The 55,785-nt window shown below is 62.4% G+C and carries 55 protein-coding genes (1 of these 55 only partly in view); 21 read left to right on the forward strand and 34 right to left on the reverse strand.

All coding sequences use genetic code 11. The features are described 5' to 3' along the window. Positions 1–250 precede the first annotated feature (250 nt). Positions 251–2,140 (forward strand): esterase EstP, encoded by a 1,890-nt coding sequence (gene estP, locus AC3WLP_RS18940; RefSeq protein ID WP_088513515.1) that lies wholly within the window; start codon positions 251–253, stop codon positions 2,138–2,140. 246 nt (positions 2,141–2,386) lie between these two features. Here estP and trpE read toward each other — a convergent pair whose 3' ends face one another. From trpE to AC3WLP_RS18985, 9 genes are all read right to left on the reverse strand, one after another. Continuing rightward, on the reverse strand, positions 2,387–3,868 hold the full coding sequence (gene trpE / locus AC3WLP_RS18945; RefSeq protein ID WP_088513516.1) for an anthranilate synthase component I: 1,482 nt from the start codon (positions 3,866–3,868) through the stop codon (positions 2,387–2,389). A gap of 69 nt (positions 3,869–3,937) precedes the next feature. Continuing rightward, the gene (locus AC3WLP_RS18950; protein ID WP_014755134.1) at positions 3,938–4,756 is read right to left on the reverse strand and encodes a phosphoglycolate phosphatase; all 819 of its coding nucleotides are present in this window, start codon (positions 4,754–4,756) and stop codon (positions 3,938–3,940) included. Next, on the reverse strand, positions 4,753–5,427 hold the full coding sequence (rpe, locus tag AC3WLP_RS18955) for a ribulose-phosphate 3-epimerase (protein WP_003255539.1): 675 nt from the start codon (positions 5,425–5,427) through the stop codon (positions 4,753–4,755). The genes AC3WLP_RS18950 and rpe overlap by 4 nt, the downstream gene beginning before the upstream one ends. Positions 5,428–5,576: 149 nt before the next feature. Continuing rightward, positions 5,577–6,404, reverse strand: a complete 828-nt coding sequence (locus AC3WLP_RS18960; protein WP_003255542.1) for an ABC transporter permease — start codon at positions 6,402–6,404, stop codon at positions 5,577–5,579. Positions 6,405–6,414: 10 nt separating this feature from the next. Next, entirely contained in the window at positions 6,415–7,662 is a 1,248-nt protein-coding gene (locus AC3WLP_RS18965; RefSeq protein ID WP_011953311.1) for an ABC transporter permease, read from the reverse strand. A 60-nt stretch (positions 7,663–7,722) separates the two neighbouring features. Further along, positions 7,723–8,757 carry an ABC transporter substrate-binding protein gene (locus tag AC3WLP_RS18970; protein ID WP_010951750.1) on the reverse strand — a complete coding sequence of 345 codons (1,035 nt, stop codon included), beginning with the start codon at positions 8,755–8,757 and terminating at the stop codon, positions 7,723–7,725. A 40-nt stretch (positions 8,758–8,797) separates the two neighbouring features. Continuing rightward, complete coding sequence (locus tag AC3WLP_RS18975; protein WP_003255547.1) at positions 8,798–9,922, reverse strand: ABC transporter ATP-binding protein; 1,125 nt, start codon at positions 9,920–9,922, stop codon at positions 8,798–8,800. Between the two features lie 295 nt (positions 9,923–10,217). Further along, positions 10,218–10,850, reverse strand: a complete 633-nt coding sequence (locus AC3WLP_RS18980) for a response regulator (RefSeq protein WP_173401663.1) — start codon at positions 10,848–10,850, stop codon at positions 10,218–10,220. A gap of 7 nt (positions 10,851–10,857) precedes the next feature. Then, complete coding sequence (locus AC3WLP_RS18985; RefSeq protein WP_004576194.1) at positions 10,858–13,245, reverse strand: PAS domain-containing sensor histidine kinase; 2,388 nt, start codon at positions 13,243–13,245, stop codon at positions 10,858–10,860. Between the two features lie 95 nt (positions 13,246–13,340). On the opposite strand from AC3WLP_RS18985, the gene AC3WLP_RS18990 reads away from it, so the two are divergent. After that, on the forward strand, positions 13,341–14,339 hold the full coding sequence (locus AC3WLP_RS18990; RefSeq protein ID WP_088513517.1) for an alpha/beta hydrolase family protein: 999 nt from the start codon (positions 13,341–13,343) through the stop codon (positions 14,337–14,339). Positions 14,340–14,366: 27 nt separating this feature from the next. On the opposite strand, the gene AC3WLP_RS18995 is transcribed toward AC3WLP_RS18990, so the two are convergent. Genes AC3WLP_RS18995 through AC3WLP_RS19005 form a run of 3 tightly spaced genes read right to left on the reverse strand, consistent with a single transcriptional unit; the run spans position 14,367 to position 16,823 of the window. Then, positions 14,367–15,134 (reverse strand): TerB family tellurite resistance protein, encoded by a 768-nt coding sequence (locus AC3WLP_RS18995; RefSeq protein ID WP_003255552.1) that lies wholly within the window; start codon positions 15,132–15,134, stop codon positions 14,367–14,369. A 1-nt stretch (position 15,135) separates the two neighbouring features. Further along, positions 15,136–15,807, reverse strand: a complete 672-nt coding sequence (murU, locus tag AC3WLP_RS19000) for an N-acetylmuramate alpha-1-phosphate uridylyltransferase MurU (RefSeq protein WP_088513518.1) — start codon at positions 15,805–15,807, stop codon at positions 15,136–15,138. After that, positions 15,804–16,823, reverse strand: coding sequence for an aminoglycoside phosphotransferase family protein (locus tag AC3WLP_RS19005; RefSeq protein WP_014755129.1), 1,020 nt, complete (start codon positions 16,821–16,823; stop codon positions 15,804–15,806). The genes murU and AC3WLP_RS19005 overlap by 4 nt, the downstream gene beginning before the upstream one ends. Positions 16,824–16,953: 130 nt before the next feature. Here AC3WLP_RS19005 and AC3WLP_RS19010 point away from each other — a divergent pair, with 130 nt between their 5' ends. From AC3WLP_RS19010 to rsmA, 4 genes are read left to right on the forward strand one after another with little or no spacing between them, the layout of a single operon-like run. Beyond that, on the forward strand, positions 16,954–19,761 hold the full coding sequence (locus AC3WLP_RS19010; RefSeq protein ID WP_088513519.1) for an LPS-assembly protein LptD: 2,808 nt from the start codon (positions 16,954–16,956) through the stop codon (positions 19,759–19,761). Further along, complete coding sequence (gene surA, locus AC3WLP_RS19015; RefSeq protein ID WP_011953306.1) at positions 19,742–21,061, forward strand: peptidylprolyl isomerase SurA; 1,320 nt, start codon at positions 19,742–19,744, stop codon at positions 21,059–21,061. Before AC3WLP_RS19010 ends, surA begins: the two co-directional genes overlap by 20 nt. Then, positions 21,058–22,047, forward strand: a complete 990-nt coding sequence (gene pdxA / locus AC3WLP_RS19020; protein WP_088513520.1) for a 4-hydroxythreonine-4-phosphate dehydrogenase PdxA — start codon at positions 21,058–21,060, stop codon at positions 22,045–22,047. The genes surA and pdxA overlap by 4 nt, the downstream gene beginning before the upstream one ends. Further along, positions 22,044–22,847 carry a 16S rRNA (adenine(1518)-N(6)/adenine(1519)-N(6))-dimethyltransferase RsmA gene (gene rsmA, locus AC3WLP_RS19025; protein WP_003255558.1) on the forward strand — a complete coding sequence of 268 codons (804 nt, stop codon included), beginning with the start codon at positions 22,044–22,046 and terminating at the stop codon, positions 22,845–22,847. Before pdxA ends, rsmA begins: the two co-directional genes overlap by 4 nt. A 1-nt stretch (position 22,848) precedes the next feature. Here the strand turns inward: rsmA and AC3WLP_RS19030 are convergent, their stop codons facing one another. Together AC3WLP_RS19030 and AC3WLP_RS19035 are read right to left on the reverse strand one after the other, a co-directional pair. Then, a complete protein-coding gene (locus AC3WLP_RS19030; RefSeq protein ID WP_103340224.1) occupies positions 22,849–24,288 on the reverse strand; it encodes a sensor histidine kinase in 1,440 nt (479 codons plus the stop codon). Between the two features lie 3 nt (positions 24,289–24,291). Next, positions 24,292–25,011, reverse strand: a complete 720-nt coding sequence (locus AC3WLP_RS19035; protein ID WP_004575336.1) for a response regulator transcription factor — start codon at positions 25,009–25,011, stop codon at positions 24,292–24,294. A gap of 193 nt (positions 25,012–25,204) precedes the next feature. On the opposite strand from AC3WLP_RS19035, the gene AC3WLP_RS19040 reads away from it, so the two are divergent. The 4 genes from AC3WLP_RS19040 to AC3WLP_RS19055 all read left to right on the forward strand — a co-directional run bounded on the left by AC3WLP_RS19040 (position 25,205) and on the right by AC3WLP_RS19055 (position 29,894). Next, positions 25,205–27,958: a response regulator gene (locus AC3WLP_RS19040; RefSeq protein WP_088513570.1), complete on the forward strand. Its 2,754-nt coding sequence runs from the start codon at positions 25,205–25,207 to the stop codon at positions 27,956–27,958. 76 nt (positions 27,959–28,034) lie between these two features. Then, the gene (locus AC3WLP_RS19045) at positions 28,035–29,024 is read left to right on the forward strand and encodes a 2-hydroxyacid dehydrogenase (RefSeq protein WP_004575338.1); all 990 of its coding nucleotides are present in this window, start codon (positions 28,035–28,037) and stop codon (positions 29,022–29,024) included. Between the two features lie 31 nt (positions 29,025–29,055). Continuing rightward, complete coding sequence (locus tag AC3WLP_RS19050; RefSeq protein ID WP_004575339.1) at positions 29,056–29,493, forward strand: hypothetical protein; 438 nt, start codon at positions 29,056–29,058, stop codon at positions 29,491–29,493. Beyond that, positions 29,490–29,894 (forward strand): META domain-containing protein, encoded by a 405-nt coding sequence (locus AC3WLP_RS19055; RefSeq protein ID WP_047603354.1) that lies wholly within the window; start codon positions 29,490–29,492, stop codon positions 29,892–29,894. Before AC3WLP_RS19050 ends, AC3WLP_RS19055 begins: the two co-directional genes overlap by 4 nt. Before the next feature lie 117 nt (positions 29,895–30,011). Here AC3WLP_RS19055 and AC3WLP_RS19060 read toward each other — a convergent pair whose 3' ends face one another. Then, complete coding sequence (locus AC3WLP_RS19060) at positions 30,012–30,476, reverse strand: peroxiredoxin family protein (protein ID WP_012053466.1); 465 nt, start codon at positions 30,474–30,476, stop codon at positions 30,012–30,014. An 85-nt stretch (positions 30,477–30,561) separates the two neighbouring features. Here AC3WLP_RS19060 and arsC point away from each other — a divergent pair, with 85 nt between their 5' ends. Genes arsC through AC3WLP_RS19075 form a run of 3 tightly spaced genes read left to right on the forward strand, consistent with a single transcriptional unit; the run spans position 30,562 to position 31,923 of the window. Continuing rightward, complete coding sequence (gene arsC / locus AC3WLP_RS19065; RefSeq protein WP_004575340.1) at positions 30,562–30,915, forward strand: arsenate reductase (glutaredoxin); 354 nt, start codon at positions 30,562–30,564, stop codon at positions 30,913–30,915. Then, on the forward strand, positions 30,912–31,517 hold the full coding sequence (gene wrbA / locus AC3WLP_RS19070) for an NAD(P)H:quinone oxidoreductase (RefSeq protein ID WP_014592118.1): 606 nt from the start codon (positions 30,912–30,914) through the stop codon (positions 31,515–31,517). Before arsC ends, wrbA begins: the two co-directional genes overlap by 4 nt. After that, a complete protein-coding gene (locus AC3WLP_RS19075) occupies positions 31,510–31,923 on the forward strand; it encodes a DUF2069 domain-containing protein (RefSeq protein WP_010952704.1) in 414 nt (137 codons plus the stop codon). The genes wrbA and AC3WLP_RS19075 overlap by 8 nt, the downstream gene beginning before the upstream one ends. Before the next feature lie 102 nt (positions 31,924–32,025). Here the strand turns inward: AC3WLP_RS19075 and AC3WLP_RS19080 are convergent, their stop codons facing one another. Beyond that, entirely contained in the window at positions 32,026–32,697 is a 672-nt protein-coding gene (locus AC3WLP_RS19080; protein WP_012053467.1) for a DNA-3-methyladenine glycosylase I, read from the reverse strand. A gap of 4 nt (positions 32,698–32,701) precedes the next feature. Next, positions 32,702–33,526 carry a tRNA 2-thiocytidine(32) synthetase TtcA gene (gene ttcA / locus AC3WLP_RS19085; protein WP_012053468.1) on the reverse strand — a complete coding sequence of 275 codons (825 nt, stop codon included), beginning with the start codon at positions 33,524–33,526 and terminating at the stop codon, positions 32,702–32,704. 263 nt (positions 33,527–33,789) lie between these two features. Here ttcA and AC3WLP_RS19090 point away from each other — a divergent pair, with 263 nt between their 5' ends. After that, positions 33,790–34,389 carry a Yip1 family protein gene (locus AC3WLP_RS19090; RefSeq protein ID WP_003252385.1) on the forward strand — a complete coding sequence of 200 codons (600 nt, stop codon included), beginning with the start codon at positions 33,790–33,792 and terminating at the stop codon, positions 34,387–34,389. Positions 34,390–34,520: 131 nt separating this feature from the next. Beyond that, positions 34,521–35,015 carry a SprT family zinc-dependent metalloprotease gene (locus AC3WLP_RS19095; RefSeq protein ID WP_088513569.1) on the forward strand — a complete coding sequence of 165 codons (495 nt, stop codon included), beginning with the start codon at positions 34,521–34,523 and terminating at the stop codon, positions 35,013–35,015. A gap of 186 nt (positions 35,016–35,201) precedes the next feature. Here the strand turns inward: AC3WLP_RS19095 and fpr are convergent, their stop codons facing one another. After that, on the reverse strand, positions 35,202–35,981 hold the full coding sequence (fpr, locus tag AC3WLP_RS19100; protein ID WP_003252381.1) for a ferredoxin-NADP reductase: 780 nt from the start codon (positions 35,979–35,981) through the stop codon (positions 35,202–35,204). A 117-nt stretch (positions 35,982–36,098) separates the two neighbouring features. On the opposite strand from fpr, the gene finR reads away from it, so the two are divergent. Next, positions 36,099–37,025, forward strand: a complete 927-nt coding sequence (gene finR, locus AC3WLP_RS19105) for a LysR family transcriptional regulator FinR (protein ID WP_004574844.1) — start codon at positions 36,099–36,101, stop codon at positions 37,023–37,025. On the opposite strand, the gene AC3WLP_RS19110 is transcribed toward finR, so the two are convergent. The 3 genes from AC3WLP_RS19110 to AC3WLP_RS19120 form a co-directional block, all read right to left on the reverse strand. Continuing rightward, on the reverse strand, positions 37,022–37,387 hold the full coding sequence (locus AC3WLP_RS19110) for a diacylglycerol kinase (RefSeq protein ID WP_003252377.1): 366 nt from the start codon (positions 37,385–37,387) through the stop codon (positions 37,022–37,024). The two genes, finR and AC3WLP_RS19110, sit on opposite strands and share 4 nt — an antisense overlap. A gap of 73 nt (positions 37,388–37,460) precedes the next feature. Next, positions 37,461–38,111 (reverse strand): response regulator transcription factor ErdR, encoded by a 651-nt coding sequence (gene erdR / locus AC3WLP_RS19115; RefSeq protein WP_010952699.1) that lies wholly within the window; start codon positions 38,109–38,111, stop codon positions 37,461–37,463. A gap of 178 nt (positions 38,112–38,289) precedes the next feature. After that, positions 38,290–39,000 carry a tRNA-uridine aminocarboxypropyltransferase gene (locus AC3WLP_RS19120; protein ID WP_004574842.1) on the reverse strand — a complete coding sequence of 237 codons (711 nt, stop codon included), beginning with the start codon at positions 38,998–39,000 and terminating at the stop codon, positions 38,290–38,292. 216 nt (positions 39,001–39,216) lie between these two features. Here AC3WLP_RS19120 and AC3WLP_RS19125 point away from each other — a divergent pair, with 216 nt between their 5' ends. After that, entirely contained in the window at positions 39,217–39,636 is a 420-nt protein-coding gene (locus tag AC3WLP_RS19125) for a quorum-sensing-regulated virulence factor family protein (protein WP_012053469.1), read from the forward strand. A gap of 14 nt (positions 39,637–39,650) precedes the next feature. On the opposite strand, the gene AC3WLP_RS19130 is transcribed toward AC3WLP_RS19125, so the two are convergent. Further along, positions 39,651–39,860 (reverse strand): hypothetical protein, encoded by a 210-nt coding sequence (locus tag AC3WLP_RS19130; RefSeq protein ID WP_012053470.1) that lies wholly within the window; start codon positions 39,858–39,860, stop codon positions 39,651–39,653. A 160-nt stretch (positions 39,861–40,020) separates the two neighbouring features. On the opposite strand from AC3WLP_RS19130, the gene AC3WLP_RS19135 reads away from it, so the two are divergent. Then, positions 40,021–41,139: an LOG family protein gene (locus AC3WLP_RS19135; RefSeq protein ID WP_003252368.1), complete on the forward strand. Its 1,119-nt coding sequence runs from the start codon at positions 40,021–40,023 to the stop codon at positions 41,137–41,139. Between the two features lie 266 nt (positions 41,140–41,405). On the opposite strand, the gene recX is transcribed toward AC3WLP_RS19135, so the two are convergent. The 4 genes from recX to AC3WLP_RS19155 form a co-directional block, all read right to left on the reverse strand. Further along, on the reverse strand, positions 41,406–41,876 hold the full coding sequence (recX, locus tag AC3WLP_RS19140) for a recombination regulator RecX (RefSeq protein WP_003252366.1): 471 nt from the start codon (positions 41,874–41,876) through the stop codon (positions 41,406–41,408). A 21-nt stretch (positions 41,877–41,897) separates the two neighbouring features. After that, on the reverse strand, positions 41,898–42,965 hold the full coding sequence (gene recA / locus AC3WLP_RS19145; protein ID WP_003252365.1) for a recombinase RecA: 1,068 nt from the start codon (positions 42,963–42,965) through the stop codon (positions 41,898–41,900). 103 nt (positions 42,966–43,068) lie between these two features. Further along, entirely contained in the window at positions 43,069–43,551 is a 483-nt protein-coding gene (locus AC3WLP_RS19150; protein ID WP_010952695.1) for a CinA family protein, read from the reverse strand. A 56-nt stretch (positions 43,552–43,607) separates the two neighbouring features. Next, a complete protein-coding gene (locus AC3WLP_RS19155; RefSeq protein ID WP_014754267.1) occupies positions 43,608–44,675 on the reverse strand; it encodes a hypothetical protein in 1,068 nt (355 codons plus the stop codon). Positions 44,676–44,861: 186 nt separating this feature from the next. Here AC3WLP_RS19155 and mutS point away from each other — a divergent pair, with 186 nt between their 5' ends. Next, positions 44,862–47,435 carry a DNA mismatch repair protein MutS gene (gene mutS, locus AC3WLP_RS19160; RefSeq protein ID WP_003252357.1) on the forward strand — a complete coding sequence of 858 codons (2,574 nt, stop codon included), beginning with the start codon at positions 44,862–44,864 and terminating at the stop codon, positions 47,433–47,435. Positions 47,436–47,575: 140 nt separating this feature from the next. Next, positions 47,576–47,899, forward strand: coding sequence for a ferredoxin FdxA (gene fdxA, locus AC3WLP_RS19165; protein WP_003252355.1), 324 nt, complete (start codon positions 47,576–47,578; stop codon positions 47,897–47,899). A 535-nt stretch (positions 47,900–48,434) separates the two neighbouring features. Here fdxA and rpoS read toward each other — a convergent pair. The 8 genes from rpoS to AC3WLP_RS19205 form a co-directional block, all read right to left on the reverse strand. After that, positions 48,435–49,442 carry an RNA polymerase sigma factor RpoS gene (gene rpoS / locus AC3WLP_RS19170; RefSeq protein WP_003252351.1) on the reverse strand — a complete coding sequence of 336 codons (1,008 nt, stop codon included), beginning with the start codon at positions 49,440–49,442 and terminating at the stop codon, positions 48,435–48,437. Between the two features lie 108 nt (positions 49,443–49,550). Continuing rightward, positions 49,551–50,408, reverse strand: coding sequence for a peptidoglycan DD-metalloendopeptidase family protein (locus AC3WLP_RS19175; RefSeq protein ID WP_004574839.1), 858 nt, complete (start codon positions 50,406–50,408; stop codon positions 49,551–49,553). Positions 50,409–50,645: 237 nt separating this feature from the next. Next, complete coding sequence (locus tag AC3WLP_RS19180; RefSeq protein ID WP_003252348.1) at positions 50,646–51,284, reverse strand: protein-L-isoaspartate(D-aspartate) O-methyltransferase; 639 nt, start codon at positions 51,282–51,284, stop codon at positions 50,646–50,648. Between the two features lie 35 nt (positions 51,285–51,319). Continuing rightward, entirely contained in the window at positions 51,320–52,069 is a 750-nt protein-coding gene (surE, locus tag AC3WLP_RS19185) for a 5'/3'-nucleotidase SurE (RefSeq protein ID WP_003252346.1), read from the reverse strand. Then, positions 52,057–53,115 (reverse strand): tRNA pseudouridine(13) synthase TruD, encoded by a 1,059-nt coding sequence (gene truD / locus AC3WLP_RS19190; protein ID WP_003252344.1) that lies wholly within the window; start codon positions 53,113–53,115, stop codon positions 52,057–52,059. The genes surE and truD overlap by 13 nt, the downstream gene beginning before the upstream one ends. Further along, positions 53,112–53,585: a 2-C-methyl-D-erythritol 2,4-cyclodiphosphate synthase gene (gene ispF, locus AC3WLP_RS19195; RefSeq protein WP_003252342.1), complete on the reverse strand. Its 474-nt coding sequence runs from the start codon at positions 53,583–53,585 to the stop codon at positions 53,112–53,114. Before ispF ends, truD begins: the two co-directional genes overlap by 4 nt. Before the next feature lie 112 nt (positions 53,586–53,697). After that, complete coding sequence (gene fghA, locus AC3WLP_RS19200) at positions 53,698–54,552, reverse strand: S-formylglutathione hydrolase (protein WP_003252340.1); 855 nt, start codon at positions 54,550–54,552, stop codon at positions 53,698–53,700. An 8-nt stretch (positions 54,553–54,560) separates the two neighbouring features. Further along, a complete protein-coding gene (locus AC3WLP_RS19205; RefSeq protein ID WP_088513567.1) occupies positions 54,561–55,673 on the reverse strand; it encodes an S-(hydroxymethyl)glutathione dehydrogenase/class III alcohol dehydrogenase in 1,113 nt (370 codons plus the stop codon). Positions 55,674–55,780: 107 nt separating this feature from the next. Between AC3WLP_RS19205 and AC3WLP_RS19210 the strand changes: the two genes are divergently transcribed. Next, positions 55,781–55,785, forward strand: partial view of a LysR substrate-binding domain-containing protein gene (locus AC3WLP_RS19210; RefSeq protein WP_003252336.1) — the 5' portion only. The gene runs 892 nt beyond the window's last position; only the first 5 of its 897 coding nucleotides appear in the window; the start codon lies at positions 55,781–55,783; its stop codon lies off the right edge, out of view.

A 55,785-nucleotide genomic window follows, 5' to 3' on the forward strand; every position in this document is an offset into this window, starting at 1 on the left:
GGCCGGCAGGGGATAAAGTCAGGCGCGCCAACGCCAACGGGCGTGGGCCTTGATTACGCGCATCAAGAGTTTGCTGACGATCAACACAGGATAGGTCTCGCTCATACGTCCCGGCACAGTAGCCTACCGGGGCGACGGGCGCAATATGCCTGTAAACACGGAGAAACGAATGGACTTGGGAGCGAAGCACTACGATTTGCTAAGGTCGATGGGGTTGTCCTGATAAAAACAAAGAAAAGGATGTTCCCTGATGCGAAAAGCCCCGTTATTGCGCTTTACCCTCGCTTCACTGGCCTTGGCCTGTAGCCAGGCGTTGGCCGGCCCTTCGCCCTATTCAACCCTCATCGTGTTTGGCGACAGCCTCGCCGATGCAGGGCAGTTTCCCGACCTGGACGGCGGTACCCCAGGCGCGCGCTTCACCAACCGCGATGCCGACGGCAACTTCGCTCCGGTGTCACCGATGATCCTCGGTGGCCGCCTGGGCGTCGCGCCAGGCGACCTTAACCCGTCGACATCCATAGGCATCCAGCCCGATGGTAATAACTGGGCAGTTGGCGGGTACACCACCCAACAGATCCTGGACTCGATCACGACAACGTCCGAGACCGTCATCCCGCCAGGAAACCCCAATGCCGGGTTGGTGCTGCGCGAGCGCCCCGGCTACCTGGCCAACGGCCTGCGCGCCGACCCAAATGCCTTGTATTACCTGACAGGTGGCGGTAACGACTTCCTGCAGGGCCTGGTGAATAGCCCGGCCGACGCCGTAGCCGCCGGCGCCCGCCTGGCTGCCAGTGCCCAAGCCCTTCAGCAAGGAGGCGCGCGCTACATCATGGTCTGGCTGCTACCTGACCTCGGCCAAACGCCCAATTTCAGCGGCACGCCACAGCAAAACCCACTGTCACTGCTCTCCGCTGCGTTCAACCAGTCACTGATCAGCCAGCTAGGGCAGATCGATGCCCAGATCATCCCACTGAACATCCCTGTGCTGTTGAGCGAGGCGCTGTCCAGCCCCAGTCAGTTCGGCCTGGCCAGCGACCAGAACCTGGTCGGCACCTGCTACAGCGGCGATAGCTGCGTGGAAAACCCGGTGTACGGGATCAACGGCACAACGCCAAACCCGACCAAACTGCTGTTCAACGACTCGGTCCACCCGACTATCGCGGGTCAGCAGCTGATTGCCGATTACGCCTACTCGATCCTCGCAGCCCCCTGGGAACTGACTCTGCTACCGGAAATGGCCCACGCCAGCCTGCGGGCTCATCAGGATGAGTTGCGCAATCAGTGGCAGACGCCTTGGCAAGCCGTTGGCCAATGGCAAGCCTTTGTCGCCAGTGGCGCTCAGGACCTGGACTTCGACGGCCAGCGCAGCGCGGCCAGCGGTGACGGCCGCGGCTACAACCTGACCGTGGGCGGCAGCTATCGCCTGAACGACGCATGGCGCCTGGGCCTGGCCGGCGGTGCGTACCGCCAGAAGCTGGAAGCCGGCGAACAGGATTCGAACTACAAGCTGAACAGCTATATGGCCAGCGCCTTTGCCCAATACCGTCAGGACCGCTGGTGGGCCGACGCGGCGCTGACCGCCGGGCACCTGGACTATAGCGACCTCAAGCGTACCTTCGCCCTGGGCGTGAATGACCGCAGTGAAAAAGGCGACACCGACGGCGAGGCCTGGGCAATGTCCGGGCGGCTGGGCTACAACCTGGCGGCCGACACCAGCAACTGGCAGTTGGCACCTTTCATCAGTGCCGACTATGCGCGGGTGAAGGTGGATGGCTACGAAGAGAAGAGCGGGCGCTCGACGGCGCTTGGCTTCGATGACCAGGAGCGCACGTCACGTCGCCTGGGCGTGGGGCTGTTGGGCAGTGTGCAGGTACAGCCAAATACCCGGCTTTTTGCCGAAGTGGCGCAGGAGCATGAGTTCGAGGACGACCAGCAGGATGTGACAATGCACCTGACCAGCTTGCCAGCGAATGATTTCACCCTGACCGGGTATACGCCGCACAGCGACCTGACCCGGGCGAGCCTGGGTGTGAGCCATGAACTGGTGGCAGGGGTGCATTTGCGCGGGAACTACAATTGGCGCAAGAGTGATGAGTTGACGCAGCAGGGCGTTAGCGTGGGGGTTAGCGTGGACTTTTGAATTGCTGGGGGCCGCTTTGCGGCCCATTCGCGGGTGAACCCGCTCCTACGACGGCCTAGTATGCCTTAGGCTTGCGCAACACTTGTAGGAACGGGTTTACCCGCGAATACGGTGGCGGCGGCAACGGTGAACGGCAGGTAGAAATTGGCCAGCAGGCCCGGCCCTTTCGCGGGTGAACCCGCTCCTACACAACCTTGTAGGAGCGTGGTTTACCCGCGAATGGGCTGCGCAGCAGCCCCAATCAATTTATCTGGCGGAAGTCTGCTCGGCCAACGCCACCGCACGGAACATCGCCCGGCGCTTGTTGATGGTTTCTTCCCATTCCAGCGCAGGCACCGAGTCGGCAACGATGCCGCCACCGGCCTGCACATGCAGCTCGCCATCCTTGATCACCGCAGTACGAATGGCAATTGCGGTATCCATGTTGCCGTTCCAGGCAAAATAGCCGACAGCACCGCCGTAAACCCCACGCTTGACCGGTTCCAGCTCGTCGATGATCTCCATCGCGCGGATCTTGGGCGCACCCGACAAGGTGCCAGCCGGAAGAATCGCCCGCAGTGCATCCATCGCCGTCAGGCCTTCACGCAGCTGGCCGGTAACGTTGGAAACAATGTGCATCACGTTGGAGTAACGCTCGATCACCATCTTCTCGGTCAGGCGCACACTGCCGGTCGAAGACACACGGCCGACATCGTTGCGGCCCAGATCGATCAGCATCAGGTGCTCGGCAATTTCCTTGTCGTCCGACAGCAGGTCGTCTTCCAGCGCACGATCGGCCTCTTCGGTCACACCACGCGGACGAGTACCGGCAATCGGGCGCACGGTGACCAGGTTGTCCTCGACACGTACCAGCACTTCGGGCGAGCTGCCGACCACATGGAAGTCACCGAAGTTGAAGAAGTACATATATGGCGTCGGGTTGAAGCAGCGTAGCGCGCGATACAGGTCGATAGGCGCAGCCTTGAAGTCGATCGACATGCGCTGCGACGGCACCACCTGCATACAGTCCCCGGCCAGGATGTATTCCTTGATACGACCGACGGCGTTTTCGTAATCCTCGCGGGTGTAGCTGGAGCGGAACGCCGGCTCGGCCGCCGGCGGGCCGCTCAGGTCCAGGCCGCGGCGTGGGGTGATTGGCTGGCGCAAGGTTTCCAGCAAACCTTGCAGACGTGCCTGGCCCTGTTCGAAGGCCTGATCTTCAGCGGGGTCGACCAACACGATGGCGTGCATCTTGCCCGCCAGGTTGTCGAACACCACCACCGCGTCGGACACCATCAGCAGGATATCCGGTACGCCCAGCGGGTCCGGGTTGGGGCTGGCGCCCAGACGCTTTTCTACATAACGCACGCAGTCGTAGCCAAAGTAGCCAACCAGGCCGCCATTGAAACGCGGCAGGCCGGGGATATCGGCAACTTTGTAGCGGTCCTTGAAGGTTTCAACGAATGTCAGCGGGTCTTCGACCTCGCAGCTTTCCACCTCGACGCCATCGTGCAGGATGCTGACATGGTAGCCATGCACACGCATCACGGTGCGCGATGGCAAGCCGATCATCGAGTAACGGCCCCACTTCTCGCCGCCCTGCACCGATTCGAGCAGGTACGAGTTGGGCTGGTCAGCCAGTTTCAGGTAGATCGACAGCGGCGTGTCGAAGTCGGCCAAGGTTTCACAGGCCAAGGGAATACGGTTGTAGCCGGCAGCAGCCAGGCGCAGGAATTCTTCGCGGTTCATGAGTGGTCTCGTGGCAAGCAGCAATAGGTCAGGCAAACGGACGGGCCGGCACACGCCGGCAGGCTGAAGTCAGGCGCGCCAACGCCAACGGGCCAAGGCCTTGATGACTTTCATCCAGAATTTGCCAGTAACCGCCACGGTGGACTCTCTGTCTTGTGAGGCTTGAAGGTCCGCCAACGTTATCCCAGTGGCCGGGTCTGCGCAACCGGGCAGCAATGCGCGCAGGTCGTCGATTACCAGGCTGGGGGATTCGGCGTCGATCGGCCGGCCATGGTTATAGCCGTAGGTCAGGCCCACGCATTGCACGCCAGCCGCCTTGGCCGCCTGCACGTCACTGCGCGAATCACCGACAAACAGGGACTGCTGCGGGGTGACACCGGCCATCTGCATGACGAACAGCAACGCAGCCGGGTCGGGCTTTTTCTGCGGCAAGGTGTCGCCACCAATGATCCAGCGGAAGAAATTACCGATCTTCATCTGGTCCAGCAGCGGGCCAACAAAGCGCTCAGGCTTGTTGGTGATCAGCGCCATCTCCACGCCCTGCTTGCGCAGCCAGCGCAGGGTGTCGCGCACGCCGGGGTAGACCACGGTAAGTTCGTGGCTTTCGGCATAAGCGTCCATGAACAGCGCCAGCGCCTGTTCTGCCAGCGCATCGTCCACGTCGGCATGCTCGATGCCGCCCGCCAACGCGCGGCGCACCAGCACCTGGGCGCCATTGCCAACCCAGTGGCGCACTGCCTCAAGGCCAGCAGGCGGGCGCCCCAGTTCGAGCAGCATGCGGTCCACGGCGGCGGCCAGGTCAGGCACAGAATCGATCAGGGTACCGTCCAGATCGAACATTACCAGCCTTGGCAGCGTCCCCGGGAACAGCTGCTCGAAGCCACTCATGGGCGGGCCAGGGCCAGTTCGGCGCGCATCTTGGCGATCACTTCCTGGTAGTCCGGGGCGTTGAAGATCGCCGAGCCGGCCACGAAGGTGTCGGCGCCAGCGGCAGCGATCTCGCGGATGTTGTTGACGTTCACGCCACCATCGATCTCCAGACGGATATCACGGCCACTGGCGTCGATCAGCGCACGCGCTTCGCGCAGCTTGTCGAGGGTGCCGGGGATGAACTTCTGCCCGCCGAAGCCTGGGTTGACGCTCATCAGCAGCACCATGTCGATCTTGTCCATCACATACTTCAGGGCGTCCAGGCTGGTGGCCGGGTTGAACACCAGGCCGGCCTTGCAACCACCATCCTTGATCAGCTGAAGCGAACGGTCGATGTGCTGCGTGGCTTCAGGGTGGAAGGTGATGTAGGTGGCACCCGCTTCGATAAAGTCGCCAATGATGCGGTCAACCGGGCTGACCATCAGGTGCACGTCGATCGGCGCAGTAACGCCGTACTTGCGCAGAGCGGTGCAAACCATCGGACCGATGGTCAGGTTGGGGACATAGTGATTGTCCATGACATCGAAGTGGACGATGTCTGCACCCGCAGCCAATACCTTGTCGACGTCCTCACCCAGGCGGGCAAAATCGGCAGAGAGAATGGAGGGGGCAATAGCGTAGGGCTGCATGGCGCACCTGTTGGCAGAGTCACGGTGGCGCGCATTGTAACTCAGGGAAAGCGATGAAGGCTGATTGGTATCAATTGGTGTCGACCAGCGCAACTTGTGCCGGCCTCCGCGACTTTAGCCGCGAAGAGGCCGGTACAGGCAACCCATCATCAAGCCGGCTGTTGAGTCCTCAGCTTCTCACTACGCCCACGCAACCATTCCAGGGTCAGCAGCAACAACACCGAGAACGCAATCAGCAAGGTCGCCGCCGCGGCAATGGTCGGGCTCAGGTTCTCGCGAATACCACTGAACATCTGCCGCGGCAGAGTTGCCTGTTCCGGTCCGGCGAGGAACAGCGTCACCACCACCTCGTCAAACGAGGTGGCAAAGGCAAACAGGGCGCCAGAGATGACACCGGGCGCGATCAGCGGCAGGGTCACCCGGCGGAAAGCCAGCAGAGGCGAGGCTCCCAGGCTGGCCGCCGCACGCACCAGATTGTAGTTGAACCCCTGTAGCGTCGCCGACACGGTAATGATGACGAACGGCACACCCAGTACCGCATGCACCAGAATCAGCGAGGTGAAACTGTTGCCCATGCCCAGAGGGGCGAAGAACAGGTAACTGGCCACCCCGATGATCACTACCGGCACCACCATGGGCGAGATCACCAGCGCCATCACCAGCGACTTGCCGGGGAAATCGCCACGGGTCAGGCCGATGGCCGCCAACGTGCCGAACACCATGGCCAGCACCGTGGCCGCTGGGGCAACGATGATGCTGTTTTTCAACGCCCGCATCCATTCGGCCGAGCCGAAGAAGTCCTGATACCACTGCAGCGAGAAGCCCTGCAGCGGGTACACCAGGAAGCTGCCACTGTTGAACGACAGCGGCACGATCACCAGCACTGGCAAGATCAGAAACAGCAGGATCAAGCCGCAGAGAATACGCAGGCTGTAGAACCAGACCCGCTCCACGGGCGACATGTATGGGCTCAGCATGATAGGCTCCTCAGCTCAGGCGCAGACGGCTGGCGCCGACCAGCCAGCTATAGATCAGGTACAACAGCACGGTCGCCAGCAGCAACAGCCCGCCCAGTGCGGTGGCCATGCCCCAGTTGATGCTGGTGTTGGTGTAGAAGGCGACGAAGTAGCTGACCATCTGGTCGTTCGGACTACCCAGCAGCGCCGGGGTGATGTAGTAACCGATGGCAAGGATGAACACCAGCAGGCAACCGGCGCCAACACCGGCGTAAGTCTGCGGGAAGTACACCCGCCAGAAACTGGCGAACGGGTGGCAGCCCAGCGAGATCGCCGCACGCATGTAGCTCGGGGAAATACCCTTCATCACGCTGTACAGCGGCAGGATCATGAACGGCAGCAGGATGTGCACCATCGAGATGTAGACACCTGTGCGGTTGAACACCAGCTCCAGCGGCTGGTCGATGATGCCCATGGCCATCAGCGCGCTGTTGATCAGCCCGCCCGACTGCAGCAGCACGATCCAGGCCGCCACCCGCACCAGGATCGATGTCCAGAAAGGCAACAGCACCAGAATCATCAGCAGGTTGCTCTGCCGGGTCGGCAGGTTGGCCAACAAGTAGGCCAGTGGGTAGGCCAGTACCAGGCAGATAGTGGTAATCACCACCCCCATCCACAGGGTACGGACAAAAATGTCCAGGTAAATGGCCTGGTCCGGGGTGGCCTTGGCCAGCTCACCAAGGTCATCGATGCGATGGTCCACCGAGGCCAACAGGTAGAAAGAAGTCACCGAACTGGTATTGCGGCGGATCGCCTGCCAATAAGCCGGGTCACCCCAACGCTCGTCGACAGCCTGCAACGCATCCTTATAAGAGGCAGGCTCAGCCTTGAAGGGCAGTGCACGGGCAGTCTTGGTCAACAAGCTGCGGTAACCGGCCAGCTCCATGTTCAAGCGTTTGGAAAGGTCACCAAGGGTCTGGTTCTTGCGCGACTCGGCCAAATCCTGGCTCAGCGCCTTGTAAACGTCCTCGCCTGGCAGGCTTTTGCCATCCCACTGGCTGATGACTTCCACCGTGCGCGGCAGGCCGCCGACCACTTCAGGGTTGCCGACGCTCTTGTACAGCAGCGCCGCAATCGGCACCAGGAACACCAGCAGAAGAAACAGCGCCAGCGGCGCGATCAACGCCTGCGCCTTCCAGCGGTTGACCCGCTCGGCGTGTTTGAGGCGCTGCTTGAGACTTGAACCCGCGCCTTCGTTGAGGGGCACTGCAATGGCCATGGCGAACTCCGCAATACAGGCTGAATTGGGGGCCGCTTTGCGGCCCCACACACTGGACGTTTACTTCTTCGCCGCCCAGGCGTTGAAGCGTTGCTCCAGCTGCTCGCTGTTGTCGGCCCAGAACGCCACGTCGATCTGCACCTGGTTGGCAATGTTCTCAGGCGTGGTCGGCATGTCTTTCTTCACTTCGTCCGACAGCAGGCTCACGGCCTTGGAGTTGGCCGGGCCATAGGCGATGTTTTCGGAGTAGATCTTCTGCTGCTCGGGCTTGACGCTGTAGGCGATGAACTTCTTCGCCTCTTCGACGTTTTTGGCGCCTTTAGGAATTGCCCATGCATCGAAGTCGTAGATGCCGCCGTTCCACACCACCTTGAGGTTGCTCTCTTTCTGCACAGCGGCAATACGGCCGTTGTAGGCAGAGCTCATGACCACGTCGCCAGAGGCCAGGAACTGCGGTGGCTGTGCACCCGCTTCCCACCACTGGATGCTGGGCTTGAGTTCGTCGAGTTTCTTGAAGGCGCGGTCCTGGCCTTCCTTGGTTGCGAGCACTTTGTAGACGTCCTTGGGCGCAACGCCGTCGGCCATCAGTGCAAATTCCATTGTGTACTTGGCGCCCTTGCGCAGGCCGCGCTTGCCCGGGAACTGCTTGGTGTCCCAGAAATCGGCCCAGCTGGTGGGGGCGGTCTTGAGCTTGTCGGCGTTGTAGGCCATGACCGTGGACCAGACGAAGAAGCCCACGCCGCAAGGCTGAATGGCACCAGGCACGTAGTCGGCCTCATTGCCGAACAGGGCTGGGTCGAGCTCTTCGAACATGCCCTCGTCGCAGCCGCGCGCCAGCTCTGGCGACTCAACCTCTACCAGGTTCCACGACACACTCTTGGTGTCGACCATCGCCTTGACCTTGGCCATTTCGCCGTTGTACTCACCCGCGACAATCTTGCCATTACCCGCTTTTTCCCAGGGTTCGTAGAACGCTTTGACCTGGGCAGCCTTGTTGGCGCCCCCGAACGAGATCACGGTGAGGTCTGCGGCCATGGCCTGGCCAGCGGTGAACAGCCCCAAAGCCAGGGCGGTCAGTTTCAACTGCTTGCGCATTATTATTCTCTCCACAGTACAGGGTTGGTGAAGCAATCCATCAATGGGCTTCGGCAATCGGATCGAGCGCGCGGGCGTGCTCCACCTCCCAGCCCAGCGGTACCACATCGCCCACGGCCAACGCCGGGTCGAGCTCGGCAATAGGCTGCTTCACGAAGAAGTCGCCTTTGCCGCAAACCTCCAGACGCACCCGCACGTGGTCGCCCAGGTAAATGAATTCGGCCACCCGGCCAGAGAACCGGTTCACGCAGCTTTCACTGTGGCCGTTCAGACGCACGCGCTCCGGGCGTATCGACAGGGTCACCGGCTCGCCAGCCTGGCCGACATTCACCGCCAGCGCCTCGACCCGCTCACCGCGAGGCAACTGCACCTGGCAACGTTTGCCATCGCTGGCCAGCAGGGTGCCGCTAATGCGGTTGTTCTCGCCGATGAAGTTGGCGACGAAGGTGTTGCAAGGCTCCTCGTACAGCGTGCGCGGGTCGGCGATCTGCTGGATTTCGCCCTGGTGGAACACCGCCACGCGGTCAGACATGGTCAGCGCTTCGCCCTGGTCGTGGGTCACGTACACCACGGTCACACCCAGGCGCTGGTGAATGTGCTTGATCTCCATCTGCATGTGTTCGCGCAGCTGCTTGTCCAGCGCGCCAAGTGGCTCGTCCATCAGCACCAGTTGCGGCTCGAACACCAATGCCCGGGCCAGCGCCACACGCTGCTGCTGGCCGCCAGACAGCTGGCCGGGGTAGCGTTTGGCGAAAGCGTCGAGCTGGACCATGTTCAGCACACGTTTGACCCGCTCGCTGATGTCGGTCTTGCTCAGGTTGCGCACGGTCAGCGGAAAGGCCAGGTTCTCAGCCACGGTCATGTGCGGAAACAGCGCGTAGTTCTGGAACACCATGCCGATATCACGCTTGTGCGGCGGCACGTTGTTGATCGAGCGGCCGCCAAGCTGGATTTCACCGGCGGTGGGGGTCTCGAAGCCCGCCAGCATCATCAGGCTGGTGGTCTTGCCCGAGCCGGACGGGCCAAGCAGGGTGAGGAACTCGCCCTTGCGGATATCCAGGTTGAGGTCTTTGACGATCAGCGACTCGCCGTCGTAGCTCTTCTGCACACCACGGAAGCTGACCAGCGTTTCGCCGGTTGCAGCGTTCGACTTCGCCTCGCTCATGCCTGCACCTTCTTGTTGGATGACTGCGTAGGCAAAAGAGTAGAAGAGACGCAAGCGCCCGAAAATCGGGGGTACTGAGAGAATGCCATCATCCGGATGGAAGATTTGTTGTAGGGATCGCCCTACAAGGATGGCGGGATTGGAATGCCCTTGCGAGCCAACCACGAAACCTGTGGGAGCGGGCATGCCCGCGAAGAGGCCGGCTCAGCCATAGAGATCAGCAGGCCAGGCCCGTTCGCGGGCATGCCCGCTCCCACAGAGGATTCGGGAAGTTTCGGGCACCCGTATGTCGCAATCAGACCAGCTTGTGCTCCATGGCGTACTTCACCAGCTCCGCCAGCGAGTTCACTTTCAACTTCTGCATCAGGCGTGCCTTGTGGGTGCTGATGGTCTTGCTCGACAGCGCCAACTGCTGGGCAATGTCGTTGACGTTGGCGCCTTGGGCCAGGCGCTCGAACACTGAAAACTCGCGCTCCGAGAGCAGTGTGTGCAACGGCCGGGATTCGGTGAGGCCTACTTCGAACACCATGCGGTCGGCCAGCGACGGGTCGATATAACGCCCGCCACCGGCCACCCGACGAATCGCTGTCAACAACAACGCCGGATCACTGTCTTTGGTGGCATAGCCCGCCGCACCGGCCTTCAGCGCCCGCGCCGCCATCTGTGCCTCATCGTGCATCGACAACATCAGGATCGCTGGAGCATCGTGCAGCGCACGGATACGCGGGATCGCCTCCAGGCCGTTCACACCCGGCATCGAGATATCCAGCAGTACCACCTCGCACGGTGTGTGGCGCAGGGTTTCGAGCAACTGCTCGCCATTACCGGCCTCCCCCGCCACTTGCATGTCCTTGGCCAGGCCAATCAACTGCTTGATGCCTTCACGGACAATGGTGTGGTCTTCGGCCACCAGTACTCGAATCACGATTGCTCTCCTACTCCAACGGAATGGCCACGCTCAGGCTGGTGCCTTCGCCCGGCTCGCTTTCCAGCGTCATGCTCCCCCCCAGCATCAGCACCCGCTCGCGCACACCCACCAGGCCAAACGAGGTAGGCCGGGTCTGCTCGCGGCAAAAGCCTTGGCCATCATCACTGACCGTCATGCGCAACTGTCCGCCCTCACGTACCAGCTCAATCTCTACGCTGTGCGCCTGGGCGTGACGCATCACATTGGTCAGCGCCTCCTGGAGGATACGAAACAGCCCGGTGGCCTTGGCATCACTCAATGCTGGCAGATTATCGGGTACTTGCACCAGACAGGGGATTTGCGTGCGTGCCTCGAAACGCCGCGCCTGCCATTCGATGGCCGAGGCAATGCCGGCATCGAGGATCGGCGGACGCAAGGCAGTGGCGACATCGCGGACCAACTGGAACAACTGGGCAATCAGGCGTTTCATGCTCGCCAGGCGATCATTCAGGCCAGGGTCCAGCTCGGCATAGGCCAGCTCGCACATCGACACTTCCAGCTTGAGCACGGTCAGCATCTGCCCCAGCTCATCATGCACTTCCCGGGCGATACGGGCTTTTTCTTCTTCACGCACGCTCTCCAGGTGGGCCGAGAGTTCGCGCAGCTGCTCCTGGGACTTTGCCAGCGCCAGCTCGGCCCGCTTGCCCTGTGTGATGTCCCAGACTACACCGTCCCACACCACCTGGCCGTTGCCCAGATGCCGGGCGCTGGCCTTGATATCGGCCCAGCGCTGTTCGCCCTGCCGGGTGAGGATGCGCCCCTGCCAGGACCAGTCCTGGTCGCTGGCCAGGGCCAGGTCCTGAACCCGGTGATAATCAGCACGGTCCTCGGGGTGCACCAGGTTGCGCAGGCCCATCTGCGGGTGCTGGATCTCGCTGGGTGCATAACCTACCAAAGCCTCGCTACCCTCACTGATATAGGGGAACTCCAGATCGCCCTCGGCCGGGTCACGTTCCAGGCGAAACACCAACCCTGGTACGTTGCCAGCAATGCCCTTGAGCCGCGCCTCGCTTTCGCGAAGGGCCGCCAGGGCACGGTGGCGTTCGGTGACATCGGCGAGGTAGACCACCAGATATTCGGAATCACGAAAGCGCAGAAAGCTCAGCGACAGCTCCACGGGTAGCAAGCTTTGATCAGCCCGCCGGCATTGCGTCTCAAACTGACCGACACCCCCCGCCCCTGTCCGCGCCCCTTTCCACAGCTCCAGCCAACGGTCCATGTTCAGGCTCGGCTCGAAGTCGCTCAGCGGCCGCTCCAGCAACGCCCCTTCGCTGTAGCCCAACATGCGCTCGGCGGCATGGTTGGCGTAACGCACATGGCTGTCCCAGTTGACCCAGAGGATACCCACGGTGCTCTGATCGATGGCGAACTGGCTCAGGCGCAACGCCTCTTCGCGCACCTGGCGTTCAACCAGGCTCTCCCGCGCGGCCAACAGGCTGCGCTCCAGCTGGCGCTGCTGACGGCGTTGCCACACCAGCGTGGCCAAGGCACACAACAGCAACAGACCGAACAGCAAGGCCATGTTCTGCCAGAAGCCCGGCGACTCGCTCAGGCGCGGGTACTTCGGCTGCAACCAGCGCTGATGCAGTTGTTCCAGCTCCTTGGCCGGCACTGCCTGCAAGCCACGTTCAAGTACATCGGCCAGCAGCGGCCAGTCGCGCCGCGAACCGATACGCAACAGCTGCGGCAGGCCAATATCGCCGACCACCGCCAGCTCACCGAACTCGCTCTCGCGGGACAGGCGGCTGAGCTGCGCTTCATCCAGCACGGCGAAACTGGCCTGGCCGCCTACCACCAGTTGCAAGGCCTCACGATCGTCGGGCACCCCCTGCAGGTTGAGGTTGCCGTAGTTGCCGCGCAGGTAATCCGCCAGCGGGCTGGGCATGCGCACCGCCACGCGTTGCTCGGCTTCAAGCTTTTCCAGCTCCACGGCCATGGCCCCGGTGCGCGGCCCCACCACCAGCTGAGGCACGCGCATGTACGGGTCGCTGAATAGCCACAGGCGCAGGCTGGCTGGCGTCTGGGTAAGGCCAGGGGCGAAGTCGATTTCGCCGCTTTGCAGGGCATGTTCCAAACTGGCCTGGTCACTGAAGTTACGCCAGGTGAGGTCCAGCCGCAGCGCCTGCGCCAGGCTGTTCACCAGCTCCACATTGGCCCCGTACAGTTGCTGCAGACGCCGGTCGAACTGGGCGTAGGGCGCCTGCAACACCAGGCCGACACGCAGGCTGCGGTGGGTGTCCAGCCACTGCTGCTGGTCAGGCTCCAGCACCACAGAGGGCAGCGCCTCGGGCTTGGCCCAGGCAATCAAGGGCAGCCACAAGCAGCCGATAACCAACAGGCGACGCACTCGCTTCATCTATACGCTCGACTTGGCAAAGACGGTCATGCAGCATGGCCGTCACGGGCAAATACTATTAGGCTGCCGGTTTCATTCTGGCCTTGGGTTGACTCATGTCCACACTTTATCGCACGACGCTGGCAATGTGCTGCCTGGCCTCGGTCCTTCCACTCGGCGCCCTGGCCGCAGATGCCGAAAAACCACCTGCAAATACCATGGCACCGGCTGCCGAGGCCCCACGCCCACCCTTGCTGGAACGCAGCCAGGAGGATGCACTGGCGCTGGAGCGGCTGCTGCCCAAGGCTGAGCAGCAGACCCTGCAGGCCGGTGCCGACAGCTTCCTGGCCCTGTGGAAGCCGGCCAATGACAACGATCCGCAAGGGGCGGTGATCATTGTCCCCGGTGCAGGCGAAACGGCCGACTGGCCAAATGCAGTCGGCCCACTGCGGCAAAAATTCCCTGATATCGGCTGGCACAGCCTGAGCGTCAGCCTGCCCGACCTGCTCGCAGACAGCCCGCAAGCGCGGGTCGAAACCACACCACCGGCAGCGCCTGCGCCAGACAAAGGCGAAAGCGCACCGGCCAAGGACGTGCCGGCCGACGCCAACGCCAACGTGGCCCAAGCCACCGCGGCCGATGCCGACACAGCAGAAAGCACCGATGCCGAACAAGCCAGCGAGCAGGCCGACCCGGCAGATGCCGAACGCATCTTCGCCCGCCTGGATGCCGCCGTGGCGTTCGCCCAACAACACAATGCCCGCAGCATCGTACTGATCGGCCATGGTAGCGGTGCGTATTGGGCGGCGCGCTACCTGAGCGAGAAGCAGCCACCACAGGTACAAAAACTGGTGATGGTCGCTGCACAGACCCCTGCACGGGTGGAGCAGGACCTGGAAAGCCTGGCCCCAACCTTGAAGGTACCCACGGCCGATATCTACTACGCCACCCGCAGCGCTGACCGCAACGCAGCCCAGCAACGGCTGCAGGCCAGCAAGCGGCAGAAGGATAGCCAGTACCGACAATTGTCATTGATTGCCATGCCAGCAAACAAAGCGGCGGAACAAGAGCAACTGTTCCGCCGGGTGCGGGGGTGGATGAGCCCTCAGGGCTGAGTCAGGCTTGATCCTTGTGGCGGGGCGTCAAAGGCCGCGCCGCTTGCGGATCATGGCATAGGCCTGGTGCAACTCACGGGTACGCGCGGTTGCTTCACGCACCTGCGCCTCGCTGGCACCAGTACCCGCCAGCTTGTCCGGGTGATGCCGACTGACAAGCCGACGATACGCCTGCTTGACCTTATCGGTGTCGGTGTCTGCGTCCACCGCCAGCAAGCGCAACGCTGCCGCGTAGGTCATGGGCACGCTTTCTGCGCCCGTGGCCTTGCGCGGCTCGTACTCCAGCGACATGGCCTGCACCTGGCGTCGGCTCATGCCCAGCTTCTGCCCCCAGTCCAGCAGCAACTCACGCTCCTTGTTGCCCATCTTGCCGTCAGCCCACACCATGCGCCAACACGCCCGCAAGGTACCTTCCGCCGCGTGGGGCTGCTGACTGATGCGCCGCAGGTGCCCGCCAAGCCGGTCCTTGCCCGCCTTGCCACGGTTGAACGCATTGATGGCGCGCAGCCGGGCTGCCTCGGCCAGGTCCAGGCGCACCATCTCCTGACGCGCCTGCTGGATATGCTGCTCGGCTACCCGGCCATCGCACTTGGCCAAGCGCCCAAGCATCACGAACAACAACTCGTCGTCGCGTAATGCAGGGCGCCCACCCAGGCGTTCGCGCATGTCTTCCCAGCCTTGCAAGCGCAGCCGGCGGTCAATGGCCTGCCCAAGCAACGCACCGAGCAAGGCACCCGGTATGCTCGCAACGGCAAAACCGGCACTCACACCAATCACCGTGCCTGGCCACCACATGTCAGGCGCGCTCGCCAATCAGAGACTCAGCCTCGGCCAGGCGTTCAAGCGTGCCAACATCCACCCAGTGCCCACGGTAGTGTTCGCCAGATACCTTGCCGGCCGCCATCGCCTGGCGCAGCAACGGTGCCAGCTTGAAGGCACCCGCCTGGCAACCTTCGAACAGCGTCGGGTGCAGCACCGAAATGCCGCTGAAGGTCAGCGTGCCTGGCGCGTCATCGCCGTCAACGACCTGCTCGCCCATCAGGCGGAAGTCACCGCGGCCGTGATGGCCAGGGTTGTCGACCAGCACCAGGTGAGCCAGGCCTTGCAGGGGAGCCTGCAGACGCGCGAAGTCGTAGTCGGTCCACACATCGCCATTCACCAGCAGGAACGGCGCATCACCCAACAAAGGCAAGGCCTTGAAGATGCCGCCGCCGGTTTCCAGCGGTTCACCTTCAGGTGAATAGCGGATGCTCAGGCCGAAGCGGCTACCGTCGCCCAGATGGTCCTCGATCTGCTGGCCAAGCCAGGCATGGTTGATCACCACTTCGGTCACGCCCGCTGCCGCCAGGGCGCGCAGGTGGTACTCGATCAGCGGCTGGCCGGCGACCGGGACCAACGGTTTTGGGGTGTGCAGGGTCAGCGGGCGCATACGCTCGCCCTTCCCCGCAGCCAGGATCATGGCCTTCATGCACGCGCTCCGGCCTGCAACTCGGCAATCAGCTCACCCAGCTCCGCCAATTCGGGCCGGCGACCGATCACTTCATTTATATAGGCGAAGAAACGCGGCACGTCGCCCAGGTAACGCGGCTTGCCGTCGCGGTGGCAGATACGGGCGAAGATACCGATCACCTTCAGGTGCCGCTGCACGCCCATCAGGTCACTGGCGCGGTGGAAGGCTTCGAACTCGGCGTGCACCGGGATGCCAGCCGCCTGCGCCTGCTGCCAGTAGTCGCTCAGCCAGCCTTCGACCCGCGCCTGCGGCCAGCTGACAAAGGCGTCCTTGAACAGGCAGGTAATGTCGTAGGTGACCGGGCCGTATACCGCATCCTGAAAGTCCAGCACACCAGGGTTGGGGGTGCTCTGCATCAGGTTGCGCGGCATGTAGTCACGGTGTACCAACACCTTGGGTTGCGCCAGGGCGCTGTCGATCAGCAACTGGCTGACGCGCTGCCAGGTGGCCTTCTGTGCATCGGTGAAGGTCAGGCCCAGCTCACGCCCCACGTACCATTCGGGGAACAGTTCCACTTCACGGCGCAGCAGGGCGTCGTCGTAGCTGGGCAGCGGCGCGTCCATCGGCAAACGCTGGAACTTCAGAAGGGCATCGATGGCGTCGGCGAACAGGCCATCGGCGTTGTCGGCATTGATGATGTCAAGGTATGTCTGAGTGCCCAGATCCCCAAGCAACAAAAAGCCGCGTTCCAGGTCCTGGGCGTGGATCAGCGGCACATGGACGTCAGCGCTGGCCAGCAGGTGGTCGATGGCGACGAACGGTCGGCAGTTTTCCTGCGGGGGGGGCGCATCCATGATCACGAAACTGTGGCCAGCGCCCTGCCAGCGGAAATAGCGGCGGAAGCTGGCGTCGCTGCTGGCAGCGGTCAAGCTGCCTGCAGGCACCTCGCCCCAGGCGTTGTCACGGAAAAGATCATTGAGCTGTTCATCGAGCCAGACCGTCAGTTGTTGCAGGCGTACATCGTGTTCAGGCATTGCAAGGGTCTCCGACGGCCCTAGCCGTCAAGCGGGTCATGCTTTATTATCCAGCATCTTTTTCAGACCATCGAGAGGCGTGCGGCCCCACACGCGGGCAGATGGCACGCAGGAAGCCCGGACTAATAAGATGGCATTGAAATCCCCCGCGTTTCGTAGAAAGTTTCCGTTGCTGGTAACCGGCGGTCTGCTGGCCCTGCAACCTCTGGCCACCTCATACGTAGTGGCAGCCGAACAGTTCGACTGCCAAGTGTCCGCCGCCGGTGGTTGGGACTGCAAGCCCAAAACCCCAGTCAACAACTTGCCACCGCGCCCGGTGCACGAAGGTGCAGCCGTCAGCTCCGGTACCGAAGCGGCGGGCGAAGCCGAAACTGCGGACCGGCCCGTGCTGGTTACCGAGGCCAAGGGCCGTGGTCTGAAGTCGCGCAGCGAAGACTACAGCCACCTGGACTGGGTTCCGCGTGAAAAGCTCACCGCCGCGCAGCTGGCTGAAACCGGCCCGTACTGCGGTGGCGCGTATATCGAGCCAACCCGCCCGGGCATGGCCGACACCACGCCGAAGGACGAGTCGCCAACCTACATCAATGCCAAGGTATCCAAGTACCAGCAGGAGCAGCAGGTCGCTACCCTCGCCGGTGACGTGGTGATGCGCCAGGGCAGCATGCAGGCCGAAGCCGACGAGGCCAACCTCTACCAGGCCGAAAACCGTGGCGAGCTCAAGGGCAACGTCAAGATCCGTGACAACGGTTCGCTGGTGGTCGGTGACGAGGCCCAGGTCCAGCTCGACACTGGCGAAGCCCAGGTCGACAACGCCGAATACGTGATGCACAAGTCGCACATCCGCGGCAGTGCCCTGTACGCCAAGCGTGGCGAAAACGCCATCATCCGCCTCAAAGACGGTACGTACACCACCTGCGAACCGGGTAGCAACGCCTGGCAGCTGAAGGGCAACAACATCACCCTGAACCCGGCCACCGGTTTCGGTACTGCGACCAACGTTACGCTACGGGTCAAGGATTTCCCGGTGTTCTATACACCGTACATCTACTTCCCGATTGACGACCGTCGCCAGTCCGGTTTCCTGCCGCCCTCGTTCAGCACCAGCAGCGACACCGGCTTCATGCTGGTCACGCCGTACTACTTCAACCTGGCGCCTAACTACGACGCCACGTTGTACCCGCGTTACATGGCCAAGCGCGGCCTGCTGATGGAAGGCGAGTTCCGCTACCTGACACCTTCCAGCGAAGGCCAGTTCGGCGGCGCCTACCTGAACGACAAGAACGACGACCGCAAAGATCAGACGGATTACGAAGATCAGCGCTGGATGGTCAACTGGCAGCACAAGGGTGGCCTGGACGAACGCCTGATGACCGAGGTGGACTACACCGACATCAGCGACCCGTTCTACTTCCAGGACCTGGAATCTGACCAGATTGGTGTGGAAAGCCGCGACTTCCTGAATCAGCAGGGTGCATTGACCTACCGGGGCGATAGCTACACCGCACGGCTGAATGTACATGCCTACGAGGCGGCGACCATTTCGCAGATCACGCCTTATGATCGACTGCCGCAGATTACCCTCAATGGCGTACTGCCTTATCAGCCAGGGGGGTTGAACTTCGCTTACGAAACCGAGGCCGCGCGCTTCGAACGTGACTTGAAGAACGACACCGTGTTCGACAAGGACGGCAACCTGGACCTCACAGCGGGGCCCGATGGTCGTCGGCTTGACGAAAATATTCAAGGTATCGAGCGGGCCAACGGCACGCGCCTGAATGTCGCGCCGTCAATCAGCTATCCAATGACAGCCAGCTATGGGTTCCTCACACCCAAGCTGAAATATGCCTACACCCAGTACGATCTTGATCTGGACAGCAAAGGCAAAGCCGATGCAATCGCCTTGCAAACCGCCAATCCAGACGCGTACGGAAGCTACGACAGCTCTGTTAGCCGCGACGTGCCAATCTTCAGCGTCGACAGCGGCCTGTACTTCGACCGCAACACCTCGCTGTTTGGCAACAATTACCGTCAAACCCTCGAACCGCGCATGTTCTACCTCTATGTTCCGTACAAGGACCAGAAGGACATCCCGCTGTTCGATACCGGCGAAACCCTGTTCAGCTACGATTCGCTGTTCCGCGACAACCGCTTCAGCGGCACTGACCGTATCGGCGACGAAAACAAACTGTCGCTGGGCGTGACCACACGCTGGATCGAAGACAACGGCTTCGAGCGCCAGAACTTCAGCATCGGCCAGGCCTACTACTTCAAAGACCGCAAGGTCCAGCTGCCAGGCATCGACTACCGCACCCGCAAGGACGCGCAGTCCGATGTATCGCCATACGCTCTGGTGTACAACTACTACTTCAACCGCGACTGGCGCTTCAATTCGGACTTCAACTGGGACCCGGACAGCCGCAGCACCCGCTCGGGCAGCGCGATGTTCCACTACCAGCCTGAAGACAACCCGAACAAGATCGTCAACCTCGGTTATCGCTACCGTAACGACACCATTGCCTACGACTCGACCACGGGTACCTGGAAAGTGGGCGGCGGTGACTATGGCACCCCGGGCGATCCGAACTACATCAAGGATTACTACAAGATCCAGCAGCACGACTTCTCGGTCATCTGGCCGATCGTGCCGCAATGGAACGTTATCGCTCGCTGGCAGCATGACTACAACCGCAACCGCACCCTGGAAGCCATGGGTGGTTTCGAATACGACAACTGCTGCTGGAAGCTGCGCCTGATCAACCGTTACTGGATCGACTACGACGATTTCAGCCAGGCCCTTCCACAGAACGAAAAAGGCGACCACGGTGTCTTCCTTCAGATCGTCCTGAAAGGCCTCGGCGGCGTAGTTGGCAACAAGGTCGAGTCTTTCCTCGACCAAGGCATTCAAGGTTACCGTGAACGTGAAGACCAAGCTTATTGATCGTCTGCGCCCAGTGTTGCTGGGCGTCGCTTTGCTGAGTGGCGCGGTGCATGCCGCGGTGCAACCTCTTGATCGCGTGGTGGCTATCGTCGACAACGACGTGGTCATGCAAAGCCAGCTGGACCAGCGTGTCCATGAGGTCCAGCAAACCATCGCCAAGCGCGGCGGCGGCGTGCCGCCGACCAGCGCCCTGGAACAGCAGGTCCTGGAGCGCCTGATCGTCGAGAACCTGCAGCTGCAGATCGGCGAGCGCTCTGGCATCCGCATCACCGACGAAGAGCTGAACCAGGCCATTGGCACCATTGCCCAGCGCAATGGCATGTCGCTGGACCAGTTCCGCGCGGCGCTGGCCCGTGACGGCCTGTCGTTCGACGACGCTCGCGAGCAGGTCAAGCGCGAGATGATCATCAGCCGCGTGCGCCAACGCCGCGTTGCCGAACGCATTCAGGTGTCCGAGCAGGAAGTGAAGAACTTCCTGGCCTCGGACCTGGGCAAGATGCAGATGTCGGAAGAGTACCGCCTGGCCAACATCCTCATCCCGACCCCGGAAGCCGCCAACTCGGACGATATCCAGAAGGCTGCGCGCAAGGTCGGTGACGTTTACCAGCAACTGCGCCAGGGTGCTGACTTCGGCCAGATGGCGATTGCCAACTCGGCCAGCGAAAACGCCCTGGAAGGCGGCGAGATGGGCTGGCGTAAAGCCGGTCAGCTGCCACCCGACTTCGCCAAGATGCTCAGCAGCATGCCGGTGGGCGAAATTACCCAGCCTATTCGCATCCCCAACGGCTTCATCATCCTCAAGCTCGAGGAGAAGCGCGGCGGCAGCGAGAACGTTCTGCGTGACGAAGTGCATGTGCGCCACATCCTGATCAAGCCAAGCGAGATCCGCAGCGAGGCGGCCACCCAGCAGTTGGCCGAGCGTCTGTACGATCGGATCAAGAACGGCGAAGACTTCGGCGAACTGGCCAAGAGCTTCTCGGAAGACCCGGGTTCGGCACTCAACGGCGGCGACCTCAACTGGGTCGATCCGAACAGCCTGGTACCGGAGTTCCGTGAACAGATGGCCAATGCCCAGCAAGGCGTGGTGACCAAACCGTTCAAGACCCAGTACGGCTGGCACGTTCTGGAAGTGCTGGGCCGCCGCGCCACCGACAGCACCGAGCAGGCTCGCGAACAGCAGGCCCTGAGCGTACTGCGCAACCGTAAGTACGACGAAGAGCTGCAAACCTGGCTGCGCCAGATCCGCGACGAAGCCTACGTTGAAATCAAGCTGCCTGGCGCTGACCAGGCCGCCCAGTGAAGCCCCTGCGCTTCGCCGTCACCCCCGGCGAGCCGGCCGGCATAGGCCCCGACCTGTGCCTGCTGCTCGCCGCAGACGCCCAGCCCCACCCCCTGATCGCCATCACCAGCCGTGACCTGCTCGCCGAGCGGGCCACGCAGCTGGGGCTGGCCGTCAGCCTGCTGCCGGTAGCCCCGGGCCAATGGCCTGACCTCCCGGCACCCGCAGGTAGCCTGTACGTCTGGGATACCCCCTTGGCGGCTCCGGTGGTGCCAAGCCAGCTCGACAAGGCCAACGCAGCGTTCGTGCTGGAAACCCTGACCCGCGCTGGCCAAGGTTGCCTGGACGGCCACTTCGCCGGGATGATCACGGCCCCGGTTCACAAGGGTGTGATCAACGAAAGCGGTATCGCCTTTTCCGGGCATACCGAATTCCTTGCCGAACTGACCCGCACCGCACAAGTGGTAATGATGCTGGCCACCCGCGGCCTGCGCGTGGCCCTGGTGACCACGCACCTGCCACTGCGTGATGTTGCCGACGCTATCACTGCAGAGCGCGTTGAACGTGTAACCCGTATCCTGCATGCCGACATGCGCGACAAGTTCGGCATTGCCAACCCGCGTATCCTCGTGTGCGGCCTCAACCCGCACGCGGGCGAGGGCGGCCACCTGGGCCGCGAAGAAATCGACATCATCGAGCCGACCTTGGCCCGCCTGCGCACCGAAGGCATGGACCTGCGCGGGCCGCTGCCAGCCGATACCCTGTTTACCCCCAAATATCTGGAGCACTGCGATGCGGTGCTGGCGATGTACCACGACCAGGGCCTTCCCGTACTCAAGTACAAAGGCTTCGGCGCAGCAGTGAACGTGACCCTGGGCCTGCCAATCATCCGCACGTCGGTTGACCACGGCACCGCCCTGGACCTGGCCGGCACTGGCAAAGTCGACACCGGCAGCCTGCGCGTCGCACTGGAAACCGCCTACCAGATGGCCGAGAACCGACCATGAACGAGCAATACCAACACCGGGCGCGCAAGCGCTTCGGCCAGAACTTCCTGCACGACGCCGGTATCATCGACCGCATCCTGCGTGCCATCAACGCCAAGGCCGGCGAACACCTGCTGGAAATCGGTCCGGGCCAAGGCGCCCTGACCGAAGGCCTGCTGGGCAGTGGCGCACAGCTGGACGTGGTGGAGCTGGACAAAGACCTGGTGCCGATCCTGCAGCACAAGTTCGCTGATCGCAGCAACTTCCGCCTGCACCAAGGTGACGCCCTGAAGTTCGACTTCAACCAGCTGGGCGTGCCGCCGCGCAGCCTCAAGGTGGTTGGCAACCTGCCCTACAACATCTCCACCCCGCTGATCTTCCACCTGCTCAGCCACGCCGGGCTGATCCGCGACATGCATTTCATGCTGCAGAAGGAAGTGGTCGAGCGCATGGCCGCCGGCCCTGGCGGCGGTGACTGGGGGCGCTTGTCGATCATGGTGCAGTACCACTGCCGCGTGGAGCACCTGTTCAATGTCGGCCCTGGTGCCTTCAACCCACCCCCGAAAGTGGATTCGGCAATCGTCCGCCTGGTGCCGCACGAAGTGCTGCCGTTCCCGGCCAAGGACCACCTGCTGCTGGAGCGTGTCGTTCGCGAAGCGTTCAACCAGCGCCGCAAGACCCTGCGCAACACCATGAAAGGCCTGCTGGACAGCGCCGCCATCGAGGCTGCCGGCGTTGATGGCAGCCTGCGCCCTGAACAGCTCGACCTGGCAGCCTTCGTGCGCCTGGCAGACCAGCTGGCGGATCAGCAACAAGCCTGATTTAGCCTGTACCGGCCGCTTCGCGGGCCACAAGGGATCGCACAACCCTCAAATCCTGTGCGACCCCTTGTAGGAGCGGGTTTACCCGCGAAGCGGCCGGCACATGCAACGGCAACCTCATCCACAAGCGCAACCCGCGTTTGCCATTCTGCGCCCACAAGGTGCCGCCCTGGCGCTGGATGGCACTGCGGGCGATGCTCAGCCCCAGGCCGAAGCCACCATCCCCGGGCCGCGAACCGTCCAACCGCGAGAACGGCGCGAAAATCCGTTCCAGGTCTTCTTCAGCGACACCGCCACCCTCATCCTCAAGCCACAACCACCAATAGCTACCCTCACGCTGCCCACCCAACCGCACCACACCCTCGGCCGGCGAGTGGCGAATGGCATTGCGCAACATGTTCTCCAGCGCCTGAGCCAGGTGGTTGAGGTTGCCCTGCACCCAGCAGTCGGCCGGTACTTCGCAGCGCAGTTGCGCAGGCGACCAGCCGCTCTCGTAGCTGGCATTTTCGGCCAGCAACTCCCACAAGGCGTGGACCTCGATCGGCTCAAGGTTCATCGGCGCACGCTCGGCGTCCTGCCAGGCCAGTTGCAGGGTGTCTTCGACCAGTTGCTGCATGCAGTCCACTTCACGGATCAGGCGATCACGCAGACGCTGCAGGTCGGTTTCACCATCGCAGGCCACCCGCAGCCGGCTCAGCGGCGTGCGCATTTCGTGGGACAGGTCGCGCAGCAACTGCTGCTGCATAGCCACCGTGCCTTGCAGTCGCTCGGCCATCTGGTCAAAGGCACGCGCCAGTTCGCCCAATTCGTCATGCCGGGCGATGGTGCGCGAGTCCAGGCGGGCCGACAGCTGATCGGCCCGCCAGGCATTGGCCTGCTCGCGAAGTTGGTTCAGCGGCACGATCAGCATGCGGTACAGGCCTACACACAACAGCAAGGTGAACAGCCCCGGGATGATGCCGTTGGTGACAATGCGCCACAGCAAGCGGTGCTGGCCCGGATTGAAGCGCTGCGGCAGTTCGATCACCAGCATGCCCTGCTCCGGCGCCCCCGGGAACGGTATGCGCACCCACGGCTGGTCGACACTGCGCCGACTCATCGGCCAATCGACACCGCGCAGGCGTGTCAGACGCTGCATGATCTGTGGGTTGAGTGTGGCGCTGTCGAGCGGGCGCAGATTGATGTCGAGCACGCCGACCCAGCCCCGTTCGCGCTGATGCATGGCCGCCACCCACTGGTCCAGCCCTTCCCGCCCGCCGCTGCGCCAGGCCAGCTCAGCTTCGGCGGCATAACCCCGCAGGGTCTGCCGTGCCGACTCCGAGAGGAAGGCATTCTGGGTTTCCATGTGTCGGCCCCAGGTATAACTGAGGCCGATCATCAGCAGGCAGAAGCCCACCAGCAAGATGGTCAGCTTCCAGAACAGCGAATGGCGGTCGAGCATGGTTCACTCCGCCTCGCTGGCACTGAGCACGTAACCCTTGCCCCACACGGTGCGGATCTGCCGTTCGTGATAACCGATGCCCTTGAGCTTGCGACGGATCTGGCTGACGTGCATGTCCAGGCTGCGGTCATGCCGTGAATAGCCGCGCTGCAACACGTGCTGGTACAGGAACGGCTTGCTGAGGACTTCGTCGAGGTTGCGGTTGAGGATGTCCAGCAGGCGGTATTCGCTGGGGGTCAGACCTGCCAGACGGCTATTCAGGCGCACGTCACACAGCCCCTCATCGAACTGCAGCTCGCCGCAGCCGGCTTGCTCCAGCGGGCCCTGATGCCGCCGCTCCAGGGCCACGCGGCGCAAAATCGCCTCGATGCGCACCTGCAACTCGGCCATGCTGAATGGCTTGGGCAGGTAATCGTCGGCGCCGCGCTGAAAGCCGCTGATACGATCCGCCTCGGCCCCCAGCGCCGACATCATGATTACCGGTGTAGCGCTGTGCCTGCGCAACTGCGCCAAGGCGTCCAGCCCATCAAGCCCGGGCAGCAGGATGTCCATGAGCACAACATCAAAAGCCTGGCGGCCAGCCGTTTCCAGGCCCTCCAGGCCATTGCGGCACCAGGTGACCTGGCAGCCGCCACGCTGCAGCTCTTCCTGCAGATAGGCGCCAAGCACCGGGTCGTCCTCGATGGCAAGGATGTGGGTGTTGTAAATAGATACAGGATTCATTGGCAACTGCCATGCATTCTCAATTACGTGATTATTGAGCATTCGCCACCTGCCAGGCAACCGCACTGCGACCAATGCCCCGGCAACGGCGCATAACACGTACTAAAGAGATGCAATGGTGCGGCAGGCGGAGTAACTTCGCGGCTTGGCCGTTACCACTTGACGGCATCCAGGCACATCAGAGGAGGCGAGTGTGCTCGATCGCTTGGGAATCCGCAGCCGGGTACTGCTGCTGGCACTGCTACCGGCCGGCTTGATGGCCCTGGTGCTGGGTAGCTATTTCACCTGGCTGCAACAGAACGACCTGCGCACCCAGCTGCTGCAGCGCGGCAAGATGATCGCCGAACAACTGGCGCCCCTGGCCGCACCGGCCATGGCCCGGCTCGCGCCTGCGCAACTGGAGCGAATTGCCGCACAAACCCTGGAGCAGGCCGATGTGCGCGCAGTGGCGTTTCTGGCCCCGGACCGCACGCGCCTGGCCCACGCCGGCCCGAGCATGCTCAACCTGCCGCCCAGCGGCGGTACCGGCACCCAACTCCTGCAGCGCAGTGGCAACGACGCCACCCGCTACCTGATGCCCGTGTTCGGCCACCACCGCGACCTGGCCACCGACGCCGTGCCGGCCGAAGCCGAGCGCCTGCTGGGCTGGGTAGAGATCGAGCTGTCGCACGACGGCACGCTGCTGCGCGGCTACCGCAACCTGTTTACCAGCCTGTTGCTGATCCTCGCCTGCCTGGCACTCAGCGGCCTGTTGGCGCTGCGCATGAGCCGCACCATCAACGACCCCATCGAACGCATCAAGCACGCGGTCAATCAGCTCAAGGACGGCCACCTCGAAGAACGCCTGCCGACCATGGGCAGCCATGAGCTGGACGAACTGGCCCACGGCATCAACCGCATGGCCGAAACCCTGCAAAACGCTCACGAAGAACTGCAACACAGCATCGACCAGGCCACCGAAGACGTGCGCCAGAACCTGGAAACCATCGAAATCCAGAACATCGAGCTGGACATGGCGCGCAAAGAGGCACTTGAGGCCAGCCGCATCAAGTCGGAGTTCCTGGCCAACATGAGCCACGAAATCCGCACCCCGCTCAACGGCATCCTCGGCTTTACCCACCTGCTGCAAAAAAGCGAGATGACACCGCGCCAGCTCGACTACCTGAACACCATCGAGAAGTCTGCTGACAACTTGCTGGGAATCATCAACGAGATCCTCGATTTCTCCAAGATCGAGGCCGGCAAGCTGGTGCTCGACAGCATACCGTTCAACCTGCGGGACCTGGTCCAGGACACCCTGACCATCCTCGCTCCGGCCGCCCACGCCAAGCAGCTGGAATTGCTGAGCCTGATCTACCGCGACACGCCTGCTTCGCTGGTGGGCGACCCGTTGCGGCTCAAGCAGATCCTCACCAACCTGGTCAGCAACGCCATCAAGTTCACCCGCGAAGGCACCATCGTCGTGCGCGCCATGCTGGAAGATGAGCACGAAGACTGCGCGCAGTTGCGCATCAGCGTGCAGGACACCGGCATCGGCCTGTCACCTCAGGATGTGCGCACACTGTTCCAGGCCTTCAGCCAGGCTGACAACTCACTGGCCCGCCAGCCCGGCGGCACCGGTCTGGGGCTGGTGATTTCCAAGCGCCTGATCGAACAGATGGGCGGCGAGATCGGTGTCGACAGTACCCCGGGCGAAGGTTCGCAGTTCTGGATCAGCCTCAACCTGCCCAAGGCTCATGACGATGCCGAAGCGCTGCCACCGCAGCCATTGCTGGGCCGCCGTGCCGCCATTGTCGATGGCCACGAACTGGCGCGCCAGGCACTGGAGCACCAGCTGGAAGACTGCGGCCTCAGCGTGAGCCTGTTCGCCTCCTACGACCAGTTGCTGCAGGGGGTGCAGGCCGCCAGCCAGGCCGGCCTGCCCTTCGAGTTCGCGGTGCTCGGGGCCAACCTGGGTAACCTGTCGCCCGAGCAACTGGGCCATTATCATCAGCAGCTCGAGCGTTACCACTGCCAATGCGTGGTGCTGTGCCCGACCACCGAGCAGGCGCTGTACCACCCGTACCTGCCCAACGGCCATGGCCAGTTGCTGTCCAAGCCGACCTGCACCCGCAAGCTGCGGCGCCTCTTGCTGGAGCTGGTACAACCTCGCCGTCCGCTGGCCGAAGGGAGCAACGCCAACGGCCAGCGACGCCCGAAAATACTCTGCGTCGACGACAATGCCGCCAACCTGCTGCTGGTAAAAACCCTGCTCGAAGACTTGGGTGCCGAGGTACTGGCCGTCAACAATGGTTATGCGGCGGTACAGGCCGTGCAGGAGGAGTTGTTCGACCTGGTGCTGATGGATGTGCAGATGCCCGGCATGGACGGCCGCGCCTGTACCGAACAGATCCGCCTGTGGGAAAACACCCAGAGCGGCAACCCGCTGCCGATCGTCGCCCTCACTGCCCATGCCATGGCCAACGAAAAACGCGCGTTGTTGCACAGCGGCATGGACGACTACCTGACCAAACCGATCAGCGAACGGCAACTGGCCCAGGTGGTGATGAAGTGGACCGGCCTGAGCCTGGGCACACCCCAGCAGGCGCAGCCCGAGCTACTGACCAATGGCGACGAACTGAAGGTACTCGACCCCGAAGAGGGCCTGCGCCTGGCCGCTGGCAAGGCAGATCTGGCCGCTGACATGCTGAGCATGCTGCTGGCCTCCCTGGATACGGACCGCGAAGCCATACGCGCCGCCCGCGAAGCCGATGACCGCAATGGCCTGATCGAGCAAGTACACCGTCTGAACGGGGCCTCACGCTATTGTGGCGTACCGCAGTTACGGGCAGCGTGCCAACGCAGCGAGACCTTGCTGAAGCAGGACAATCCCCAGGCGCAGCAGGCCCTGGATGAACTGGACAGCGCGATCAGCCGGCTGTCGGCACAGGCCAGATTGAGCGCTTGAGTGGCTCTGGGCCACGCTGGGTATGCCTTGACAGGCAGCGACCCAACCAAGACATGCATTGCAAAGGAGTTCCACCATGCGCGCCCTGTTGTTCAGCAGCCAGCACTACGATCAGGAAAGCTTCACCAAGGCTGTCAGCGGCACCACCCTGGAGCTGCATTTCCAGCCCGCCCGCCTGACCCTCGACACCGCCGCCCTGGCAGAGGGCTTTGAGGTGGTCTGCGCCTTCATCAATGACGAACTCGACGCGCCGGTGCTGCAGCGCCTGGCCGCAGCCGGCACGCGGTTGATCGCCCTGCGCTCGGCCGGCTACAACCACGTCGACCTGGCCGCCGCCCAGCGCTTGGGCCTGGCCGTGGTGCGCGTGCCGGCCTACTCGCCACACGCCGTTGCCGAGCACGCCGTGGCGCTCATCCTGGCACTCAACCGGCGCCTGCATCGGGCCTACAACCGCACCCGCGAAGGTGACTTCACCCTGCACGGGCTGACCGGCTTCGACCTGCACGGAAAAACCGTCGGGGTGGTCGGTACCGGCCAGATCGGGGCCGCCTTCGCTCGCATCATGGCCGGTTTCGGCTGCCAGCTGCTGGCGTACGACCCCTACCCCAACCCAGAGCTGCTGGCCCTTGGCGCCCGCTACATGCCCCTGCCCGAGCTGTTGCGCGAAGCCCGCATCATCAGCCTGCACTGCCCGCTGACCGAGCACACTCGCCACCTGGTCAACGCGCAAAGCCTGGCCCAGTTGCAGCCCGGCGCCATGCTGATCAACACCGGTCGCGGTGCGCTGGTCGACACCCCGGCGCTGATCGACGCACTGAAAAGCGGCCAGCTTGGCTACCTGGGCCTGGACGTCTACGAGGAAGAAGCCCAACTGTTCTTCGAGGACCGCTCCGACCTGCCCTTGCAAGACGATGTGTTGGCTCGGCTGCTGACCTTCCCCAACGTGATCATCACCGCCCACCAGGCTTTCCTCACCCGCGAGGCGCTGGATGCCATTGCCGCGACCACACTGGACAACATCAACCGCTGGGCGGCAGGCAATCCACAGAACCTGGTGATGGGTTAATGCTAGGATACGCGGCATTTCTGGAGGACCCATGGTCGAACACGATTTTCGCTACACCCTTTTCAACCCGCAACACACCCTGATCGAGTGCCGCGCTTTGGTGCCGGGCCGCTACCAGGTCACGGGCAACGGCGGTTCGATGCAAAAAGGCGACAGCCTGCTGGTCACGCTCAAGGGCAGCAAGGATTTGTCCATGCGCCTGACCGTGGAAAGCGTGCGCCACCTGATCAACCCACGCGGCCAGTGGGTTGCCGTGGCGAGTGGCCCGGTATTCAACGAGCTGGAAATCCTCACCTGGCAGGTCGAGTGCGATCGCTGCGATGCGGTGCTGAGCTTCGAGTTCGCAGTAGACGCCAAGCTCGGCAAGGCAGCTCGTCAACCGGCTGCCAGCGCCCGTATCGCAGCGCTGGGCTGGGCCAGCCGTGGCGAAAAACACCTGTGCCCGCGTTGCCAGGAGAGCGCCGAGTGAAGAATCTGCTGACCGGCGTGCTGATTGCAACCGGCCTGCTCGGCTGCGCCACGCAACCTTCCCGGCTGCAGCAGGAACGCAGCTACGTGCTGGAGTGGATTGGCGAACGACCACTGATCGACTACAGCCACCTGACCTTGACCCTGGCCAGCGACGGCCGTGCCTATGGCAACGGCGGCTGCAACCACTGGTTTGCGCCTTACACGCTCGATGGCGAGCACCTGAGCTTCGGCAAGGTCGGCAAGACCCGCAAGCTGTGCGCACCCGCGCTGATGGAACAGGAAAAACGCTTCCTGCAGGCGCTGGAAACGGTAGAGCGTTGGGATGTGTCACCGGTGGAGCAGATGCGCTTCTGGCCGGCCGAAGGCAAGCCGCTGCGCTTCTGGCCTGAAGAAGGCTGAGGATTGCCTGGGCCGCTTTGCGGCCCTTCGCGGGCGCGCCCGCTCCCACAGTTTGTCGCGTCCCCCCTGTGGGAGCGGGCCTGCCCGCGAAGGGCCGCGAAAGCGGCCCCGAATGCATCAGGCGCCTTTCAGGGCCTTGATCTTGGCCTGCAACCCTTCCAGGGTCTGCTCGCCCATCAACTGCTCACGCACCTTGCCCTTGTCGTCGATGATGTAGGTCACCGGCAAGGCCTCGCTACGCGGCAGGTCATAGCGCTCGGCCGGGTCCTGGGCAAGCACGGTGAAACCGATACCCAGGGTTTCGGCAGCCTGCTTCAGGTCCGGCCCCTGCAAACCGTCGAAGTTCACCCCCACCACCTTGATGCCCTCAGCCGCCCATTGCTTGGCCGCCGCATTCAGTTCCGGGATTTCGGTACGGCACGGTCCGCACCATTCAGCCCAGTAGTTGAGCACCAGCCAGTGCCCTTCGATCTGTTCGGCCTTAACCGTATTACCGTGTTGGTCCACGCCGTAATCGGCACCGCAACCACCGAGCAACAGGCTCGCGGTGATGGCCAGTACTGCTGCCAGACGCCTTGCCATGGGTCAATCCTTCTCGAGTTTTAAAGCAAATTGGTCAGTCGCTGCGGTTAGAATAGCCGCCACACCCAGCTGGATGCGACCCGACATGACTGATCTCACGCTCTATCATAACCCGCGCTGCTCGAAATCCCGCGGCGCCCTGGAACTGCTCGAGGCCCGCGGCTTGGCCCCGACCATCGTGCGCTACCTGGAAACCCCGCCCGACGCGGTCACCCTCAAGGCCCTGCTCGGCAAGCTGGGCATCGCCCCGCGTCAATTGCTGCGCAGCGGCGAGGACGAATACAAAACGCTGAACCTGGCCGACCCGGCACTGACCGATGCGCAACTGATCGAGGCCATGGCCCAGCACCCCAAGCTGATCGAGCGGCCGATCCTGGTTGCCGGTGACAAGGCCGTGGTCGGTCGCCCGCCGGAAAAAGTGCTGGAGATCCTGCCGTGAGCGCGCCCTACATCCTGGTGCTGTATTACAGCCGCCATGGCGCGACCAGCGAAATGGCCCGGCACATCGCCCGCGGTATCGAGCTGGCCGGCATGGAGGCACGCCTGCGTACGGTGCCAGCGATTTCCACCGAATGCGAAGCGGTGGCCCCGGATATTCCGGCCAGTGGCGCGCTGTACGCCACCCTTGACGACCTGCGCCACTGCGCTGGCCTGGTACTGGGCAGCCCGACCCGGTTCGGCAACATGGCAGCGCCACTCAAGTACTTCCTCGATGGCACCAGCAGCCTTTGGCTAGGCGGTGAGCTGGTCGGCAAACCGGCTGGCGTGTTCACCTCCACCGCCAGCCTGCACGGCGGCCAGGAAACCACCCTGCTGTCGATGATGCTGCCGCTGATGCACCACGGCATGCTGGTGATGGGCCTGCCCTACAGCGAGTCGGCACTGCTCGAGACCCGTGGCGGCGGCACGCCTTATGGCGCCAGCCACCACGCAGGCGCCGATGGCAAGCGTGAACTCGACCCACACGAAATCACCCTGTGCCGCGCCCTGGGCCAACGCCTGGCGACCACGGCCAAGGCCCTGGAGGCGGCGCGTGGCTAGAAAGCCCAAGGCATTGCCGCCGGTCCAATGGCTGGTGCCACGCCTGCGCCTGACGCGGGCATTGAGCCTGGCATGCTTCTTCGGCCTGATCGCCCTGCTGGTGGTGAACAACCTGTGGTTCGCCAACCTGCATGGGGCCCGGGTCGAGGTGATCCTGGCGATCGAACTGGTGCCGTTGCTGTTGCTGTTGCCCGGCATGCTGAAAGGCAGCGCCCGAGCGCATGCCTGGACCTGCTTCGTGGTGAATATCTATTTCATCAAGGGCGTGCTGGCGGCGTTCGACCCAGCGCGGGCGGTATTCGGCTGGCTTGAAGTGCTGGTGAGCCTGGGGCTGTTCATTGCCGGGCTACTGTACGTGCGCTGGAAGTTCCAGCATGAGCGGCGCATGGCGGGCGAAGGCAGTTAGACTTTTCGCGGGCACGCCGCTCCCACAGGTACTGCACAGGCCTTAAGTGCGGTGCGATTCCTGTGGGAGCGGGCGTGCCCGCGAATGGGAGCACCACAAAACTCAATGGTTGACGGTATGCGCCAGCATCACCGACAACTGGCACAGCGGCCGCCCGCTCTCTGCATGCCACTGGTTGAACGCCTGCTGCACCAGAGCCAGGTCGCGCTGGCTGGTGGGCTGCTTGTCGATCACCTTCTGCGCAATCAACGCCGCTGCCATGTCATCGGTCGGGATGAACGTGTCCTTGCCGACCATGCGCAAGAACCGTGGCGCCGACAACCCGCCCAACTGGTTGCCGTGCTTGGCCAGGTACTTCCACAAGCCGACAATGTCGGTCACTGGCCAGTCGGCGATGAACGCACCAAAACTGCCATGCGCCTTGGCGATATCCAGCACCATTTGCGCATTGCGCGGCACGCTCTTGAGCTTGCCCAGGTGGCGGATAATGCGCTCATCCTGCATCAACCGTTCCAGGTGCTCGGCGCCCATCAGCACCACTTTCTCCGGGTCGAAGCCGAAGAATACCTGCTCGAACGCCGGCCACTTGGCATCCACCAGGCTGTGCTTGAGCCCGGCGCGAAACACCCGCAGGGCCAGTGTCGACAGGTAGCGGTCGTCACTGATGTCGCGCAGTTGCGCCGGCGTGCGCGGCTGCGGCAGGAAAGCCTCCAGCGCCTGGGCCGAGCCAAAGCGGTTCAGGCAGTACTCATGCAACCACGGGTAATCGCGCATGGGCTCAGATGTTCAGCACGTCGAGGAAACGCGGGGTAGCGTTTTCGTCGATCTTCAGGCTGGTGAAGTCAAACAGGTTCCGGTCGGCCAGCTGCGACGGTGCCACGTTCTGCAGGGCACGGAAGATGCTCTCGGTACGGCCCGGGTGCTTGCGTTCCCACTCCACCAGCATGTCCTTGACCACCTGGCGCTGCAGGTTTTCCTGCGAGCCGCACAGGTTGCACGGGATGATCGGGAATGCCTTCATGTCCGAGTAGGCCTGGATGTCCTTCTCGCTGCAGTAGGCCAGCGGGCGGATCACCACGTTGCGGCCATCGTCGGCGCGCAGCTTTGGCGGCATGCCCTTGAGCGCGCCGTTGAAGAACATGTTGAGGAAGAAGGTTTCGACGATGTCGTCGCGGTGGTGCCCCAGCGCCATCTTGGTAGCGCCGATTTCGTCGGCAAAGGTGTACAGGGTACCGCGGCGCAGGCGCGAACACAGCGAGCAAGTGGTCTTGCCTTCGGGTACCAGTTCCTTTACCACCGAGTAGGTATCCTTCTCGACGATGTGGTACTCGACCCCCAGTTCCTTGAGGTAAGCCGGCAATACGTGCTCAGGGAAGCCCGGCTGTTTCTGGTCCATGTTCACCGCAACGATCTCGAACGTGATCGGTGCCACCTTCTGCAGGTGCAACAGAACGTCGAGCATGGTGTAGCTGTCCTTGCCGCCGGACAGGCAGACCATGACCTTGTCGCCATCCTCGATCATGTTGTAGTCGGTGATGGCTTCGCCAGCGAGACGACGCAGGCGTTTTTGCAGTTTGTTCTGGTTGACCGAGAGGGTGCCCATAGCGCTTGGATCCGCGAGGTGTGACAAAAGCCGGCTATTTTACGCACAAACGCGACGCCGCTGTAGGCATTCCGATAAAGACTTCAATGTAATCAACAGCACGGCTTACAGCGCAATTTGCTCTAAAAAGCGCGGTTTATGTGGGTAACGGCTTCCTATACTGCGACATAAGGCCACATTACCGCTTGCATCGGTGTTAGGGCCTCGGGCCGCTTGCGCTCCATATTGGGGGGCGTTTGGCAACATTGAGAGGAGTGATCGGCATGATTCATCACGTTGTGGGGCTGTTTACCCATCCCGATCAGGAATGGCGGGAGATTCGTGGCGAAGAAGAAACCATCAGCCACATGTACCTGACACACACCCTGATCCTCGCGGCGATTCCTGCCGTTTCGGCGTTTATTGGCACTACCCAGGTGGGCTGGGTGATCGGTGACCGGCCAGCAGTGATGCTGACCATGGAAAGCGCAATCTGGATGAGCATCATGTCCTACCTGGCCATGCTCGCCGGGGTGGCGGTAATGGGCGCATTCATCCACTGGATGGCCCGCACCTACGATGCCAACCCGTCCATGGCGCAATGCATCGCTTTTGCCACCTACACCGCCACCCCCTTGTTCATCGGTGGCCTGGCGGCGCTTTACCCGCACCTGTGGCTGGGCATGCTGATCGGCACTGCCGCCATCTGCTACACGGTGTACCTGCTGTATGTCGGCTTGCCGACGTTCATGAACATACCGTCGGATGAAGGCTTCCTGTTCTCCAGCTCGGTGCTGGCAGTAGGCTTGGTGGTACTGGTGGCAATCATGGCCGCTACCGTGATTATCTGGGGACTGGGCGTGGGGCCCGTCTACACCAACTAGAACAGACCGAACCAACACTGGGGCATCAACCAGGGGCCGCCGCAAGGCGGCCTCTGGCTGTGCACTGACCGGTGACTCGGCAAGCCACCTGCGCTTGCGGCATAATGCCTGGTCAGGAGAACCGCCCCGCCATGCCCGAGCAGCTCAAACAACGCGTCGAAACCTGTTACCAGCAAGCCGAAGCCTTTTTCAAACGCCGCTTCCCGCGCCCCGAAGTCAGCTTCAAACTGCGCGGGCAAAAAGCCGGCGTCGCCCACCTGCACGAGAATCTGCTGCGCTTCAACCTGCAGCTCTACCGCGAAAACCAGGAAGACTTCCTGCGCCAGACCGTGGCCCATGAAGTGGCACACCTGGTTGCCCACCAGCTGTTTGGCGACCGCATCCAGGCCCATGGTGAAGAGTGGCAGTTGATCATGCGCGGGGTGTATGAACTGCCGCCCAATCGTTGCCACAACTATGACGTGCAACGGCGCGCAGTGACCCGCTACATCTACCGCTGCCGGTGCCCGCAAAGCGACTTCCCGTTTACCGCGCAGCGGCACAAGCTGGTGCACCAAGGGCGGCGATACCTGTGCAAGCGGTGCCGGGAAATCTTGGTGTACAGCGGCGAGACGCGGGTCGAATAGATCGGGGGTCGCTTGCACCGGCCCTTTCGCGGGCAAGCCCGCTCCTACGGGTTTCGTGCAATTCCCGGGACGTGCGCTGCACCCGTAGGAGCGGGTTTACCCGCGAAAGGGCCGGAACAGGCCATGCACAAATCCCAGGCATGAGAAAGGCGACCCGAGAGTCGCCTTCCTGTACCCGCCTGGGCCTTACTTCTCGACGAAGGCACGCTCGATCAGGTAGTCACCCGGCTCGCGCATGCGCGGGGAGATCTTCAGGCCGAAGCTGTCCAGCACTTCGCTGGTCTCGTCGAGCATGCTCGGGCTGCCACAGATCATCGCGCGGTCGTCTTGCGGGTTGATCGGCGGCAGGCCGATGTCACTGAACAGCTTGCCGCTGCGCATCAGGTCGGTCAGACGGCCCTGGTTTTCGAACGGCTCGCGGGTCACGGTCGGGTAGTAGATCAGCTTGTCGCGAACCGACTCACCGAAGAACTCGTTCTGCGGCAGGTGCTCGGTGATGAACTCGCGGTAGGCCACTTCGTTCACGTAGCGCACGCCGTGCACCAGGATCACTTTTTCAAAGCGCTCGTAGGTTTCCGGGTCCTGGATGACGCTCATGAACGGCGCCAGGCCAGTGCCGGTGCTCAGCAGGTACAGGTGCTTGCCAGGATTCAGGTCGTCGAGCACCAGGGTGCCGGTAGGCTTCTTGCTGATGATGATCTCATCGCCTTCCTTCAGGTGCTGCAGCTGCGAGGTCAGCGGGCCATCCGGCACCTTGATGCTGAAGAATTCAAGGTGCTCTTCCCAGTTTGGCGAAGCGATGGAGTAGGCACGCATGAGCGGACGGCCGTTGTCCTGCTGCAGGCCGATCATCACGAACTGACCGTTCTCGAAGCGCAGGCCCGGGTCGCGGGTGCACTTGAAGCTGAACAGGGTGTCGTTCCAGTGGTGCACACTGAGGACACGTTCGTGGTTCATGTTGCTCATCGATGGGGCTCCTGAAGAAAAACGCGCGCGCAAAGCGCACAGTTGCGCAATAGTTTAGGGGCAGCGACAATATCTGTTAACTGGATTATCAAGATATGTGTTATCGGTTATATCGATATGCGATTCACACTCCGTCAAATGCAAGTCTTCGTCGCCGTCGCCCAGCACCAAAGCGTCTCTCGGGCCGCCAGCCTGTTGGCGCTGTCGCAGTCGGCCGCCAGTACCTCTATCACCGAACTGGAGCGGCAATCGAGCTGCCAGCTGTTCGACCGTGCCGGCAAACGCCTGGCCCTCAATGCCCTGGGCCATCAATTGCTGCCACAAGCAGTAGCCCTGCTTGACCAAGCCAAGGAAATCGAAGACCTGCTCAACGGCAAATCCGGTTTCGGCTCACTGGCGGTCGGCGCCACCCTCACCATCGGCAACTACCTGGCCACCCTGCTGATCGGCAACTACATGCAGACACACCCGGAAAGCCAGGTAAAACTGCATGTTCAAAATACTGCGCATATCGTGCAACAGGTCGCGCACTACGAAATTGATCTGGGTCTAATCGAAGGTGACTGCAATCACCCCGACCTGGAAGTTCAGCCGTGGGTCGAGGACGAACTGGTGGTGTTCTGTGCGCCACAGCACCCACTGGCGAAACTGGGCCGCGCCGATATCGAAAGCCTTTCGCAGGAGGCGTGGATCCTGCGCGAACAAGGCTCAGGCACGCGCCTGACCTTCGACCAGGCCATGCGCCATCACCGCGCCAACCTTAATATTCGCCTGGAGCTGGAGCACACCGAAGCGATCAAGCGCGCGGTGGAGTCAGGCCTGGGCATCGGTTGCATTTCACGCCTGGCCCTGCGTGACGCCTTCCGCCGCGGCAGCCTGGTACCTGTGGAAACACCGGAGCTGGACCTGCTGCGCCAGTTCTACTTCATCTGGCACAAACAGAAGTACCAGACCTCGGCCATGCGTGAGTTTCTCGAGCTATGCCGCAGCTTCACTGCGGGCTTTACCCGCAGTGACGAGATCGTGCTGCCGCCGATCGCTTAAAGCAGGATCACTCCCCACACCAGCGCCACCATGGTCAGTGCCACCAACTGTGCGGCGCTGCCCATGTCCTTGGCATTTTTCGACAGCGGGTGGCGCTCCAGCGAAATGCGATCGATGGCCGCCTCCACCGCCGAGTTGAACAGCTCGACGATCAGCCCCAACAGGCAAACGGCGATCATGATGGCCCGCTCAGCGCGGCTGACCGGCAGCCAGAAGGCGATCGGGATCAGCACCACGTTGAGCAGCACCAGCTGGCGGAATGCGGCTTCGCCCTTGAAGGCGGCACGCAGACCGTCCAGCGAGTAACCAGCGGCGTTGAAGATGCGTTTGAGGCCGGTCTGGCCCTTGAATGGCGATGTCATGTGAGTCACTTCACAGCAGAAAGGCCAGCAGACTAGACCGGCTCGGGTCAAAAAAGCGTGAAGCCACACGCAGTCAGTTGCTGGCAACCGATTCAAGTTGTTGCAGCAGCAGTGCAGCCTGGGTCCGGGTACGCACGCCCAGCTTGCGGAAGATCGCGGTCACGTGGGCCTTGATGGTCGCTTCCGACACGCTCAGCTCATAAGCGATCTGCTTGTTCAGCAAGCCTTCGCAGACCATGGTCAATACGCGGAACTGCTGCGGCGTGAGGCTGGCCAAGCCTTCGCTGGCGGCCTTGGCCTCGGCTGAAACATCGACCTTTTCGAACGCCTGCGGCGGCCACCAGACCTCGCCATCAAGCACCTTGCGCACCGCATCCTGGATCACTTCCAGGGTGCTGGACTTGGGAATGAAACCACTGGCGCCGAACTCGCGGGACTTGACCACCACGGCGGCCTCTTCCTGTGCCGACACCATCACCACGGGGATCTGCGGGTACTGCCCGCGGAGCAGCACCAGACCGGAAAAGCCGTAGGCACCCGGCATGTTCAAGTCCAGCAGCACCAGGTCCCAGTCGGCTTTTTCGCTCAGGCGGGTTTCCAGTTCGGCAATGCTTGCGACTTCGACCAGACGCACATCGGAGCCAAGCCCGAGGGTAACGGCCTGGCGCAGGGCGCCACGGAACAGTGGGTGGTCATCGGCAATCAGGATTTCGTATGTGGCCATCGATCTAAGGATCCTGTTCTGTGCCAGGCACTCGAGTGGAAGGGAAGCGCCCGGCGGGGAATCGGCGCCAAGGAGGCCGAGCACGGTCAAGGGAGATAAGCCAATCGCCCTGCCGTCTCGCCCACCCTGGCTGCCAGCTCCGTCATTATGAACCAAAGCAGGGGTTGTGCCCCTTGGACTATAGGAAGGTATGCAAACGCTGGTGGGTGTCGTCCTGCTCGTCAAGCGGTAGCCGCCGTTTGCCGCTCAGGTAATGCAGGCTGAACACATCAAGGTAAGCATCCAGCGCCTGCGAAGCCTGGCTATCGCCAGCAAGGTCCAGGCACATGGCCGCAACTTCTGCCGTACAGAAATGATCATCGCGCTTGGAGCGCCGCAGGCGGTAGCGCGACATCTGCTCGGCTTGCAGGCTCAACACCGGGAAGCGGTCCAGGTACGGGCTTTTGCGGAACATCTTGCGCGCTTCGGTCCAGGTGGCATCCAGCAGGATGAACAGTGGACGCTTGCCCGGCTCGCGCACCACCTCGCTGACCACCCGCTCCTGGGCAACGAATTCGCCCGGAAAAACGATATAGGGCTGCCAGCGCGGGTCATCGAGCAAAGCCAGCAGGCGCTCGTCAACCGCGGTGCGCAACCAGCCGAAGGCCCAGGTGTCTTCAATCAGGTCGGCAATCAACCAGCCGGTGTTGGTGGGTTTCAGCGGCTCGGTGTCGTGCATCAGCAGGCACACACCCGCGTCAGCCTGCACCCTAGGCTTCCAGGCACACAGGCAATGGGTGGCGATGACCCGGCAATCCGGGCAACGCTCGGCACGCGAGCCACGGGCGATGAAAGGCTTGTTGCTGCGGGCCAGGCGTTCGGCGCGCAGACGCGCTACCGCATGGCTCATGCCGGCAGGCCTCTGGACAGATTGAAAATGGGCACAAGGATGACTCGGAAAAAACAAGGCGGCCAGTCTACCAGAACAGGTGGCAATTGCTGTGCAGCCGGCAAAGCGCTCCTTATAATCGGACTTCTACCGTGCCGGTCCTCGCCACGCGCAATTTTACGGAACGCCGTTGACCCGCGCATGTCAAAGCGCCAGTCATCGAACCAGGAGAGATTCATGCTGCGCCTTATCGCCCCCGCCCTGAGCCTGCTGCTCGCCCTGCCTCTGGCAGCCCAGGCGGCATCCAAGCAGGATTACGACCTGAACACCCTGCTGCAGAAGGTCGCCAAAGAGAGCAGCGTCGGCACCCCACGCGCAATCAACGAGGACATCCTCGATCAGGGTTACACCGTTGAAGGCAAGGCGCTGGTCAACCACCTGAGCGTACGCCAGAGCCACGCAGCGCGCATGCAGGCCAACCCTGAGCAGGTGCGTAGCCAGCTCGGCGACAGCGTGTGCCGCAACAACGGCTTCCGCAACCTGATGTCCAAGGGCGCCGTCATGGTCTACCGCTTCACGGTCTACAAGACCAACCAGCCAGTCATGGACCAGGCCTTCGACAACGCCAGCTGCCTGGCCGGCAACAAGAAGAAGTAAGCACAGCGTCAACGCTACGCTTTCTCGTCCTCATGAGCGCGCCAGCGCCCTTCAACGGCATCGGCGCGCATCTCCGCCAACAGCGCCTGCAAGTATCGCGACCGACACTCCAGCCCCGACAGCCTGCGGCGGCACTCGGCTTCAAGGCTCAGGTGATGCACCTGGGCCGCGTTCTCCAGCTGCTGGTAGAGCTGCCAGTCCACTTCGATGACCAAGCGATGCATACCGCCACCTCCTGCATCGACACATTTCACTCTACCAGTTAACCAAACCCGTGCTGCCGATGGCCGCAGGCCGACAGGCGGCTGCGCCGAACACCTCGGCACGATCGGGCGCAAGGGTCTAGATTGAGGTCAGAGGTATTGGTGCAGAAGGAGACGTCGCATGCCTTACCATTCGAATGAACTGCTGTTCAGCCACTTCCGCGACAACAATATCGACCTGAGCAATATCGAAGCACAACTGCAACTGGTTGCCCCCAACAGCCCTAACCTGCCACTTTACCGCGACATGATGCTGACCATCCTGCGCATGGCCCATGACGACAGCGACCGCTGGAGCGCCAAGATCACCCTGCAGGCCCTGCGCGAACTGGACCAGTCCTTCCGCACCCTGCAGCGCTACAAGGGCCGACGCAAAGTGACCGTGTTCGGCTCGGCACGCACCCCGCTCGAGCATCCGATGTACGCCCTGGCCCGCGAGCTAGGTGCCACTCTGGCGCGCTCCGACCTGATGGTTATCACCGGCGCCGGCGGCGGTATCATGGCGGCCGCGCACGAAGGCGCCGGCAGCGAGCACAGCCTGGGTTTCAACATCACCTTACCCTTCGAACAACATGCCAACCCGACGGTGAACGGTACCGACAAACTCCTGCCGTTCCACTTTTTCTTCATCCGCAAGCTGTTCTTCGTCAAGGAGGCCGACGGCCTGGTGCTGTGCCCTGGCGGCTTCGGCACACTGGATGAAGCCCTGGAGGTACTGACCCTGATCCAGACTGGCAAGAGCCCACTGGTACCGGTGGTGCTGCTGGACTCACCGGGCGGCAGCTTCTGGCGTGACTGCCTGGACTTCATCAGCCGCCAGTTGGAAGAAAACCGCTACATCCTGCCCAGCGACCTGAAGCTGGTGCGCCTGGTACACAGCGCTGACGAGGCGGTTGAGGAAATCAACCAGTTCTACAGCAACTACCACTCCAGCCGCTGGCTGAAGAGCCAGTTCGTGATCCGCATGCACCATGCGCTCAGCGAAGCGGCGTTGTATGACATTCAGGAAGGGTTTGCCGATTTGCGCCTGAGTGGCAAATATCACCAGCAAGCGGATAGCAGTGCCGAGCACGAAGTTGGCAATTACAGCCATCTGACCCGCCTTTCATTCGCCTTCAACGGCCGGGATCAGGGCCGCTTGCGTGAGCTGGTGGATTTCATCAACCTGCCGGAGAACTGGGCCAAGCCGCAACCCATGCATACCACGCAGAGGGCCAGACAGGCGCTGAAAGTGAGTTGAGGCTTCGCTGTAACAGCTCGCGTGATACCTGCAGGAGCAACCTCAGGCTGCTCCTGCACCGGATCGGTTGTTGGCCGCAGACCGTCGTAGGAGCGGGTTTACCCGCGAAAGGGCCTGACCTGCTGGCCAATCTCCCCGGTCATTCAACGCCGCAGCCGCCACCGTATTCGCGGGTGAACCCGCGCCTACAATGGAATGGAGACAGCCTGGGGCATTTGGCAAAACAGATTATCCGCGACGTGCACGTGCCACTGTGGTTTCGAGCGTCAATAATCGTCGAGATCACGTCCGCTGAGCAGGCGGCCGATCATGTCCATGGGGAACCCACGGTAAGCCAGGAACCGGGTCTGCTGGGCGCGGCTGCGCGGATCTTGCGGGCGCTGCCCGGCAAACTTGCGCTGCCACACATCTCGCATACGCTCGCCCCAATTCACCTCGCTTTCACGCAGGGCCTGGTCGATATCTGCACGCGCCAAACCACGCTGACACAGCTCTTCGCGAATACGCGCAGGGCCATAGCCAGAGCCGGAACGATAACGAATGAAACTCTCGAGGTAGCGGGCTTCACTAAGCAGCCCTTCTTCGGCGAGCCGATCGAGTTCAGGCTCGATCAACTCGTCCGAAGCGCCGCGCTGACGCAACTTGCGCGTCAGCTCGACTCGACCGTGCTCACGTCGTGCAAGCAGGTCCATGGCTGTCCGCCGGATGGCGACGGGGGTGTCGAGTACGGCAGACATATTCGGTTATCTACTGCGCAATCAATAACCGGCGTCAGCGTCGGCCATGTCATCGGCATCAGCTTCGGCAGCAGCAGCTTTGCCGGCTTCAGCAGCAGCACCTGCTTTCAGCAACTTCTCACGAATCTGCTTCTCGATCTCGGCACCAATAGCCGGGTTCTCAGCCAGGTACTTGGCAGCGTTGGCTTTGCCTTGACCAATCTTGTTGCCCTGGTAGGCATACCAGGCACCGGACTTCTCGACCAAGCCCTGAGATACCCCCAGATCAATGATCTCGCCGTTACGGTAGATACCTTTCCCGTAAAGAATCTGGAACTCAGCCTGACGGAACGGAGGCGAGACCTTGTTCTTGACGATCTTGACGCGGGTTTCGCTGCCGACCACCTCGTCGCCTTCCTTGACAGCGCCGGTACGGCGGATATCCAGACGGACCGACGCGTAGAACTTCAGGGCGTTACCACCGGTAGTGGTTTCCGGGCTGCCGAACATCACACCGATCTTCATACGGATCTGGTTGATGAAGATGACCAGGCAGTTCGCGTTCTTGATGTTACCGGTGATCTTGCGCAGTGCCTGGGACATCAGGCGGGCCTGCAGACCCACATGCATGTCACCCATCTCGCCTTCGATCTCGGCCTTCGGTACCAGCGCGGCAACGGAGTCGACAATGATCACGTCGACCGCGTTGGAACGCACCAGCATGTCGGTGATTTCAAGGGCCTGCTCACCGGTGTCCGGCTGCGAAACCAGCAGGTCATCGACGTTGACGCCCAGCTTGCCGGCGTACTCAGGGTCAAGGGCATGTTCGGCGTCGACGAAGGCGCAGGTAGCACCGTTCTTTTGCGCTTCAGCGATGACAGACAGGGTCAGCGTGGTCTTACCCGACGATTCCGGGCCGTAGATCTCGACGATACGGCCTTTTGGCAGACCGCCGATGCCCAGGGCGATATCCAGGCCCAGCGAGCCGGTGGAGATGGCCGGAATGCCTTGACGCTCATGGTCACCCATGCGCATGACCGCGCCTTTACCGAATTGGCGTTCGATCTGACCCAGGGCCGCAGCCAAGGCGCGCTTCTTGTTGTCGTCCATTGAAATCCTCACGTGTTCGACTTGGCCCTGACGGCCGGAATACCTGTATAAGTAGCCAGTATTATTCCACAGGCAGACGCCCGCGCAAACCCCTGTCGTCGATTTACTCGGCACCAAGCTGTAACAAGCCGTCTAACGCGGCGATCACCGTCTGTCGGCGCACCGCCTCGCGGTCACCGTCGAACTGCCGACGTTCGCTGAACACCCGGTCGCCATCACCCCAGGCCAGCCACACAGTGCCCACCGGTTTGGCTGGCGAGCCGCCGTCCGGCCCGGCCACACCACTCACCGCCACGGCGAAGCGTGCGCCACTGGCGGCCTGAGCCCCACGGACCATGGCTTCGACCACTTCCTGGCTGACTGCCCCCACCTGACCGAACAACGCTTCAGGCACTCCCAGCTGGCGGGTTTTCTGGGCATTGGAATAGGTGACGTAACCGGCTTCGAACCAGGCCGAGCTGCCAGGTATGCGGGTGATGGCTTCGGCAATGCCACCACCGGTGCAGGATTCGGCGGTAGTCACCTGCGCATTGAATCGGCGCAGGTGCTCACCCAGGCGGGTGGCGAGCGTGGTGATCGGGTCCATGTAGGGTGCTCCTCGAGGGCGGTTCTCTACCCTATCACCCTGCTTCGGGCTCTGGCTCAGGAAACTTTCAGGCTGGCCCGGGCGATTTCGCTGAACGCCAGTTCGTCACGCTGCCCCAGCCGCGGCAGCCCGTCAGGCCACTCCCGGCTCCAGTCGAAGCCACCCAGCGTGCGCATGTCCTCGATTGCCGAACGCCACCAGACCACCTTGCACGCGCGCTGGTAGTCATCAGCATTCATCACACTGCCGTAGAGCAACTTGCGGCCGATGCCACGCAGCTCCCGGGGTACATGCTTGAGGCTCCATTTCACCGAGAGCCGAGCCAACCACGAGGGCACCGGGCGATGCGCCGGCACCTTCAGGGCCAGACCTGGCATCTTCGAATGAAAATGCTCGCCATGGCGGGCAAAGAAGATTTCTAGAATGGCATGCACGTACTGCTTCATCGCAAAGTAATGGCTGATCACGCCGCGCGCCTCGTTGATCGGCGCGCCGTGCAATTCGAAGGAAAAGGCGATCTGCTCGATCGTATGCAGGTCACGGGCATACGGCGTCCAGTTGTCGATCCGGTCGATGGCGCGCTTGGCGATGCCAACGTTGTCGCGGGTAAAGCCCATCACACCGCTGTTACACAGCCGCAAGTCATCGGCTGGTGCTTCGCCCGACTCAGCAAGCCCCTCGATGAAGCTGCGGTAATAGCTGTTGCGCGAAGCCTCGGCCCAGCTCATTTCCACCTCGTCGACCAAGAATTGCCCGGCATCGACCTGGCTGAACAGCTTTTGCGGCGACTGCAGAAATACCGTATCGGTATCGATGAACACGGTCTTGTCCGCCCACTGCCCGGCCTGGGCAATGGCGCAGGCCTTGCGCCGATGGGTGTAGCCGCCGTCGCCGGCCCAATCCTGCAAGGTCTGCTCGTCCAGTGCGATCACTTCCACCGGCCAGCCGGCAAAAGCCTGTGGCTGGTCGGTAAGCACGCGGATCACCGGCAGCTCAGCCGGCTTGCAACGAGCCAGGGCGGTGAGGATGCTGAGTTTTGCCTCCAGCTGATAGATCCGGCGCTCGCCATAAAGGAGGTAGATCAGCTGTTGCGTTACATAAGGGACAGGGCTGGACACATTCATCGTGCAGGTCACGGCTAGGGGCATTCATCGAGGGGCGCGCATTCTAGAGGGTTACGCGGCGCAGCTCCACCATTGCCCGCCAGACTGCAGGCGCACGCCCCACAGCACGCGCCTGCAACGTAACGAAAAAGCCTGTACCATTACGGGTTTACCATCGCCAACCAGATCCCCCCTGTAAGGCCCTGAATGTCAGATCTTTCCGCACACACCCCGATGATGCAGCAGTACTGGAAGCTGAAAAACCAGCACCCGGACCAGCTGATGTTCTACCGCATGGGCGACTTCTACGAGATCTTCTACGAAGATGCGAAAAAGGCCGCGAAACTGCTGGATATCACCCTGACCGCCCGCGGTCAGTCGGCCGGCCAGTCCATTCCCATGTGCGGGATTCCGTTCCATTCGCTGGAAGGCTACCTGGCCAAGCTGGTCAAGCTTGGCGAGTCGGTGGTGATCTGTGAGCAGATCGGCGACCCCGCCACCAGCAAGGGCCCGGTGGAGCGCCAGGTAGTACGCATCATCACCCCCGGCACGGTCAGTGACGAGGCACTGCTCGACGAGCGCCGCGACAACCTGATCGCCGCACTGCTCGGTGACGAGCGCCTGTTCGGCCTGGCGGTACTGGACATCACCAGCGGCAATTTCAGCGTGCAGGAGATCAAGGGCTGGGAAAACCTGCTGGCCGAACTCGAGCGCCTGAACCCGGTCGAGCTGTTGATCCCCGACGACTGGCCACGGGACCTGCCTGCGGAGAAACGCCCAGGCGCCCGCCGCCGCGCACCCTGGGACTTCGACCGCGACTCGGCACGCAAGGCCCTGTGCCAGCAGTTCGCGACCAAGGACCTCAAGGGCTTCGGCTGCGACAAGCTGACCCTGGCCATCGGCGCCGCCGGCTGCCTGCTGACCTATGCCAAGGAAACCCAGCGCACCGCCCTGCCGCACCTGCGCAGCCTGCGCCACGAGCGTCTGGACGATACAGTCATCCTCGATGGGGCCAGCCGCCGCAACCTGGAGCTGGACATCAACCTGGCCGGTGGGCGCGACAACACCCTGCAATCGGTGATCGACCGCTGCCAGACCGCCATGGCCAGCCGCCTGCTGAGCCGCTGGCTGAACCGCCCGCTGCGCGACCTCAAGGTGCTGCAAGCACGCCAGGACTCGATCCGCTGCCTGCTCGACAGCTACCGCTTCGAAAAGCTGCAGCCGCAGTTGAAGGAAATTGGCGATATCGAGCGGATCCTCGCCCGTATTGGCCTGCGCAATGCCCGCCCGCGCGACCTGGCACGCCTGCGCGATGCGCTGGGCGCGTTGCCAGAGCTGCAGAACGCCATGACCGAACTCGAAGCGCCGCACCTGGCGCGTCTGGCGGCCATTACCGGTACCTATCCGGAACTGGCCAGCCTGTTGGAGCGGGCGATCATCGATAACCCGCCGGCGGTGATCCGCGACGGCGGTGTACTGAAAGCCGGCTATGACAACGAACTGGACGAGCTGCTGGCAATCAGCGAGAACGCCGGTCAGTTCCTGATCGACCTGGAAACCCGGGAAAAGGCCCGCACCGGCCTTGCCAACCTCAAGGTCGGCTACAACCGCGTGCACGGCTACTTCATCGAACTGCCGACCAAGCAGGCCGAGCAGGCCCCGGGCGACTACATCCGCCGCCAGACCCTCAAAGGCGCCGAGCGCTTCATCACCCCGGAGCTCAAGGCGTTCGAGGACAAGGCATTGTCGGCCAAGAGCCGCGCCCTGGCCCGCGAGAAGATGCTCTACGACGCGCTGCTGGAAACCCTGATCAGCCACCTGGCACCGCTGCAGGACAGCGCCGCCGCCCTGGCCGAGCTGGATGTGCTCAGCAACTTGGCCGAGCGCGCACTGAACCTCGACCTGAGCTGCCCACGCTTTGTCGACGAGCCTTGCCTGCGCATCGAGCAGGGCCGCCACCCGGTGGTGGAACAGGTACTGACCACGCCGTTCGTGGCCAACGACCTGGGCCTGGACAACAGTACGCGCATGCTGATCATCACCGGCCCTAACATGGGCGGTAAATCGACCTACATGCGCCAGACTGCGCTTATCGTGCTCCTGGCCCACATCGGTAGCTTCGTGCCGGCAGCCAGCTGCGAGCTGTCGCTGGTCGACCGCATCTTCACCCGCATCGGCTCCAGTGACGACCTGGCCGGCGGGCGCTCGACCTTCATGGTGGAGATGAGCGAGACCGCCAACATCCTGCACAACGCCACCGACCGCAGCCTGGTGCTGATGGACGAAGTGGGCCGCGGTACCAGCACCTTCGATGGCCTGTCGCTGGCCTGGGCCGCCGCCGAGCGCCTGGCCCAGCTGCGTGCCTACACACTGTTCGCCACCCACTACTTCGAACTGACCGTGCTGCCGGAGAGCGAGCCGCTGGTGGCCAACGTGCACCTGAACGCCACCGAGCACAATGAACGCATCGTGTTCCTGCACCACGTGCTACCCGGCCCTGCCAGCCAAAGCTACGGCCTGGCCGTTGCACAGCTGGCCGGCGTACCGACGGCAGTGATCCAGCGTGCTCGCGAACACCTTGGCCGGCTGGAAACCACCAGCCTGCCCCATGAGCAGCCTGCGGCCCACAAGGCCAAGGACGCGCCGCAAGTGCCGCACCAGAGCGACTTGTTTGCCAGCCTGCCTCATCCAGCCATCGAGAAGCTGGGCAAGCTGCAACTGGACGACATGACCCCGCGTCAAGCTATCGAAATGCTATATCAACTAAAGAACCTGTTATAACGGCGCCCATTACAAGCTGGTAGAATCCGCCGCGGTTTGCTGGTGCTGCAGGTTATTAGCCTGGCCTGCAGCCACATACCCGTAAACCGCGCGGCCCTGAGAGGAAGGGCCGCCGCCGTCGCCTGAGGAGAGAATTAGAAATGACCTTCGTCGTCACCGACAACTGCATCAAATGCAAATACACCGACTGCGTGGAAGTCTGTCCGGTGGACTGCTTCTACGAAGGCCCGAACTTCCTGGTCATCCACCCGGACGAGTGCATCGACTGTGCCTTGTGCGAGCCGGAGTGCCCAGCGCAAGCCATCTTCTCGGAAGACGAAGTGCCTTCGGGCATGGAAAACTTCATCGAGCTGAACGCCGAGCTGGCGGAAATCTGGCCTAATATCACCGAGCGTAAGGACGCCCTGCCGGACGCTGAAGAATGGGATGGCAAGCCTGGCAAGATTGCCGACCTGGAGCGCTGATAGCGCCCAGACGCGAAAAAGGCCCTTCGGGGCCTTTTTTGTTTTCCTACGGGCAAAAAAAGGGGCGGTTTGACCCGCCCACATTTTTTTCCGTAGTCCCTGCTTGTCCCAAACATCATCCTGATGAAATCGCTTCTTGCGATGTCCCTGGCCTTCATCCTGAAAGCCTGTGCATGTCCCTGTGCACAGTTCGAATACTAGCGGGTTCAGCCAGGCGAGCAAGCGATGGAGCTTGCAAGGTATTTCCGCGGACACATTTACTCACCGGTGAATAAACCATGCTTTTCAATGGGTTGTAAAAATTCAGCCTTTGGAAACGACTTTGATTTACTGAAGGTTGCATGGAAAGCTTACACAATGAGTAAGTAAAGGCTTACACGCGATGTTACTGGGGTAGCGCGGTACACATTTGATAGGTGTCTTGCCAGGTGCGTCTGGGCGCCATGCCCCCCCGACAATCTGAAAGGGAACCTCGCTTTTCGCCACAAACAAAAACGCCCCGAGAGCATCGGGGCGTCTTTTGTTACAGCGCTAGCTACTGGAACAATGACTCGCTGGACAGACCATTCTTTTCAAGGATCTCGCGCAAGCGCTTGAGCCCTTCCACCTGGATTTGCCGCACGCGTTCACGGGTAAGGCCGATCTCCAGCCCAACATCCTCCAGGGTACTGCTTTCATGGCCACGAAGGCCAAAGCGGCGTACAACCACTTCACGCTGCTTGTCGGTCAACTCGCCCAGCCACTGATCGATGCTCTGCGACAGGTCGTCATCCTGCAGCAGTTCGCACGGGTCCGTCGGGCGGTCGTCGGTCAGGGTATCGAGCAGCGTCTTGTCCGAATCCGGGCCAAGCGACACGTCTACCGAAGACACCCGTTCGTTCAGGCCGAGCATACGCTTGACCTCGGCGACCGGCTTTTCCAGCAAGGTGGCGATTTCTTCCGGCGAGGGCTCGTGGTCGAGTTTCTGCGTCAGCTCGCGCGCGGCGCGCAGGTAGACGTTCAGTTCCTTGACCACGTGGATCGGCAGGCGAATGGTGCGAGTCTGGTTCATGATCGCCCGTTCGATGGTCTGGCGAATCCACCAGGTCGCGTAGGTCGAAAAACGGAAACCACGCTCCGGATCGAACTTTTCGACCGCCCGGATCAGCCCCAGGTTGCCCTCCTCGATCAGGTCGAGCAGCGACAGGCCACGGTTCACGTAACGACGGGCAATTTTGACAACCAGGCGCAGGTTGCTTTCGATCATGCGCTTGCGGCCGGCAGGGTCACCCTTTTGCGACAAGCGCGCAAAATGCACTTCTTCTTCCGGCGAAAGCAGCGGCGAGAAACCGATCTCGTTGAGATACAGCTGGGTGGCATCGAGCGCCCTGCTGTAATCGATGTACTTGTGTTGCTTGAGCGAAGAGCCCGATTTGGCCCTCGTCCGAACCGAAGATACAGCAGGTTCGTCTGACACCACATCCGTTTCCAAAACGATACCCGTCTCCATTAGGAGGACGTCATCGTCGATGTCAAACTCCGGCACTTCTTTACTGAGAGCCATTGTTATAATCCTTTGCTGAGTTCGAACTCAGACTCGAGCGGCACCTTTCTCCCTGGCAGCGCTTGAGCCTGTCCCCTCTACATCACAGGAACAGGCTGGGTACAACGGTCAACGACGTGGCAGGAACTGGAGTGGATCGACGGGTTTGCCCTGGCGGCGAATCTCGAAATGCAGCTTCACCCGATCTGTGCCCGTAGACCCCATTTCAGCAATCGACTGCCCTGCCTTGACCTGCTGCCCCTCCCGAACCAACAGCCTGCGGTTATGACCGTAGGCACTGACGTAGGTGTCGCTGTGCTTGATGATGATCAGCTCGCCGTAGCCCCTCAAACCACTCCCGGCATAAACCACCGCACCATCAGACGCAGCAAAAACAGGCTGTCCCAAATCACCGGCGATATCAATGCCTTTATTCAAACTACCGTTTGAAGCAAATTTTCCAATCAGCACGCCATTGGCAGGCCAGGTCCAACCACCTACCGCGCGCTCTGCGGCTGGTACGGTAGCGACCACAGGGGCAGGGGTGGAAGGCGCCGACGTGGCCGGTTTGCTGGTGCTGGCAGGCGCCGTGGCAGTGCTGCCCACAGGCCGCCGCGTGACCGTGGTGCGGCTTGACGAGGACGGGCTGGACACCACCGTGGTGCGGCTGCTGGAACCGCTGCTGAAACGAATCGCTTGGCCCGGGCGGATGGTATAAGGCGCCTGAATACCGTTGCGTGCAGCCAGCTCCTTGTAGTCCCAGCCATAACGGAAGGCGATGGAGAACAGGGTGTCGCCTGGCTTGACGATGTATTGCCCAGAAGTCACCGCCGGGCGCTTGGGCACGGTGTTGTTGCGGTCGACCACCCGCGCGCTGTTGCTGCTGGTGCTTGAGCAACCCACCAGAAGCGTGCCCATGGCCAATGCAATCACCAGAAGCTTGAAACCCGACCCGTCCTTGCGCTGCCGAATGACTGTGTGACCCACCCGCGCTCCCCTCATGGTGCCGAAAATCGATATGAAGACAAGAAATGCAATATTGTTGCAATTATAACCAAGCCAGCCGGTAATGGCAGACGGGTTCAAAAGACGGGCACAAAACCCCGGTGCACGCTGTGCGTTAGCGCTTCGCACCGCCTGATAGACAGGGCGAAGCGACAAGAATTCGCCACCGGCACAAAAATACACCGCGCCTCATGCCTGCACAGCTCAGATCAACAGGCTTCAGGCCAGAGGCCCATTGAGCAGCGGCACGAAGCGCACAGCCCCCAGTACGCGACGGGAGAATCCATGCTCCTCGCGCACGATCAGCATCAGTTGCTGCGCTTCGCCGGCCGGCCCTACCGGGATGACCATGCGTCCACCGGGTGCCAGTTGGTCGAGCAGTGCCTGTGGCACTTCCGGCGCCACGGCGGTGACGATGATGCCGTTGTACGGCGCAAGCGCCGGCCACCCCTCACAACCGTCACCCCAGCGGAATACCACGTTGCGCAGGTTAAGCTCCACCAGGCGCTCTTTGGCCCGGTCCTGCAGCACCTTGATGCGCTCTACCGAAAACACCCGCTCGACCAGCTGAGCCAGGATCGCCGTCTGGTAGCCCGAACCGGTGCCAATCTCCAGCACCTTGTCCAGCGGCCCGGCCTCGAGCAACAGCTCGCTCATGTGAGCAACCATGAACGGCTGGGAGATGGTCTGGTTGTGGCCGATCGGCAGCGCGGTGTCTTCGTATGCTCGATGCGCCAGCGCCTCGTCGACGAACAGGTGGCGCGGCGTACGACGGATCACGTCGAGCACCTTGGTGTTCGAAACCCCCTCTTCGCACAAACGCTGTATCAGCCGCTCCCGGGTACGCTGAGAGGTCATGCCGATGCCACGCCGCAGCATATCGTCCTCGCGCATCAGAGCAGGCCCTCCAGCCATCCATCGAGCTGCTCGAAGGCATCATTGAAGGTGCGGTCGAGCTGCAATGGGGTAATCGATACGTAGCCTTGCATCACCGCGTGGAAGTCGGTGCCCGGGCCGCCGTCCTCGGCATCACCGGCCACGGCAATCCAGTAGCCTTCCTTGCCACGCGGGTTGACCACCTTGGTGGGCGCCGCCGCCCGCGCCCGGTGACCGAGACGGGTGAGCTGGATGCCACGGATGTGCTCCAGCGGCAAGTTGGGAATATTGACGTTGAGTACGGTGCGTGGCGGCAACACCAGGCGCGACTGTGCCTCGACCAGACGACGGGCGATATAGGCCGCAGTCGGCAGGTTGTCCGGCTGGCGCGACAACAGCGAGAACGCCAGCGAGGTACCGCCGAGGAAGCGGCCTTCCAGCGCCGCAGCGACCGTTCCCGAATACAGCACGTCATCGCCCAGGTTGGCACCAAGGTTGATCCCCGACACGACCATGTCCGGCGTCTGTGGCAACAGCCCATTGAGCCCCAGGTGCACGCAGTCGGTCGGCGTGCCGTTGAGGCTGATGAAGCCATTGGCCAGGGTCTGCGGATGCAGTGGCCGGTCCAGCGTCAGCGAACTGCTGGCGCCGCTCTTGTCTTGATCCGGGGCGATCACCGCGCACTCGGCATAATCCACCAGCGCAGCGTGCAGCGCGGCGATGCCAGGTGCGGTAACACCGTCGTCATTCGAAATCAGAATACGCATGGGCTGTCCGTCTGCCCTGCCGACACCAGATCCACGACTTCACGCACCACCACGGTGGCGAAGCATCCGGCCGGCAGGACGAATTCCAGTTGCAGGATATCAGGCTCGGGATAATGCCACGTCAGGCCGCCAATAGGGAGCCGCAGAATTCGCCGTTCGTGATCCATGCCCGCCTGGGCCAGCCACTGGCAAAGTGCCGGCTGACGTGCGCCGATAGCGTTTTCCAGCTGGGCAGGCGCAGCGCCAGCAGGTGAAGCGCCCTCCCCCCACATCGGGCCGGTTGGATGCAAGTCGAGAATCGCCAGCCGCGGGTCGGCACATTCCGCCTCACCCGCCGGGAAGAAACTGCGGCTGTCGGTGAACGCCAGCAGGTCCCCGACCTGGGCTCGGGCCCAGCTACCGTCAGCCACACGCGCAGCCAGCAACTGATTGAACAGGTAGCTGCGCCCGGCCGAAAGCAGCCGCGAACGCACGTTGCGCTGTTCAGGCAAAGCCTTGCGCGCGGCCCAATCGAGGGCGTCGTGGACGTTGCCACCACCGTGCCCAAAGCGCTGGGTGCCGAAGTAGTTGGGCACACCTTGCTGCCTGAGCTGCTCCAGGCGCGCATCCACCGCCTGGTGATCGGCAGCCAGGGCGGTCAGGCGCAAGGTGAACCCGTTGGCCGAATGCGCGCCGCGCTGCAGTTTGCGCTGGTGACGCACCTGTTTGAGCACACGCAGGCTGGCATCCTCGGCACGCGACAGATCCGGATCGGCCTTGCCCGGCAGGTGCAGGCTGAACCACTGGCGGGTGAGCGCCTGGCGGTCCTTCAGGCCGGCATAGCTGATGCTGCGCACGGGCACGCCAGCGGCGCGGGCAAGGCGCCGGGCGGCTTCTTCAGTGTTCAGGTCACGCTTCTCGACCCACAGCCACAGGTGCTCGCCTTGGCCCGATAGCGGTATATCCAGGACTTCGTCAACCTGAAAGTCTTCGGCAACCGCTTTGAGGACGGCGGTGCCCAGGGGTTCGCCCGATGCGCGCGGGCCCAGCAATTCCAGTTCGGTCATGCTGGCAGCAGCAGGGCGACCGAATGCACGGCAATGCCCTCCTCGCGGCCGGTAAAGCCAAGCTTCTCTGTGGTGGTGGCCTTGACATTGACCTGGTCGAGCTCGACCTGCAGGTCTTCGGCGATCAGCTGGCGCATGGTTTCGATGTGCGGGGCCATTTTCGGTGCCTGGGCGACGATGGTGGCGTCAACGTTGCCGACCTTCCAGCCCTTGGCCTTGACGATGCCGACCACATGACGCAGCAGCGCGCGGCTGTCAGCACCCTTGAACTGCGGGTCAGTGTCAGGGAAGTGCTTGCCGATGTCGCCCAGCGCCGCAGCGCCAAGCAAGGCATCGCTCAGGGCGTGCAGCAGCACGTCACCGTCAGAATGGGCCAACAGGCCGTATTTGTGGGGGATACGCACCCCGCCCAGGGTAATGAAATCACCGTCGCAGAAACGGTGCACATCGTAGCCGTGGCCAATACGCATAAAAAAACGCCCTGAATGAGTCAGGGCGTGATTCTACCTGCTTTGCAGGGGATTTGTGGGATTGGGGCTGCTGTGCAGCCCTTCGCGGGCACGCCCGCTCCCACAGCAAGCGTTAAACCCGCCCCAGTGCCACCGCATGATGGCGCAGGTGCTCCTCGATGAAGCTGGCAATGAAGTAGTAGCTATGGTCATAGCCCGGCTGCATACGCAGGGTCATTGCATGGCCACCTTTGCGTGCCGCCTGTTCCAGCGCTTCAGGCTTGAGTTGCTTCTCGAGGAAGTCGTCACGGTCGCCCTGGTCCACCAGCAACGGCGGGCATTGGCCAGCAGGGGTTTCGGCCAGCAGCACACTGGCATCCCACTCACGCCAGCGTCCACGGTCTTCACCCAGGTAGCGGCTGAAGGCCTTCTCGCCCCACGGACAATCCATCGGATTGCTGATTGGCGAGAATGCCGACACCGAGCGGTAGCGCCCCGGATTGCGCAAGGCGCACACCAGCGCGCCATGCCCACCCATGGAGTGGCCGCTGATGCTGCGCTCGCCCGACGCCGGGAAGTGCGCCTCGATCAGGGCTGGCAACTCCTCCACCACATAGTCGTGCATGCGGTAGTGCTGGGCCCAGGGTTGCTGGGTGGCGTTGAGGTAGAAGCCAGCGCCCAGGCCGAAGTCCCAGGCGCCGTCCGGATCGCCCGGCACCTGCTCGCCACGCGGGCTGGTATCGGGGGCAACGATGATCAGCCCCAGCTCGGCGGCCAGACGCTGGGCGCCGGCCTTCTGCATGAAGTTCTCGTCGGTGCAGGTGAGGCCGCTGAGCCAGTAAAGCACCGGCAGCTTTTCGCCCTGCTCGGCCTGCGGTGGCAGGTACACGGCGAACACCATATCGCAACCCAGCACCTTGGAATGATGCCGGTAACGCTTGTGCCAGCCGCCGAAGCTCTTCTGGCAGGAGATGTTATCCAGGCTCATGGCAGACCTCAGAAGTGGATCACGCTACGGATGCTCTTGCCTTCATGCATCAGGTCGAAGGCCTTGTTGATGTCTTCCAGCCCCATCGTGTGGGTGATGAAGGTGTCCAGCGGGATCTCGCCTTTCTCGGACATTTCCACGTAGCTCGGCAGCTCGCTGCGGCCACGCACGCCGCCGAACGCCGAACCACGCCAAACCCGACCAGTAACCAGCTGGAACGGACGCGTGGAAATTTCCTGGCCGGCACCGGCCACACCGATGATGACCGACTCACCCCAGCCCTTGTGGCAGCATTCCAGGGCGGCGCGCATCAGTTGAACGTTGCCGATGCACTCGAAGGAGAAGTCCACGCCACCATCGGTGAGGTCGACGATCACTTCCTGGATCGGGCGATCGTAGTCTTTCGGGTTGACGCAATCGGTGGCACCCAGCTGGCGGGCGATCTCGAACTTGGCCGGGTTGATGTCGATGGCGATGATACGCGAAGCCTTGGCCTTGACCGCACCGATCACGGCTGACAGGCCGATGCCACCGAGGCCGAAGATGGCCACGGTATCACCTGGCTTGACCTTGGCAGTGTTGAGTACCGCGCCGATACCGGTGGTGACGCCGCAGCCCAGCAGGCAGACCTTTTCCAGTGGTGCTTCTTTCTGGATCTTGGCCACGGAAATTTCCGGCAGCACGGTGTATTCGGAGAACGTCGAGGTGCCCATGTAGTGGAACAGTTGCTGGCCCTTGTACGAGAAGCGCGTGGTGCCGTCCGGCATCAGGCCCTTGCCCTGGGTGGCGCGGATGGCCTGGCACAGGTTGGTCTTGCCCGAGAGGCAGAACTTGCACTTGCCGCATTCTGGGGTGTACAGCGGGATGACGTGGTCACCCACGGCGACCGAGGTCACCCCCTCGCCCACCGCTTCGACGATGGCACCGCCTTCGTGGCCGAGGATCGACGGGAAGATACCTTCCGGGTCAGCACCGGACAGGGTATAGGCATCGGTGTGGCAGACACCGCTGGCGACCACGCGCAGCAGCACTTCACCGGCCTTTGGCATGGCCACGTCGACTTCGACGATTTCCAGGGGTTTCTTGGCTTCGAAGGCAACGGCAGCACGGGACTTGATCATCAAAGGTCTCCAGACAGTGGATCGATTCAGTCTTGCAGTGTAATTCAGCGCCTTTTGATGAATAATCAGGCCAAAGACAAAACATTATTGCCACACAGGGATAATCGATGAG

It is taken from the genome of Pseudomonas sp. FW305-E2, from assembly GCF_058782925.1.

Bases quoted from the DNA above. Each gene is read 5' to 3' on its own strand.
- AC3WLP_RS19120 (WP_004574842.1), bottom strand. From the start codon at position 39,000: ATGAGCCATGCGGTAGCGCGTCTGCGCGCCGAACGCCTGGCCCGCAGC.
- AC3WLP_RS19045 (WP_004575338.1), top strand. From the start codon at position 28,035: ATGCGCGCCCTGTTGTTCAGCAGCCAGCACTACGATCAGGAAAGCTTC.
- recX (WP_003252366.1), bottom strand. From the start codon at position 41,876: ATGTCTGCCGTACTCGACACCCCCGTCGCCATCCGGCGGACAGCCATG.
- mutS (WP_003252357.1), top strand. From the start codon at position 44,862: ATGTCAGATCTTTCCGCACACACCCCGATGATGCAGCAGTACTGGAAG.
- AC3WLP_RS18970 (WP_010951750.1), bottom strand. From the start codon at position 8,757: ATGCGCAAGCAGTTGAAACTGACCGCCCTGGCTTTGGGGCTGTTCACC.
- AC3WLP_RS19095 (WP_088513569.1), top strand. From the start codon at position 34,521: ATGCCCGAGCAGCTCAAACAACGCGTCGAAACCTGTTACCAGCAAGCC.
- AC3WLP_RS19010 (WP_088513519.1), top strand. From the start codon at position 16,954: ATGGCATTGAAATCCCCCGCGTTTCGTAGAAAGTTTCCGTTGCTGGTA.
- surE (WP_003252346.1), bottom strand. From the start codon at position 52,069: ATGCGTATTCTGATTTCGAATGACGACGGTGTTACCGCACCTGGCATC.
- AC3WLP_RS19030 (WP_103340224.1), bottom strand. From the start codon at position 24,288: ATGCTCGACCGCCATTCGCTGTTCTGGAAGCTGACCATCTTGCTGGTG.
- AC3WLP_RS19180 (WP_003252348.1), bottom strand. From the start codon at position 51,284: ATGACCTCTCAGCGTACCCGGGAGCGGCTGATACAGCGTTTGTGCGAA.
- ttcA (WP_012053468.1), bottom strand. From the start codon at position 33,526: ATGGGCACCCTCTCGGTCAACCAGAACAAACTGCAAAAACGCCTGCGT.
- estP (WP_088513515.1), top strand. From the start codon at position 251: ATGCGAAAAGCCCCGTTATTGCGCTTTACCCTCGCTTCACTGGCCTTG.
- AC3WLP_RS19060 (WP_012053466.1), bottom strand. From the start codon at position 30,476: ATGGCAAGGCGTCTGGCAGCAGTACTGGCCATCACCGCGAGCCTGTTG.
- AC3WLP_RS19005 (WP_014755129.1), bottom strand. From the start codon at position 16,823: ATGCCTGAACACGATGTACGCCTGCAACAACTGACGGTCTGGCTCGAT.
- AC3WLP_RS18985 (WP_004576194.1), bottom strand. From the start codon at position 13,245: ATGAAGCGAGTGCGTCGCCTGTTGGTTATCGGCTGCTTGTGGCTGCCC.
- AC3WLP_RS19080 (WP_012053467.1), bottom strand. From the start codon at position 32,697: ATGCGCGATTACCCGTGGTTGCATGAGTACTGCCTGAACCGCTTTGGC.
- rpoS (WP_003252351.1), bottom strand. From the start codon at position 49,442: ATGGCTCTCAGTAAAGAAGTGCCGGAGTTTGACATCGACGATGACGTC.
- trpE (WP_088513516.1), bottom strand. From the start codon at position 3,868: ATGAACCGCGAAGAATTCCTGCGCCTGGCTGCTGCCGGCTACAACCGT.
- AC3WLP_RS19155 (WP_014754267.1), bottom strand. From the start codon at position 44,675: ATGAATGTGTCCAGCCCTGTCCCTTATGTAACGCAACAGCTGATCTAC.
- AC3WLP_RS19050 (WP_004575339.1), top strand. From the start codon at position 29,056: ATGGTCGAACACGATTTTCGCTACACCCTTTTCAACCCGCAACACACC.
- arsC (WP_004575340.1), top strand. From the start codon at position 30,562: ATGACTGATCTCACGCTCTATCATAACCCGCGCTGCTCGAAATCCCGC.
- AC3WLP_RS19035 (WP_004575336.1), bottom strand. From the start codon at position 25,011: ATGAATCCTGTATCTATTTACAACACCCACATCCTTGCCATCGAGGAC.
- AC3WLP_RS19125 (WP_012053469.1), top strand. From the start codon at position 39,217: ATGCTGCGCCTTATCGCCCCCGCCCTGAGCCTGCTGCTCGCCCTGCCT.
- erdR (WP_010952699.1), bottom strand. From the start codon at position 38,111: ATGGCCACATACGAAATCCTGATTGCCGATGACCACCCACTGTTCCGT.
- fpr (WP_003252381.1), bottom strand. From the start codon at position 35,981: ATGAGCAACATGAACCACGAACGTGTCCTCAGTGTGCACCACTGGAAC.
- recA (WP_003252365.1), bottom strand. From the start codon at position 42,965: ATGGACGACAACAAGAAGCGCGCCTTGGCTGCGGCCCTGGGTCAGATC.
- truD (WP_003252344.1), bottom strand. From the start codon at position 53,115: ATGACCGAACTGGAATTGCTGGGCCCGCGCGCATCGGGCGAACCCCTG.
- AC3WLP_RS18995 (WP_003255552.1), bottom strand. From the start codon at position 15,134: ATGTGGTGGCCAGGCACGGTGATTGGTGTGAGTGCCGGTTTTGCCGTT.
- AC3WLP_RS18960 (WP_003255542.1), bottom strand. From the start codon at position 6,404: ATGCTGAGCCCATACATGTCGCCCGTGGAGCGGGTCTGGTTCTACAGC.
- rpe (WP_003255539.1), bottom strand. From the start codon at position 5,427: ATGCAGCCCTACGCTATTGCCCCCTCCATTCTCTCTGCCGATTTTGCC.
- AC3WLP_RS18990 (WP_088513517.1), top strand. From the start codon at position 13,341: ATGTCCACACTTTATCGCACGACGCTGGCAATGTGCTGCCTGGCCTCG.
- fdxA (WP_003252355.1), top strand. From the start codon at position 47,576: ATGACCTTCGTCGTCACCGACAACTGCATCAAATGCAAATACACCGAC.
- AC3WLP_RS18950 (WP_014755134.1), bottom strand. From the start codon at position 4,756: ATGAGTGGCTTCGAGCAGCTGTTCCCGGGGACGCTGCCAAGGCTGGTA.
- AC3WLP_RS19090 (WP_003252385.1), top strand. From the start codon at position 33,790: ATGATTCATCACGTTGTGGGGCTGTTTACCCATCCCGATCAGGAATGG.
- murU (WP_088513518.1), bottom strand. From the start codon at position 15,807: ATGAAGGCCATGATCCTGGCTGCGGGGAAGGGCGAGCGTATGCGCCCG.
- AC3WLP_RS18975 (WP_003255547.1), bottom strand. From the start codon at position 9,922: ATGAGCGAGGCGAAGTCGAACGCTGCAACCGGCGAAACGCTGGTCAGC.
- finR (WP_004574844.1), top strand. From the start codon at position 36,099: ATGCGATTCACACTCCGTCAAATGCAAGTCTTCGTCGCCGTCGCCCAG.
- rsmA (WP_003255558.1), top strand. From the start codon at position 22,044: ATGAACGAGCAATACCAACACCGGGCGCGCAAGCGCTTCGGCCAGAAC.
- ispF (WP_003252342.1), bottom strand. From the start codon at position 53,585: ATGCGTATTGGCCACGGCTACGATGTGCACCGTTTCTGCGACGGTGAT.
- AC3WLP_RS19150 (WP_010952695.1), bottom strand. From the start codon at position 43,551: ATGGACCCGATCACCACGCTCGCCACCCGCCTGGGTGAGCACCTGCGC.
- AC3WLP_RS19205 (WP_088513567.1), bottom strand. From the start codon at position 55,673: ATGATCAAGTCCCGTGCTGCCGTTGCCTTCGAAGCCAAGAAACCCCTG.
- fghA (WP_003252340.1), bottom strand. From the start codon at position 54,552: ATGAGCCTGGATAACATCTCCTGCCAGAAGAGCTTCGGCGGCTGGCAC.
- AC3WLP_RS19130 (WP_012053470.1), bottom strand. From the start codon at position 39,860: ATGCATCGCTTGGTCATCGAAGTGGACTGGCAGCTCTACCAGCAGCTG.
- AC3WLP_RS19110 (WP_003252377.1), bottom strand. From the start codon at position 37,387: ATGACATCGCCATTCAAGGGCCAGACCGGCCTCAAACGCATCTTCAAC.
- AC3WLP_RS18965 (WP_011953311.1), bottom strand. From the start codon at position 7,662: ATGGCCATTGCAGTGCCCCTCAACGAAGGCGCGGGTTCAAGTCTCAAG.
- AC3WLP_RS19135 (WP_003252368.1), top strand. From the start codon at position 40,021: ATGCCTTACCATTCGAATGAACTGCTGTTCAGCCACTTCCGCGACAAC.